This window comes from Pseudomonas taiwanensis (assembly GCF_013393345.1).
Classification (GTDB): Bacteria; Pseudomonadota; Gammaproteobacteria; order Pseudomonadales; family Pseudomonadaceae; genus Metapseudomonas; species Metapseudomonas resinovorans_C.
The window spans coordinates 113,839-169,042 of record NZ_QJRF01000074.1 but is presented as its reverse complement, the minus strand read 5'-3'; the positions used below and the strand labels follow the sequence as shown (position 1 = coordinate 169,042).

Annotated in this window: 57 protein-coding genes and 1 pseudogene (1 of these 58 cut by a window edge); 28 read left to right on the top strand and 30 right to left on the bottom strand. The window is 62.9% G+C overall.

The genetic code is table 11. From position 1 onward, the window contains the following. Nucleotides 1-84: 84 nt before the first annotated feature. The 8 genes and pseudogenes from alaC to cobA all read left to right on the top strand — a co-directional run bounded on the left by alaC (nucleotide 85) and on the right by cobA (nucleotide 9,419). On the top strand, nucleotides 85-1,329 hold the full coding sequence (gene alaC, locus DM872_RS26025; RefSeq protein ID WP_179062111.1) for an alanine transaminase: 1,245 nt from the start codon (nucleotides 85-87) through the stop codon (nucleotides 1,327-1,329). Between the two features lie 462 nt (nucleotides 1,330-1,791). Next, nucleotides 1,792-2,445: a hypothetical protein gene (locus DM872_RS26020; RefSeq protein ID WP_179062110.1), complete on the top strand. Its 654-nt coding sequence runs from the start codon at nucleotides 1,792-1,794 to the stop codon at nucleotides 2,443-2,445. 242 nt (nucleotides 2,446-2,687) lie between these two features. Continuing rightward, nucleotides 2,688-3,374, top strand: a complete 687-nt coding sequence (locus DM872_RS26015; protein WP_179062109.1) for a polysaccharide lyase family 7 protein — start codon at nucleotides 2,688-2,690, stop codon at nucleotides 3,372-3,374. A gap of 80 nt (nucleotides 3,375-3,454) precedes the next feature. Continuing rightward, nucleotides 3,455-3,898: a thioesterase family protein gene (locus tag DM872_RS26010; protein ID WP_179062108.1), complete on the top strand. Its 444-nt coding sequence runs from the start codon at nucleotides 3,455-3,457 to the stop codon at nucleotides 3,896-3,898. Between the two features lie 418 nt (nucleotides 3,899-4,316). After that, complete coding sequence (locus DM872_RS26005) at nucleotides 4,317-5,528, top strand: MFS transporter (RefSeq protein ID WP_179062107.1); 1,212 nt, start codon at nucleotides 4,317-4,319, stop codon at nucleotides 5,526-5,528. A 91-nt stretch (nucleotides 5,529-5,619) separates the two neighbouring features. Beyond that, a complete protein-coding gene (locus DM872_RS26000) occupies nucleotides 5,620-7,290 on the top strand; it encodes a bifunctional protein-serine/threonine kinase/phosphatase (protein WP_179062106.1) in 1,671 nt (556 codons plus the stop codon). 253 nt (nucleotides 7,291-7,543) lie between these two features. Next, nucleotides 7,544-8,545 (top strand): annotated as a pseudogene (locus tag DM872_RS25995) (NAD(P)/FAD-dependent oxidoreductase); the annotation flags it as partial. A 136-nt stretch (nucleotides 8,546-8,681) separates the two neighbouring features. Continuing rightward, the gene (gene cobA / locus DM872_RS25990; protein ID WP_179062104.1) at nucleotides 8,682-9,419 is read left to right on the top strand and encodes a uroporphyrinogen-III C-methyltransferase; all 738 of its coding nucleotides are present in this window, start codon (nucleotides 8,682-8,684) and stop codon (nucleotides 9,417-9,419) included. Between the two features lie 281 nt (nucleotides 9,420-9,700). On the opposite strand, the gene DM872_RS25985 is transcribed toward cobA, so the two are convergent. The 8 genes from DM872_RS25985 to ppsA form a co-directional block, all read right to left on the bottom strand. Beyond that, entirely contained in the window at nucleotides 9,701-10,753 is a 1,053-nt protein-coding gene (locus DM872_RS25985) for an OmpA family protein (protein WP_179062103.1), read from the bottom strand. Nucleotides 10,754-10,861: 108 nt separating this feature from the next. Next, a complete protein-coding gene (sigX, locus tag DM872_RS25980) occupies nucleotides 10,862-11,452 on the bottom strand; it encodes an RNA polymerase sigma factor SigX (RefSeq protein ID WP_077526062.1) in 591 nt (196 codons plus the stop codon). A 96-nt stretch (nucleotides 11,453-11,548) separates the two neighbouring features. Beyond that, nucleotides 11,549-12,373 (bottom strand): mechanosensitive ion channel family protein, encoded by an 825-nt coding sequence (locus tag DM872_RS25975; RefSeq protein WP_077526063.1) that lies wholly within the window; start codon nucleotides 12,371-12,373, stop codon nucleotides 11,549-11,551. A 2-nt stretch (nucleotides 12,374-12,375) separates the two neighbouring features. Beyond that, complete coding sequence (locus DM872_RS25970) at nucleotides 12,376-12,630, bottom strand: CrfX protein (RefSeq protein ID WP_179062102.1); 255 nt, start codon at nucleotides 12,628-12,630, stop codon at nucleotides 12,376-12,378. Nucleotides 12,631-12,678: 48 nt separating this feature from the next. Beyond that, nucleotides 12,679-13,674 carry a zinc transporter ZntB gene (locus DM872_RS25965; protein ID WP_179062101.1) on the bottom strand — a complete coding sequence of 332 codons (996 nt, stop codon included), beginning with the start codon at nucleotides 13,672-13,674 and terminating at the stop codon, nucleotides 12,679-12,681. Nucleotides 13,675-13,720: 46 nt separating this feature from the next. Beyond that, on the bottom strand, nucleotides 13,721-14,209 hold the full coding sequence (rraA, locus tag DM872_RS25960; protein ID WP_077526066.1) for a ribonuclease E activity regulator RraA: 489 nt from the start codon (nucleotides 14,207-14,209) through the stop codon (nucleotides 13,721-13,723). Between the two features lie 342 nt (nucleotides 14,210-14,551). After that, nucleotides 14,552-15,538 carry an alpha/beta fold hydrolase gene (locus DM872_RS25955; protein ID WP_179062100.1) on the bottom strand — a complete coding sequence of 329 codons (987 nt, stop codon included), beginning with the start codon at nucleotides 15,536-15,538 and terminating at the stop codon, nucleotides 14,552-14,554. 65 nt (nucleotides 15,539-15,603) lie between these two features. Next, the gene (gene ppsA / locus DM872_RS25950; RefSeq protein ID WP_179062099.1) at nucleotides 15,604-17,973 is read right to left on the bottom strand and encodes a phosphoenolpyruvate synthase; all 2,370 of its coding nucleotides are present in this window, start codon (nucleotides 17,971-17,973) and stop codon (nucleotides 15,604-15,606) included. A gap of 164 nt (nucleotides 17,974-18,137) precedes the next feature. Here ppsA and ppsR point away from each other — a divergent pair, with 164 nt between their 5' ends. Next, the gene (gene ppsR, locus DM872_RS25945; RefSeq protein WP_077526069.1) at nucleotides 18,138-18,956 is read left to right on the top strand and encodes a posphoenolpyruvate synthetase regulatory kinase/phosphorylase PpsR; all 819 of its coding nucleotides are present in this window, start codon (nucleotides 18,138-18,140) and stop codon (nucleotides 18,954-18,956) included. A gap of 53 nt (nucleotides 18,957-19,009) precedes the next feature. Here ppsR and prpF read toward each other — a convergent pair whose 3' ends face one another. The 5 genes from prpF to DM872_RS25920 all read right to left on the bottom strand — a co-directional run bounded on the left by prpF (nucleotide 19,010) and on the right by DM872_RS25920 (nucleotide 25,765). After that, nucleotides 19,010-20,197, bottom strand: a complete 1,188-nt coding sequence (prpF, locus tag DM872_RS25940; RefSeq protein ID WP_179062098.1) for a 2-methylaconitate cis-trans isomerase PrpF — start codon at nucleotides 20,195-20,197, stop codon at nucleotides 19,010-19,012. Nucleotides 20,198-20,292: 95 nt separating this feature from the next. Beyond that, complete coding sequence (gene acnD, locus DM872_RS25935) at nucleotides 20,293-22,914, bottom strand: Fe/S-dependent 2-methylisocitrate dehydratase AcnD (protein ID WP_179062097.1); 2,622 nt, start codon at nucleotides 22,912-22,914, stop codon at nucleotides 20,293-20,295. Nucleotides 22,915-22,916: 2 nt separating this feature from the next. Beyond that, on the bottom strand, nucleotides 22,917-24,074 hold the full coding sequence (gene prpC / locus DM872_RS25930; protein ID WP_179062096.1) for a bifunctional 2-methylcitrate synthase/citrate synthase: 1,158 nt from the start codon (nucleotides 24,072-24,074) through the stop codon (nucleotides 22,917-22,919). An 87-nt stretch (nucleotides 24,075-24,161) separates the two neighbouring features. Continuing rightward, on the bottom strand, nucleotides 24,162-25,046 hold the full coding sequence (gene prpB, locus DM872_RS25925; RefSeq protein ID WP_179062095.1) for a methylisocitrate lyase: 885 nt from the start codon (nucleotides 25,044-25,046) through the stop codon (nucleotides 24,162-24,164). Beyond that, on the bottom strand, nucleotides 25,043-25,765 hold the full coding sequence (locus DM872_RS25920; RefSeq protein WP_179062094.1) for a GntR family transcriptional regulator: 723 nt from the start codon (nucleotides 25,763-25,765) through the stop codon (nucleotides 25,043-25,045). The genes prpB and DM872_RS25920 overlap by 4 nt, the downstream gene beginning before the upstream one ends. Before the next feature lie 303 nt (nucleotides 25,766-26,068). Between DM872_RS25920 and rloA the strand changes: the two genes are divergently transcribed. Genes rloA through DM872_RS25905 form a run of 3 tightly spaced genes read left to right on the top strand, consistent with a single transcriptional unit; the run spans nucleotide 26,069 to nucleotide 29,127 of the window. Further along, nucleotides 26,069-26,605, top strand: coding sequence for a retropepsin-like aspartic peptidase RloA (gene rloA, locus DM872_RS25915; RefSeq protein WP_179062093.1), 537 nt, complete (start codon nucleotides 26,069-26,071; stop codon nucleotides 26,603-26,605). Between the two features lie 5 nt (nucleotides 26,606-26,610). Then, a complete protein-coding gene (rloB, locus tag DM872_RS25910; RefSeq protein ID WP_120650216.1) occupies nucleotides 26,611-28,137 on the top strand; it encodes an osmotic stress tolerance membrane protein RloB in 1,527 nt (508 codons plus the stop codon). A 3-nt stretch (nucleotides 28,138-28,140) separates the two neighbouring features. Next, nucleotides 28,141-29,127 carry an alpha-L-glutamate ligase-like protein gene (locus DM872_RS25905; RefSeq protein WP_179062092.1) on the top strand — a complete coding sequence of 329 codons (987 nt, stop codon included), beginning with the start codon at nucleotides 28,141-28,143 and terminating at the stop codon, nucleotides 29,125-29,127. A 269-nt stretch (nucleotides 29,128-29,396) separates the two neighbouring features. On the opposite strand, the gene speE is transcribed toward DM872_RS25905, so the two are convergent. Beyond that, a complete protein-coding gene (speE, locus tag DM872_RS25900) occupies nucleotides 29,397-30,257 on the bottom strand; it encodes a polyamine aminopropyltransferase (RefSeq protein ID WP_077526078.1) in 861 nt (286 codons plus the stop codon). Nucleotides 30,258-30,416: 159 nt separating this feature from the next. Between speE and DM872_RS25895 the strand changes: the two genes are divergently transcribed. Together DM872_RS25895 and DM872_RS25890 are read left to right on the top strand one after the other, a co-directional pair. Beyond that, on the top strand, nucleotides 30,417-31,325 hold the full coding sequence (locus DM872_RS25895) for a DNA-3-methyladenine glycosylase family protein (protein WP_373273742.1): 909 nt from the start codon (nucleotides 30,417-30,419) through the stop codon (nucleotides 31,323-31,325). Nucleotides 31,326-31,327: 2 nt separating this feature from the next. Then, a complete protein-coding gene (locus DM872_RS25890) occupies nucleotides 31,328-31,828 on the top strand; it encodes a methylated-DNA--[protein]-cysteine S-methyltransferase (protein ID WP_179062091.1) in 501 nt (166 codons plus the stop codon). Nucleotide 31,829: 1 nt separating this feature from the next. On the opposite strand, the gene DM872_RS25885 is transcribed toward DM872_RS25890, so the two are convergent. The 6 genes from DM872_RS25885 to aroC all read right to left on the bottom strand — a co-directional run bounded on the left by DM872_RS25885 (nucleotide 31,830) and on the right by aroC (nucleotide 36,851). Further along, nucleotides 31,830-32,387, bottom strand: coding sequence for a histidine phosphatase family protein (locus DM872_RS25885; protein WP_179062090.1), 558 nt, complete (start codon nucleotides 32,385-32,387; stop codon nucleotides 31,830-31,832). Between the two features lie 184 nt (nucleotides 32,388-32,571). Beyond that, on the bottom strand, nucleotides 32,572-33,255 hold the full coding sequence (gene mtnC, locus DM872_RS25880; RefSeq protein WP_179062089.1) for an acireductone synthase: 684 nt from the start codon (nucleotides 33,253-33,255) through the stop codon (nucleotides 32,572-32,574). Between the two features lie 103 nt (nucleotides 33,256-33,358). Continuing rightward, entirely contained in the window at nucleotides 33,359-33,904 is a 546-nt protein-coding gene (locus DM872_RS25875) for a 1,2-dihydroxy-3-keto-5-methylthiopentene dioxygenase (protein WP_179062088.1), read from the bottom strand. Between the two features lie 87 nt (nucleotides 33,905-33,991). Beyond that, nucleotides 33,992-34,606, bottom strand: coding sequence for a methylthioribulose 1-phosphate dehydratase (locus tag DM872_RS25870; RefSeq protein WP_179062087.1), 615 nt, complete (start codon nucleotides 34,604-34,606; stop codon nucleotides 33,992-33,994). After that, nucleotides 34,603-35,763 carry an MFS transporter gene (locus DM872_RS25865; RefSeq protein ID WP_179062086.1) on the bottom strand — a complete coding sequence of 387 codons (1,161 nt, stop codon included), beginning with the start codon at nucleotides 35,761-35,763 and terminating at the stop codon, nucleotides 34,603-34,605. Before DM872_RS25865 ends, DM872_RS25870 begins: the two co-directional genes overlap by 4 nt. After that, on the bottom strand, nucleotides 35,760-36,851 hold the full coding sequence (gene aroC / locus DM872_RS25860; protein ID WP_179062085.1) for a chorismate synthase: 1,092 nt from the start codon (nucleotides 36,849-36,851) through the stop codon (nucleotides 35,760-35,762). The genes DM872_RS25865 and aroC overlap by 4 nt, the downstream gene beginning before the upstream one ends. Before the next feature lie 133 nt (nucleotides 36,852-36,984). On the opposite strand from aroC, the gene DM872_RS25855 reads away from it, so the two are divergent. Then, nucleotides 36,985-37,965, top strand: a complete 981-nt coding sequence (locus DM872_RS25855) for an alpha/beta hydrolase (protein WP_179062084.1) — start codon at nucleotides 36,985-36,987, stop codon at nucleotides 37,963-37,965. Between the two features lie 107 nt (nucleotides 37,966-38,072). Then, entirely contained in the window at nucleotides 38,073-38,852 is a 780-nt protein-coding gene (locus DM872_RS25850; protein WP_179062083.1) for a hypothetical protein, read from the top strand. A 9-nt stretch (nucleotides 38,853-38,861) separates the two neighbouring features. Here DM872_RS25850 and prmB read toward each other — a convergent pair whose 3' ends face one another. Next, nucleotides 38,862-39,776, bottom strand: coding sequence for a 50S ribosomal protein L3 N(5)-glutamine methyltransferase (prmB, locus tag DM872_RS25845; RefSeq protein WP_179062082.1), 915 nt, complete (start codon nucleotides 39,774-39,776; stop codon nucleotides 38,862-38,864). Between the two features lie 224 nt (nucleotides 39,777-40,000). Between prmB and DM872_RS25840 the strand changes: the two genes are divergently transcribed. From DM872_RS25840 to DM872_RS25820, 5 genes are all read left to right on the top strand, one after another. Continuing rightward, nucleotides 40,001-40,597: a cysteine hydrolase family protein gene (locus DM872_RS25840; RefSeq protein WP_179062081.1), complete on the top strand. Its 597-nt coding sequence runs from the start codon at nucleotides 40,001-40,003 to the stop codon at nucleotides 40,595-40,597. A 103-nt stretch (nucleotides 40,598-40,700) separates the two neighbouring features. Next, nucleotides 40,701-41,021: a hypothetical protein gene (locus DM872_RS25835; RefSeq protein WP_179062080.1), complete on the top strand. Its 321-nt coding sequence runs from the start codon at nucleotides 40,701-40,703 to the stop codon at nucleotides 41,019-41,021. Between the two features lie 50 nt (nucleotides 41,022-41,071). Then, the gene (locus DM872_RS25830; protein WP_179062079.1) at nucleotides 41,072-41,659 is read left to right on the top strand and encodes a Smr/MutS family protein; all 588 of its coding nucleotides are present in this window, start codon (nucleotides 41,072-41,074) and stop codon (nucleotides 41,657-41,659) included. A 224-nt stretch (nucleotides 41,660-41,883) separates the two neighbouring features. Further along, entirely contained in the window at nucleotides 41,884-42,432 is a 549-nt protein-coding gene (gene folE / locus DM872_RS25825; protein ID WP_004422399.1) for a GTP cyclohydrolase I FolE, read from the top strand. Nucleotides 42,433-42,610: 178 nt separating this feature from the next. Beyond that, a complete protein-coding gene (locus DM872_RS25820; RefSeq protein WP_179062078.1) occupies nucleotides 42,611-42,823 on the top strand; it encodes a hypothetical protein in 213 nt (70 codons plus the stop codon). Here the strand turns inward: DM872_RS25820 and DM872_RS25815 are convergent, their stop codons facing one another. The 4 genes from DM872_RS25815 to DM872_RS25800 form a co-directional block, all read right to left on the bottom strand. Then, the gene (locus DM872_RS25815; protein ID WP_179062077.1) at nucleotides 42,824-43,171 is read right to left on the bottom strand and encodes a GFA family protein; all 348 of its coding nucleotides are present in this window, start codon (nucleotides 43,169-43,171) and stop codon (nucleotides 42,824-42,826) included. Between the two features lie 102 nt (nucleotides 43,172-43,273). Continuing rightward, on the bottom strand, nucleotides 43,274-43,735 hold the full coding sequence (locus DM872_RS25810) for a bacteriohemerythrin (RefSeq protein WP_179062076.1): 462 nt from the start codon (nucleotides 43,733-43,735) through the stop codon (nucleotides 43,274-43,276). Between the two features lie 261 nt (nucleotides 43,736-43,996). Further along, entirely contained in the window at nucleotides 43,997-44,599 is a 603-nt protein-coding gene (locus tag DM872_RS25805; RefSeq protein ID WP_179062075.1) for a glutathione S-transferase family protein, read from the bottom strand. An 18-nt stretch (nucleotides 44,600-44,617) separates the two neighbouring features. After that, on the bottom strand, nucleotides 44,618-45,784 hold the full coding sequence (locus DM872_RS25800) for an aminotransferase-like domain-containing protein (protein WP_179062074.1): 1,167 nt from the start codon (nucleotides 45,782-45,784) through the stop codon (nucleotides 44,618-44,620). A gap of 82 nt (nucleotides 45,785-45,866) precedes the next feature. Here DM872_RS25800 and DM872_RS25795 point away from each other — a divergent pair, with 82 nt between their 5' ends. After that, the gene (locus DM872_RS25795; RefSeq protein ID WP_179062073.1) at nucleotides 45,867-46,322 is read left to right on the top strand and encodes a MarR family winged helix-turn-helix transcriptional regulator; all 456 of its coding nucleotides are present in this window, start codon (nucleotides 45,867-45,869) and stop codon (nucleotides 46,320-46,322) included. On the opposite strand, the gene DM872_RS25790 is transcribed toward DM872_RS25795, so the two are convergent. Continuing rightward, nucleotides 46,319-46,948: a hypothetical protein gene (locus DM872_RS25790; RefSeq protein ID WP_179062072.1), complete on the bottom strand. Its 630-nt coding sequence runs from the start codon at nucleotides 46,946-46,948 to the stop codon at nucleotides 46,319-46,321. The genes DM872_RS25795 and DM872_RS25790 overlap by 4 nt on opposite strands. Nucleotides 46,949-47,097: 149 nt before the next feature. Here DM872_RS25790 and DM872_RS25785 point away from each other — a divergent pair, with 149 nt between their 5' ends. Both DM872_RS25785 and DM872_RS25780 read left to right on the top strand, forming a co-directional pair. Beyond that, nucleotides 47,098-47,715 (top strand): LysE family translocator, encoded by a 618-nt coding sequence (locus tag DM872_RS25785; protein WP_179062071.1) that lies wholly within the window; start codon nucleotides 47,098-47,100, stop codon nucleotides 47,713-47,715. Further along, nucleotides 47,715-48,929, top strand: coding sequence for a benzoate/H(+) symporter BenE family transporter (locus tag DM872_RS25780; RefSeq protein WP_179062070.1), 1,215 nt, complete (start codon nucleotides 47,715-47,717; stop codon nucleotides 48,927-48,929). The genes DM872_RS25785 and DM872_RS25780 overlap by 1 nt, the downstream gene beginning before the upstream one ends. Nucleotides 48,930-49,027: 98 nt before the next feature. On the opposite strand, the gene DM872_RS25775 is transcribed toward DM872_RS25780, so the two are convergent. After that, nucleotides 49,028-49,789 carry an SDR family oxidoreductase gene (locus DM872_RS25775; protein ID WP_179062069.1) on the bottom strand — a complete coding sequence of 254 codons (762 nt, stop codon included), beginning with the start codon at nucleotides 49,787-49,789 and terminating at the stop codon, nucleotides 49,028-49,030. A gap of 226 nt (nucleotides 49,790-50,015) precedes the next feature. On the opposite strand from DM872_RS25775, the gene DM872_RS25770 reads away from it, so the two are divergent. Further along, complete coding sequence (locus DM872_RS25770; protein ID WP_179062068.1) at nucleotides 50,016-51,020, top strand: NADP-dependent oxidoreductase; 1,005 nt, start codon at nucleotides 50,016-50,018, stop codon at nucleotides 51,018-51,020. 42 nt (nucleotides 51,021-51,062) lie between these two features. On the opposite strand, the gene pyrF is transcribed toward DM872_RS25770, so the two are convergent. The 3 genes from pyrF to DM872_RS25755 all read right to left on the bottom strand — a co-directional run bounded on the left by pyrF (nucleotide 51,063) and on the right by DM872_RS25755 (nucleotide 53,647). Next, nucleotides 51,063-51,761, bottom strand: a complete 699-nt coding sequence (gene pyrF / locus DM872_RS25765; protein ID WP_179062067.1) for an orotidine-5'-phosphate decarboxylase — start codon at nucleotides 51,759-51,761, stop codon at nucleotides 51,063-51,065. Between the two features lie 210 nt (nucleotides 51,762-51,971). Beyond that, nucleotides 51,972-52,715, bottom strand: coding sequence for a ZIP family metal transporter (locus tag DM872_RS25760; RefSeq protein ID WP_179062066.1), 744 nt, complete (start codon nucleotides 52,713-52,715; stop codon nucleotides 51,972-51,974). Nucleotides 52,716-52,759: 44 nt separating this feature from the next. Continuing rightward, the gene (locus DM872_RS25755) at nucleotides 52,760-53,647 is read right to left on the bottom strand and encodes a LysR family transcriptional regulator (protein ID WP_179062065.1); all 888 of its coding nucleotides are present in this window, start codon (nucleotides 53,645-53,647) and stop codon (nucleotides 52,760-52,762) included. A 90-nt stretch (nucleotides 53,648-53,737) separates the two neighbouring features. Between DM872_RS25755 and DM872_RS25750 the strand changes: the two genes are divergently transcribed. The 3 genes from DM872_RS25750 to DM872_RS25740 form a co-directional block, all read left to right on the top strand. Then, nucleotides 53,738-54,214, top strand: a complete 477-nt coding sequence (locus DM872_RS25750; protein ID WP_179062064.1) for a multidrug/biocide efflux PACE transporter — start codon at nucleotides 53,738-53,740, stop codon at nucleotides 54,212-54,214. 109 nt (nucleotides 54,215-54,323) lie between these two features. Further along, the gene (locus DM872_RS25745; protein WP_077526131.1) at nucleotides 54,324-54,491 is read left to right on the top strand and encodes a DUF2897 family protein; all 168 of its coding nucleotides are present in this window, start codon (nucleotides 54,324-54,326) and stop codon (nucleotides 54,489-54,491) included. 52 nt (nucleotides 54,492-54,543) lie between these two features. Next, nucleotides 54,544-55,204: the 5' portion of a CPBP family intramembrane glutamic endopeptidase gene (locus DM872_RS25740; protein WP_179062063.1), read on the top strand. 95 nt of this gene lie beyond the right edge of the window; 661 of the gene's 756 nt are visible here — the first part of the coding sequence; it begins with the start codon at nucleotides 54,544-54,546; the stop codon falls past the right edge of the window.

Below are 55,204 nucleotides of genomic sequence, written 5' to 3'. Positions count from 1 at the left end.
TCCAGCCCGTATCTTCGCCGCCAGGCCACCGCAGTGGCCGACGTCGCTCGGACGGTTCCGGGCGCTTACGTATCCGAGGAAAGCATGGCTGACCAGCGTTCACCGCGCCGTTTTGCGCGCATCGATCGTCTCCCCCCCTACGTCTTCAACATCACCGCCGAACTCAAGATGGCTGCACGCCGTCGCGGCGAAGACATCATCGACCTCTCCATGGGCAACCCCGACGGCGCCACTCCGCCGCATATCGTGGAAAAGCTCGTGCAGGTCGCCCAGCGTGAAGACACCCACGGATACTCCACTTCCCGCGGCATTCCCCGCCTGCGCCGAGCCATCTCGCGCTGGTACAAGGACCGTTACGACGTGGAGATCGATCCTGAATCCGAAGCCATCGTCACCATCGGCTCCAAGGAAGGCCTGGCACACCTGATGCTCGCCACCCTCGACCATGGCGACACCGTACTGGTACCGAATCCCAGCTACCCGATCCACATTTACGGCGCAGTGATCGCCGGCGCCCAGGTGCGCTCGGTTCCGCTGATACCCGGCGTGGACTTCTTCGCCGAACTGGAGCGGGCGATCCGCGAAAGCATTCCGAAGCCGAAGATGATGATCCTCGGCTTCCCTTCCAACCCCACCGCCCAGTGCGTGGAACTGGACTTCTTCGAGCGCGTGGTCGCCCTGGCCAAGCAGTACGAAGTACTGGTGATCCATGACCTGGCCTATGCCGACATCGTCTACGACGGCTGGAAGGCGCCTTCGATCATGCAGGTGCCCGGCGCCAAGGACATTGCGGTGGAGTTCTTCACCCTGTCCAAGAGCTACAACATGGCGGGTTGGCGGATCGGCTTCATGGTCGGCAATCCGGAACTGGTCAGCGCCCTGGCGCGGATCAAGAGCTACCACGACTACGGCACCTTCACTCCCCTGCAGGTGGCTGCCATCGCCGCGCTGGAAGGCGATCAGCAGTGCGTGCGGGATATCGCCGAGCAGTACCGTCAGCGCCGTAACGTGCTGGTGAAGGGGCTGCACGAAATCGGCTGGATGGTGGAAAACCCGAAGGCCTCGATGTACGTCTGGGCCAAGATTCCCGAGCCCTACGCCGCTATGGGTTCACTGGAGTTTTCCAAGAAGCTCCTGGCCGACGCCAAGGTTTGCGTCTCTCCGGGCCTTGGCTTCGGCGACTACGGCGATGACCACGTGCGCTTCGCCCTGATCGAGAACCAGGACCGGATTCGCCAGGCCGTGCGCGGCATCAAGGGCATGTTCCGCGCCGACGGGCACCTGGAAGCCTCGGCACCGTCCAAGCCCCGAAAGGCCAGCAAGGCCTGACGTACAATAGCGTCCCCTGGTCACAGGGGACGCTCCCGCCTCTGAACTTTCCCAAAATGCCCGCCTGGCAAGGTTTCCTTGCCTTTTCAAGCGCTTGGCGCACTTTCACGAACACCACCGTTCGTCGGCTTTCAGATCGATTTTTGAACAAAATCAGGGTTCTACCACTCTGATGAAAGCCTAAGTGCATCGCGCCACTTTTGAGCCATGGTTGGTCGTCGGCGCGCATGTCTTTTTCCCCTTGAGTCCGGAGCGATTCCAAATGCACAAGTTCACGTGCAGGAGGTTTCTCTGTCTCAAAAAAAGGAGGAATGCCTATGAAGACATGAATAAAACTAGAGATGCATGAACAACCTGACCAAACGACTCAAAGTCCAGAGAGACTAACGAGTAATTAAACAATATATCGGTGCCCTTACTGCATCAGCACACCAACTTACTTTGTAAAACAAGAGGTCAACCATGGAGCTGTATCATCTCATTACTTCCCTGTTCAAACAGGAAGCAACCATGGAATTAATGCGCATGGGTGTTGTTTATGCCCACCTGATCGCCTGCTGCGTGGCAATCGGCCTGGTCCTGACCAGCGATTACGCCATGATCAAGCAGATGATCACCGGCGAAGACGACGCTACCCACAGCGACAAAACCCATCTTGATACTTTGAAGAAAACTGTACTGCTTGCACTTGCGGCACTCTGGGTAACAGGGATAGGTATCGTACTGCTGGACTACTCTGTCAAAGGCGCGGTGTACTTCCTCAACCCCAAACTCCAGGCCAAGATCCTGGTCGTAACCTTGTTGACCGTAAACGGCTTCCTGCTGCACAGCGCAGTCCTGCCTGCAATCAAGAAGGCTGGCACGCTGGTCAAAATGGAAACCAACGCCCGCACCCTCGCGGTGTTCTCGGGCGTCGTCTCCGGAGTCTCCTGGTTCTACGGAGCCATGCTGGGCATTGCTCGTCCGCTCAGTTGGAAGTACTCCCTTGGCGAAATCATGTTCGCTTACCCGCTGTTCATCTGCCTTGGCTTCGTCGCGATGACGCTGCTGGTGAAGTGGGCAAGCAAACGAGATGAAAGTCTCGCTCCTTCCGGAGTGAAATCTGCACTCGCCTAGCTGTAAGAGATGACTGGGCAGGGATGCCCAGTTTCAAATCAAAGCTCGCCAAGTTATAACTTTCGCAACATCCCGCTCCAACTTCCCTCAGCTACTTCAAGAATCCCGCGCCCTCTTCCCCTTGCCCGCCCCCAATAGGCACCAAAGTCCAAACTTTCGACTTTATCGGGCAGCTCCGGAACTTTTCCTCCTTTCGCATGTACGAACTGCTGCCCCTAAGTGACCTGCAGTAAGGACGTACAGTGATTGACCTCAGCACCTGGAACCTGACGGTCCCAGCCACCACCTCCAATACCCTCATCACCACCGACCGCCTCAATAATGGCTATGAAAGCCAGTACTTCCGGCGCAACTCCGACGGCAGCATCAGTTTCTGGGTACCGGTGAAGGGTTCCCGTACCGAAGACGCCAGTTACCCGCGCACGGAACTGCGTGAAACCCAGGCGGACGGCACCCTGAGCTACTGGTACCAGGCCAGCGCCGACAATTACCTGAGTGCGGTGCTTTCCGTGGATCAGGTACCGAGCCAGAACAAGGTCGTCATCGGCCAGATTCATAGCAAGGACGAGCCCGGCAGCCAGAATGATCCGCTACTGAAAATCCAGTACCACTACCTCCGCGGTAACGGCCGGATCGAGGCACTGCTGCGCAAACGCCCCGGCGACGATGAGGTGGAAAACATCGTCCTGGCTGAAAACGTCGACCTGGGCGAACGCTTCGGCTACGACCTGCGCCTCACCCCCAGCGGCAGGCTGGGAATCGTCGTCACCAGCAAGGGCGACGACGGCAACCTGTACCGCCAGCTCAGCGCCTACTGGAGCAAGCAGCAGCTCTATTTCAAGGCGGGTGCCTATATCCAGGACAACTACGGCGCGACCAACGAAGGCGGCCGCGTGACCTTCTATTGGCTGAACGGGCTGCACCGCTGACATTCAATCGGAGAATGACGGCTCATCCGTCCACACGGGCGTAGAATCGGCGCCCCGCCGCTTCTACGCCTGAGGTTCCCATGGCCCGCCTGTCCCTGCACTTTCCTGAAGACCAGTATTGCTACTCGACCCATCTGACCGTGCGCGTCACCGACATCAACGGCGCAAACCACCTGGGAAACGACTCGATGATCTCGATGATCTCCGAAGCCCGGGCACGGTTCCTGTTCGAGTTCGGCATCACCGAGACCGCTGAGGATGGAGTCGGGATCATCGTCACCGATCTGGCGACCACCTACCGGGCCGAAGCCCACGCACGCGATCAGTTGCTGTTCGAGGTCGGGGTCATGGACTTCAATCGTTACGGTGGCGACATCACCTTCCGCATCACTCGCCCGGCGGACGGCGCACTGGTGGCCATGGCCAAGTCCGGCTTCGTCTTCTTCAACTACCGGGAATCCCGCGTAGTGCCCATGCCGGAGAACTTCCGCAGCACCTTCCCAAAGGTGAACTGGATCGACTGATCCCATTCCAGCTTCAACTCGGTGCACCCGCGATCCCATCGCCCCGTTTTGAATCAGCCTGGAAATCCGCCAGACGGCGAAAGAACCCTCTAGAACGGCACTTTTCGGGATTGGCCCGGCTCTTGCTCTGCTACTGGCAGAGGTAGCCAACGGCGGTTGCCCTACTACACGACAAAGGCGTCGCGTCACTCCGCAGCAATGCGGGCAGTGGTGCGACGCCTTTTTCGTTCCGGCCCCAGCGATGGGGCGGTGGACGGGCCGGGATCCGGACGTTCGCTTGCAGCTCACTCAATCCCGCTGCGGCCCCGGCCGCAGGACGACGCGCCACAAGCGCGACGTTTTACCGGGAGGTGCGACCGCCGTGCCCACGATCATGGCGAGCGCGCCTCCCGGCCCCTAACTGCAGATGAGGTGTTCGATGACAACGAGTTTCTGGAAAGCCGGCCACACGCCCACCCTGTTCTCCGCCTTCCTCTACTTCGACCTGAGCTTCATGGTCTGGTACGTCCTTGGCCCGCTGGGCGTGCAGATCGCAGCCGACCTCCAACTCAGCACCCAGCAGCGCGCGATGATGGTGGCCACGCCCATCCTGGCAGGTGCCGTGCTGCGATTCCTGATGGGCATGCTGGCCGACCGGACCTCGCCGAAGGCCGCCGGCCTGCTCGGCCAGGTGGTGGTCATCGTCGCCCTGTTCGTCGCCTGGCAGACGGGCATTCACAGCTATGAGCAAGCGTTGCTCCTCGGCCTCTTCCTGGGCTTCGCCGGTGCCTCCTTCGCCGTGGCGTTGCCGCTGGCGTCACAGTGGTACCCGCCGCAGCACCAGGGCAAGGCGCTGGGTATTGCCGGTGCGGGCAACTCGGGCACTGTGCTGGCCGCCCTTTTCGCCCCAGGCCTTGCGGCCCTCTATGGCTGGAACAATGTCTTTGGCCTGGCGCTGATCCCGCTGGTGCTCACCTTGGCAATCTTCGCCCTGGCTGCCCGCAACGCCCCCAACCGCCCCGCTCCCAAGTCGATGGGCGACTACCTCAAGGCCCTGGGTGACCGCGACAGCTGGTGGTTCATGCTGTTCTACAGCGTGACCTTCGGCGGCTTCCTCGGCCTGGCCAGCACCCTGCCCGGCTACTTCCACGATCAGTACGGCCTGGCCCCGGTTACCGCTGGCTACTACACCGCCGCCTGCGTCTTCGCCGGCAGCCTGATGCGCCCGCTCGGCGGCGCCTTTGCCGACCGCATCGGCGGCATCCGCACCCTGCTGGTCGTCTATACCGTGGCCTCGGTGTGCATCGCCGCAGTGGGCTTCCACATTGCTAGTTCCGCCGCCGCCCTGTCGCTGTTCGTGGTCGCCATGCTGAGCCTGGGTGCAGGTAATGGTGCAGTGTTCCAACTGGTACCCCAGCGCTTCCACAAGGAAATCGGCGTGATGACCGGACTGATCGGCATGGCCGGCGGAATCGGCGGCTTCTGCCTGACCGCAGGCCTTGGTGCCATCAAGCAACACACCGGCGACTACCAGCTGGGCCTGTGGCTGTTCGCCAGCCTCGGCGTAGTGGCCTGGTTCGGTCTTTACGGTGTGAAGCAACGCTGGCGCACCACCTGGGGCTCCGCTGCCGTCACCGCGGCCCGCGTCTGACCTCGAAACCGACCCTGCACCCTTGGGGTGCCGGAGCAGATCCGACAAAGGAGCGCCTCGCGCTCCTTTCGCCATACAGGACGGACCGCTGATGACGCTGCAACTCAGCTTTGGCGAAGCCAGTTCCACGGGGCCGCGCACGGAGAACCAGGACGCCGTTCGGGTGGTCACCCCGGCACCCGCCCTGGCCGCCAGCAAAGGCTATCTCTTCGCGCTCGCCGACGGCGTCAGTCAGTGCGCCGACGGCGGACTCGCCGCACGTGCCACCCTCCAGGCCCTGGCACTGGACTATTACTCGACGCCGGAAACCTGGGCTGTGGCCCAGTCGCTGGATCGGCTGCTGGTGGCCCACAACCGCTGGCTCCAGGCCAATGGTGGCGGCCAGCCGCTGCTCACCACTCTGACCGCCATGGTCCTGCGCGGACGCCGTTTCACCCTGGCCCATGTCGGCGACTGTCGCGCCTACCGTTGGGACGGCCAGCAACTTTCCCGACTCAGCGAAGACCACGTCTGGGAACAGCCCGGCATGCAGCACGTGCTCAAGCGTGCGCTTGGCCTGGACCAGCATCTGGTAGTGGACTACCTGGACGGCGAGTTGGCGGAGCGTGAGGGTTTCGTGCTGGTCAGCGATGGTGTCTGGGCCGTGCTCGGCGACCACGGCATCCAACGCATCCTGCAGGATGAACAGGACCTCCCCGCAGCCGCGCAGGCGCTGGTCAGCGCTGCGCACCTGGCGGGCGGCCAGGACAATGCCAGCGCGCTGCTGATCCGCGTCGACAACCTGCCCCAGGCGGGTCTGGCGGATACCCTGGCGCAGCTCGACCACTGGCCGCTGCCGCCGCGCTTGCAGAAAGGCCAATCCTTCGAGGGCTGGCAGGTGGAACGCCTGGTAGCCGAATCGCGCCAGTCCATGGTCTATCGGGTACGCGACGGCCAGGACCGCCGTTGGCTACTCAAGACCCTGCCCGCCAGCCGTCATGACGAACCCGCAGCCGGGCCAGCCCTGATGCTGGAAGAATGGTTCCTGCGCCGCGTCGCCGGACGCCATTTTCCGGAAGCTCATCCGCTGCCCCAGCGCCAGCATCTGTATTACGTGCAGCGCGAATACGCCGGTCAGACGCTCGCCGAGCACCTGCGCCTCGGCGGTCCGATGCCTCTGCCGGAATGGCTGGATATCGCCCCACGGTTGCTCAAGGCACTCGGCCAATTGCATCGACGCAACATCCTGCATCGCGATATCAAGCCGGAAAACCTGCTGTGGGGGGACGACGGCGAACTGCGGCTCCTGGATTTCGGCCTGGCGTATTGCCCTGGCCTGTCCCAGGACGAGGCGCACAGCCTCCCTGGAACACCCAGCTACATCGCCCCGGAAGCATTCGCCGGCACGGCGCCTTCCCCGAAGCAGGATCTCTACGCGGCAGGCGTCACCCTGTACCACCTGTTGACCGGCCACTATCCCCATGGCGAGATCGAAGCGTTCCAGCATCCTCGCTTCGGTGCGCCCACGCCGGCCAGCCGCTACCGGCCCGATCTGCCCGCCTGGCTGGATGAATGCCTGGCTCGCGCTGTATCCGCCGATCCGGCCGCACGCTACGAAACGATGGAGGAATGGCTGCTGGCCCTGGAACAAGGCGAACGCCGCGCCCTGACGGCCAAGCCCCGGCCGCTGTTGGAACGCGAACCCCTGAAGGTCTGGCGTGGCATGGCGCTCTTGTCGCTGCTGATGAACCTCATGCTGCTGCTCCTGTTCCTGCGTGGATAACGCACCAGGCTGATGCACCCCGCCCCAAGCAAGGGCGCAGCGACCGCAAGGTCACCGCTCCACCCCAGGAAAACGGGTACTTCCGGGGTTGGCACGAGGACTGCAGTATCCACTTCGACAATCTACAAAAAGCGTCCGCCTCAACGACGAGACGGCACTTTCCCGAGAGAACGGGACTTGGACAAAGGCGTCCTGCTGGCAACAGCGGGACGCCTTTTTTGTTTGCTCGACGTTTGTGCAGGAGTGTCCTGGCATGAAGACATCCAAGCTGGTGGTGATCGGAAACGGCATGGCCGGAGTGCGTACTCTCGAAGAACTACTGAGACTGGCACCGGAGCGATACCAGATCACCGTGTTCGGCGCCGAACCCCATCCGAACTACAACCGCACCCTGCTCTCTCCGGTGCTGGCCGGCGAGCAGACCTTCGAGGACATCATCCTCAACGACCTTGCCTGGTACGCGGATAACGGCATTGAACTTCTACTGAATCGCAAGGTGGTGAAGATCGATCGCCAGCGACGCCAGGTGATTGCCGAAGATGGCAGCCGCGCTGACTACGACCGTCTTGTCATCGCCACCGGCTCCACGCCGAGTCGCCTGTCCATACCCGGCAATCGCCTGCAAGGCGTGATCGGCTACCGCGATATAGCCGGAGCGCGCGCGATGATCGAAACAACTCGTACTCATAGCCATGCTGTGGTGATCGGCGGCGGCCTGCTGGGTCTGGAAGCCGCCAATGGCCTCAAGCAACGCGGCATGGACGTTACCGTCGTGCATCTGGCGGATTGGTTGCTCGAAAAACAACTCGACCAGCCGGCTGGCGACAAGTTGCTGCGCGCCTTGCAGGCTCGCGGCATCCGTTTCCGCCTGGGCACCGCCACCGAGGAACTGATCGACAACGGCGATGGCCGGGTCTGCGCCGTGCAGCTAGCGAGCGGCGAGATCATTACTGCCGACCTTGTGGTCATGGCTGCCGGTATCACCCCCAACACCGAACTGGCCGAGCAGGCCGGCCTGCCCTGCAATCACGGCATTCTGGTCGACGACACCCTGCAGACATACGACCCACGCATCTATGCCATCGGCGAGTGCGCGAACCACCGGGGAATCTCCTACGGATTGGTGGCACCGCTGATGGAGCAGGCCAAGGTCTGCGCCAATCACCTGGCCATGCTCGGCTTCGCCCGCTATCGGGGCTCGCTGGCGGGCGCCCGGCTCAAGGTAGCCGGTATCGAGATGATCAGCGCCGGCGACGTCCCACATCCCGGCGAGATCGCCGCCATGCCGGGTGCCTGTCCTCTGCACGACTGGCAGATAGAACTGGCTTCCGACGAAGTTCTGGCGTGGACCTGAATCATTTGCGGCGCGTCGAGCGCACTGGAGTATCACCATGAATGGCAAAGTCTGGCTGGTAGGGGCGGGCCCCGGCGATCCCGAACTTCTCACCCTGAAGGCGGTGAAGGCCTTGAATCAGGCTGATGTGGTGATGATCGACGACCTGGTCAATCCAGCCGTGCTGGAGCACTGCCCCGACGCTCGTGTCGTCCGTGTCGGCAAACGCGGCGGTTGCCGCTCGACTCCCCAGGAATTCATCCATCGCCTGATGCTGCGTTATGCGCGCCAAGGCCGATGCGTGGTACGGCTGAAAGGCGGTGATCCGTGCATTTTCGGTCGCGGCAGCGAGGAGGCCGACTGGCTGGCCGAGCGCGGGATTGAAAGCGAACTGGTCAATGGCATCACGGCCGGACTGGCTGGCGCTACCAACTGCGGCATTCCGCTGACCCTGCGCGGCATAAGCCGCGGCGTAACCCTGGTCACCGCCCACACCCAGGACGACAGTTCCCTCAACTGGCACGCCCTGGCGCAGTCGGGCACCACCCTGGTGGTTTACATGGGCGTGGCCAAACTGACGGACATCCATCAAGGGCTGCTGGAAGGCGGCATGCCGGGGACAATGCCGGTGGCGATGATCGAGAACGCTTCACTGCCAGAGCAACGTGAATGCCGCAGCACCCTCGCGTGCATGAAAGCGGACGCCAAGGCCTTCGAACTCAAAAGTCCTGCAATCCTGGTCATCGGGGAAGTGGCCGCAGCACAGGCAGCCCTCCCTCTGGCGCAAAGCGCCTGAATCTGTCTTCGCTCCTGCGAAGTAGTGCTTGCCCGGCTATGCCGGGCTTTTTTATGGGCTGTGCCCGCATTAAGTGTTGCAAGTGGCTGGATTGTCCGTAGGAGCTGGCTTGCCAGCGAATGGCCCCGTTTCGCTAGCAAGCTAGCTCCTACAAGGCCCCTGGACCGATGGCCGATCTCTGGCAACAGCTAACGCAGACATAGGCTTTTTTGCGGCAAGCACTTTTTTCAAGGCAAAGAAAAACCCGGCCTGGGCCGGGTTTTTCTTACCGCTCAAACCAATTACTTGGCCTGGGCTTCTACTTCGGCTTCTACGCGGCGGTTAACTGCGCGGCCGTCAGCAGTGGCGTTGTCAGCAACCGGGCGGCTTTCGCCGTAGCCAACAGCGTTGACGCGCTCGCTACCTACACCGTACTGGTCAACCAGCACTTCGCGAACGGCGTTGGCACGACGCTCGGACAGCTTCTGGTTGTAGGCGTCGGTACCAACGGAGTCGGTGTGGCCTTCAACGGTGGTGGTGGTAGCCGGGTACTGGTTCATGAAGTCAGCCAGGTTCTTGATGTCGCCGTAGCTTTCTTCTTTCACCTTGGACTTGTCGAAGTCGAACTTCACGTCCAGCTCAACACGTACAACTTCGGCAACGGCCGGGCAGCCATCGGCGTCAACGGTGACGTTGGCCGGGGTGTCCGGGCACTTGTCGACGTTGTCGCAAACGCCGTCGTTGTCGCTGTCAGCGCACACTTCAGCAACCGGGGCCGGAGCCGGCTCGGCTTGCTTGGTGGAACCGCCGAAGTTCACGCCAACACCTACGCCAGCCATCCACTCGGATTCCTGGGCGTCCAGGTTGTACATGCCGTCCAGGCCAGCCCTGGCGAAGAAGTTCTCGGTGAAGTAGTACTTCAGACCGGTGCCAATGTTGGCGAAGGTGCTGTGGTCACGACCGGTACGCGGCGGAATGTTGCTGATGTTCTGATGGGCAAAGCCGGCAGAAACGTACGGACGCAGGCCAACACCCGGGGTACCGAAGTGGTAGATCGCATCGAGGGAAGCCAGGTTGCCCTTGATGTCCTTGTGGCCATCGGTACCGAAAGCGTCTTCGGAGGTCATGTCGTGGTATTCACCGTACGACAGAGCCAGGGAAACGTCGTCGGTCAGGTAGTAGCCTACCGAGCCGCCGTACAGGTTGCCGTTCTCGAGATCGCGAGAACTGTCGGTGAAGTAACGCTTACCGAAAGCTTCCACCTCAACTGCGCCTTGGCCCTGAGCCAGCGCGTTCAGCGAAAAGGCGGCAACAAGAGAGCCAACGGCTACGCCTAAGGTGTTTTTCAGTTTCATCCGTAAATCCCCATCTTGGTGGTCAGTAAGTTGTCGAACAATCTCCAGACAACTTGGGCGGCAATTCTAGCAGAACATACCGGCCCATAAGAGATAATTTTTCCCGAACTAAGTTTCAGAGAGTCCGGAAAATTTTTCGCGAAGGCGATCCAGCGCACGTTTGTAGCGCATTTTTGTCGCACTCAAGCCCATGTGCATAATGTCTGCGATCTCCTGAAACTCCAGCTCTGCGACAAAACGTAGCACAAGAATCTCCCGGTCGATGGGATTCACATGTACCAGCCATCGCTCCAGCCCCCCTCTTTCCTCGACCTTGGGCGTTTTTTCATCCGAGGCTTCTTCAAGGGGATCCAGACTCAGTGCATCCAGCAAGCGTCGTTTTCGACGCTCTTTCCGATATTGGGTAATGCACTCGTTGTACGTGATGCTATATAGCCACGTCTTGAACTTCGACTTGCCTTCGAAGTTCTTCAAACCATAGAGCACCTTGAGCATGACTTCCTGGCAGACATCATCCGCGTCACGGTCGTTCCCCAAATATCGGGCACAAACGTTGAACAACGTGCGCTGGTAACGCCGCATCAATTCTTCATAGGCGCGGGTGACATGGAACAGCTCGACATGCGCACGCTCCACGAGCTCTTCATCGGAGAGCTCGCGTGGGTCATAGCGCAAGGAAAGCGATTGGGGCTTGTTCAAAACGGGTCGGGCCGACAGTCAGGTCAAAAGCCGCCGGGGCGCGGGGAACCGCGCACCTTGTCTGGCGGCATACATTAGCAGGGAAAAGCCGTCGTGTTAGCGGCTGGTTACCCGTTGATCGAGCAAAGTACGATTCGAGACCGATACCAGCTCACCTTCCTCGGTGAGCAGCAGGGTCTTCACCGTGCCAATCTCTTCGATCTGCCCTTCGACATCGCCAATCTTCACTTGTTGCCCAACCTGGTAAAGCTCTCTCACGTAGATGCCGGCAAGGATCTGTCCGGCGATTTCGCGACTGCCAAGACCCAGTGCCAACGCCGCTGCCAGGCCGATGGAGATCAGCACGATGGCGATGACGTTGTTCAGCAGTTCGGTCTTGACCTCCAGTTGGCCGATGGCCACGGAGATACTGATGATGATGACCAGCCCCTGAGCAAGCCTGCCCAGGCCGTGGGCGTATTCCAGGCCGACACCCTCGGCGGCACCACGAACCAGCCCGCTGACCAGTTGCGCCAGCAGTACCCCGGCAAGCAGCACCAGCGCCGCACCCAGCACCTTCGGCAGGTAGAGGGCCAGCACGTCGAGGGTTGCCGAAACGCGATCCAGGCCGAGGGATTCCGCGGCGGACACCAGGAAGATCAGCAGCACGAACCAGTAGACGATCTTGCCGATCAGGGTGGAAACCGGCACCTGGATGCCGGCGCGAGCCAGCATCTTGGTCAGGCCGGTGCCTGCCATCAGGCGATCCAGGCCCAGCTTGGCCAGCAGTTTGGAGAGCAAGGTATCCAGCAGCTTGGCCACCACGAAGCCCAGCAGCACCACGACCAGCGCGCCGAACAGGCGCGGGATGAAGCCCGCTACCGGCGTCCATACCGAGGTCATGGCGTTAACGAGACCTTGAGTCCAGGGGTCGAATTCCATGTTCAATCAGCCTTATCTTCAGAACGGACAGAAGCGTTGCGGCGCGACACAGGCGCCAGGTGGGGCGAACCATTGTTGAGGGCGATCATCATGGCGTCGAGCCAATGCCCCATCAGGCTGAACAGATCCCCCGCGCCCACCTGGCGATTGGCAGTCTTGAGCACACGGCCCAGAGCAGCGTCGTCATCATGGTCGGGCTGCGGAGACGCCTTGAGCAGGTCCCGCAGGGATTCTTCAAACGGATCGTGCATGCGCACCTCGCGTGGATATGTCGGCTAGACGTGCCCGGATCGGATCGGGTCACATCAGAGCCAGCGCAATCGACGAAACAGCCAGATCTGAAACCCTGCAATTCCGAGAATGAATACGCAGGCAATGACGAAACCGTAAGGCGTCTCGTCGCCGGGAATTCCCCTGACGTTCATTCCCAGCAGGCCGGTAATGAAGCTCAGTGGCAGGAAGAAGCCGGTGGTGATGCCCAGCAGGTACATGGTCCGGCTGGTGCGCTCGCCCTGCCGGCGACTTTCGCTTTCCAGCACCAGGCCGATGCGCTCGCGAATCAGCTCCAACTCTTCCAGGTAGCGCGTCAGCCTGTTGTTCAGCTCATTCCAGTAGTCACTGTCGTCATCCAGGAACCAGGGCATCCGGCTGCGCGCCAACTGGCCATAGATGTCGCGCTGCGGAGCCAGGAATCGCTTGAGGCCGGCGGCGCGGCGACGAATTTGCAGCATCAGGTCATGATCGGGGCGGAAGCGCTCGCTGTTGTCGAGCTGCTCTTCCTGCTCATCGATGGTTTCGGACAACTCCGCCACCAACGAGTCGATCTTCACGGTCAGGTGCTCCGCCAGATAGAGCAGCACCTCGGACGCAGCCTTCGGGCCGGTACCCTTCGCCCACTGCTCGATCAGCTCATCGGTGGCATGCAGCGGCCGCAGGCGCAGCGAGACGAGGCGCTGCGCCGAAGCAAAAATGCGCACCGACACCATGTCCTCGGGAACAGCTCCTGGATTCAGGTTCACGCCGCGAAGGAACAGCAGCAACTCATCATCGGGCAAGGCCAGCATGCGCGGCCGGGTGCTCTCTTCGAGCAGCAGATCGCAGGCGAATTCGGACAGCCCGCTCTGCTCCCGCAACCAGCGTCGCGCCAGCGGATGGCTTCGATCCCAGTGCAACCAGAGGCTTTGCTCAGGCGCCAGTTGCAGGTCCGCCAGCGCTTCGCGGGAAATCGACTCGGCACCGCCCTTCCCGTCCAGCACGAAGGCATGTACCAGCCCCCACTGGGCGTTCTGCTCCTCGAACATTCAGTCTCCTTGGAAGAAAAAGCCCGGCATCGCCGGGCTCTTTTAATCAGGCCGGCATCTGCAGCGGTTCGGGCGAAACGATGATGCCGTTGTTGTCCGCGTACACGTACTCGCCTGGGCGGAAGGTCACGCCACCAAAGGTGACCACCACATTCAGGTCGCCGATGCCGCGCTTGTCGGTCTTCATCGGGTGGCTGGCCAGGGCCTGGACGCCGAGGTCGGTCTGGGCGATCACATCGACGTCGCGGATGCAGCCGTAGACAACGATGCCTTCCCAACCGTTCTTCGCAGCTTTCTCGGCAAGCATGTCGCCCAGCAGGGCACGACGCAGGGAACCGCCCCCATCAACCACCAGCACTTTGCCTTTGCCGGGCAGATCGACCTGCTCCTTGACTACGGAGTTGTCCTCGAAGCACTTGATGGTGACGATTTCGCCGCCGAAGGAATCGCGCCCGCCGAAGTTGCTGAACATGGGCTCGACGACCTGGACCAGCTCCGGATAGGCATCGCACAGATCAGGGGTAACGTATTGCATGGACATCTCCTTGATAGCAGTTACAGATCGAGACCGATGCGGTCGCCGTCATAGGTCAGCGTCAGACGCTGCAACGGCGGGCAATTCGCATTGACCGGAGGACCACTTGCGTACCTCCTAATGGCGCTCAGCAGAACGGCGCACCCCTTATTTGGGCTGCGATTTTCCCTGAGGATCGGCTGCTGATCAACGACGATCCGCAACAACTGCCATCCGCGCAGCGGAAGACGCCAATCAATTGCCCCACCGCGACGAATGCGAAGCCTCGCCGCTCAGTGATCCCCGCCATCTTTAGCACAGCCTTCCAGCACCCGAAACCAGAAACTACGGGCCGGCGGCGGACTAGAGCGCCACGCCCTCCGCCGACGATGCTGTCGCGGGCAGACACAGGTGCTCCAGCCAGTGGGCAACCAGCGGCCAGACTTCACGTTCGGCAACCTTGCTCACCAGCATTTCAATGTGGCCGAAGTCGTCGCTGAATCCCTCGTCCTTCGCCAGACGGAGGAAATGGCTGTACTCCCGAGGTACTTGCTCCACCAGCTTGCGACATGCCCAGACAGGATCCTGCAGGTCGCCCGCCGCTGCCACACCCAGCACAGGGACGCGCACATCCGCCAACCCGGCCCACCAATCCTGCTCGGTATCGCCAAATCGACCGAACAGGCCGTGCCAACGCATGCTCTCCAGGACGAGACCGATGGGTTCGTCTTCCGGTCCGCGCTTGAGGCGCGACCCCGAAAGCACCTGGAATCGTTTGAGCAGCATTCGCCCACCCCAGGCCACCGGCGGTACTTTCAGCGGCCAGTAGACCCGACTGACCTGGCTGCCGAACAACGCGGCGGACGCCACGTCCTCGTCGCCCAGATAGTGCCCGCCCAAGGCAGCCGCAAGGGTCGTGCCGCCCAGGGAATGCCCTATCCAGTGCGGTGCCTGGCCGCATTGCTCGCGAACGAAGGCCGCAATGGCGGGCAGATCGAAGCGTGCATAGTCGGCCACACGGTTGCGGCGGTAATGCTGGTTGCGTGGCGACAGGCCGTGACCGCGCATCTCGGCGATCCACACATCGAAGCCGGCGCGGACCAGATAGGGTCCAAGCCCCAGTCCTTTGGGCGAATACCAGAACCGGCGATTGGAAAAACTGCCGTGGACCAGGATGACCGGCACACCCCGAGCGTCCTCCTGGCCAAGAAGGCCAAGACGCGTCAGGACCAGCTCGACACTGGCGTCGGGACTATTGCCGGGTTTCAGGCGATAGACGTCTTCGGTCAGATCGCCACGGAGTTCCGCGCTTATCAGCGCAACGGGAAAGAGTTCGCTACTGCTTTGCATGATTGCTGCTTGCACAAAAAAAGGGCGGGTATCAAACCCGCCCTTTTTGTTTCGACTTACGAGGATCAGGCCTGACCTTCCGCCAGGAAGAACCAGGTATCCAACACGGAGTCAGGGTTCAGGGACACGCTCTCGATGCCCTGCTCCATCAGCCACTTGGCCAGATCCGGGTGGTCGGACGGGCCCTGGCCGCAGATGCCAATGTACTTGCCAGCGTTGTTGCAGGCGGAAATGGCGTTGGCGAGCAGCTTCTTGACCGCCGGGTTACGCTCGTCGAACAGGTGGGCGACGATGCCGGAGTCGCGATCCAGACCCAGGGTCAGCTGGGTCAGGTCGTTGGAGCCGATGGAGAAGCCATCGAAGAATTCCAGGAATTCATCGGCCAGCAGCGCGTTGGACGGCAGCTCGCACATCATGATGACTTTCAGGCCATTCTCACCGCGCTTCAGACCATTGCTGGCCAGCAGCTCGACCACCTGGCTCGCCTCGCCCAGGGTCCGCACGAACGGAACCATGATCTCGACGTTGGTCAGGCCCATCTCGTTGCGCACTTTCTTCAGCGCACGGCATTCCAGTTCGAAGCAGTCGCGGAAGGACTCGCTGATATAGCGGGAAGCACCGCGGAAGCCCAGCATCGGGTTCTCTTCTTCCGGCTCGTACAGCTTGCCGCCGATCAGGTTGGCGTACTCGTTGGACTTGAAGTCCGACAGGCGCACGATGACCTTCTTCGGCCAGAAGGCTGCGGCCAGGGTGCTGATGCCTTCGACCAGTTTCTCGACGTAGAAGCCAACCGGGTCGTTGTAGCCGGCAATGCGCTTCTCGACGCTTTCCTTGATCTCCGCCGGCAGGCTGGCGAAGTTCAGCAGCGCCTTCGGGTGCACGCCGATCATGCGGTTGATGATGAATTCCAGGCGGGCCAGGCCCACGCCCTCGTTGGGCAGTTGGGCGAAATCGAAGGCGCGATCCGGGTTGCCGACGTTCATCATGATCTTGAACGGCAGGTCGGGCATGGCATCGACGGAGTTGGTGCGGATATCGAAGCCCAGTTGGCCTTCGAAGATGAAGCCAGTGTCACCCTCGGCGCAGGAAACGGTTACGCCCTGGCCATCCTGAAGCACCTGGGTGGCGTTACCGCAACCCACGACTGCAGGAATACCGAGCTCACGGGCGATGATCGCCGCGTGGCAGGTACGGCCACCGCGGTTGGTGACAATAGCGCTGGCGCGCTTCATCACGGGCTCCCAGTCCGGGTCGGTCATGTCGGAGACCAGCACGTCGCCCGGCTGGACCTTGTCCATCTCGGATACGTCGTGGATCACGCGAACCTGGCCGGCGCCGATGCGCTGTCCAATGGCACGGCCTTCCACCAGGACCTTGCCCTTTTCCTTGAGCAGGTAGCGCTCCATCACGGTGGCGCTGGAACGGCTCTTCACGGTTTCCGGACGGGCCTGCACGATGTACAGCTTGCCGTCGTCACCGTCCTTGGCCCACTCGATGTCCATCGGGCGGCCGTAGTGCTTCTCGATGATCAGGGCCTGCTTGGCCAGTTCGGTCACTTCGGCGTCGGACAGGGAGAAGCGGGCGCGATCGGCGCGATCCACGTCCACGGTCTTCACCGACTTGCCGGCCTTGGCTTCCTCGCCGTAGACCATCTTGATTGCCTTGCTGCCCAGGTTGCGGCGCAGGATGGCGGGACGACCGATTTCCAGGGTCGCCTTGTGCACGTAGAACTCGTCGGGGTTGACGGCGCCCTGCACCACGGTCTCGCCGAGGCCGTAGGCGGAGGTGATGAACACCACGTCACGGAAACCGGATTCGGTATCCAGGGTGAACATCACGCCGGCGGTGCCGGTTTCCGAGCGGACCATGCGCTGTACGCCAGCGGACAGTGCGACCAGCTTGTGGTCGAAGCCCTGGTGTACGCGGTAGGCGATGGCGCGGTCGTTGAACAGGGAAGCGAAGACTTCCTTGGCAGCGCGGATCACGTTGTCCACGCCACGGATATTCAGGAAGGTTTCCTGCTGGCCGGCGAAGGATGCGTCAGGCAGGTCTTCGGCGGTGGCGGAGGAGCGCACGGCAACGGCCATGTTGTCGTTACCAGCGGCCATCGCGGTAAAGGCGGTGCGAATTTCCGCATCCAGACGGGTCGGGAACTCGGCGTCCATCACCCACTGGCGGATCTGCGCGCCAGTCTTGGCGAGGGCATTGACGTCATCTACGTCCAGGGCATCGAGGGCAGCATGGATGCGCTCATTCAGGCCGCTCTGCTCGAGGAAGTCACGGTAGGCCTGGGCAGTAGTGGCGAAACCACCGGGAACGGAAACACCGGCACCAGCCAGATTGCTGATCATCTCGCCCAGGGATGCGTTCTTGCCCCCCACATGCTCAACATCGTGAACGCCGAGCTTATCGAGGGAAACTACGTACTCTACCAAGGTGATCTCTCCACTATTTGTTGGAAAAGCTCATGCGGAACAGCTCCGCAGCGTTCTGGCGCTAGTCCAGAAAAATACGTCACAATGCCGACCGGCTCGGGCCTGGCGAAAAACGCGGCCTATCATAGCCAAGAATCGATCCTGACTTAAGGCCTTTGGCGCAAATGAAACGAACCGCTTTCTTCATTTCCGACGGTACCGGTATCACTGCGGAAACCCTTGGCCAGAGCCTCCTGGCGCAGTTCGAAACCATCACCTTCAACAAGATCACGCGGCCCTATATCGACAGCGTTGAAAAAGCGCGCGCCATGGTACAGCAAATCAACAAGGCTGCGGAGGTGGACGGGGCCCGCCCGATCATCTTCGACACCATCGTAAACCAGGAAATCCGCGACATCCTGGCCACTTCCAACGGCTTCATGATCGACATCTTCTCGACCTTCCTTTCGCCGCTGGAACAAGAACTTACCTCACATTCGTCCTACTCGGTCGGCAAATCTCACTCGATTGGTCACCACACCAATTACATGGAGCGGATCGAGGCGGTGAACTTCGCCCTGGACAACGACGACGGTGCCCGCACGCACTACTACGACAAGGCCGACCTGATCCTCGTCGGCGTGTCCCGCTGCGGAAAGACTCCGACCTGCCTATATATGGCAATGCAATACGGAATTCGTGCCGCAAATTATCCGCTTACCGAAGAGGATATGGAGCGCCTGCAACTCCCCGCCGCCCTGAAAAAGTACAAGAACAAGCTGTTCGGCCTGACCATCGACCCGGACCGCCTCACCGCTATCCGCAACGAGCGCAAACCCAACAGTCGCTACGCCAGCTTCGCCCAGTGCGAGTTCGAAGTACGCGAGGTGGAAAACCTCTTCCGCCGCGAGAACATCACCTTCATCAACTCCACACATTTCTCGGTAGAAGAGATTTCCGCCAAGATCCTGGTGGAGAAAGGCGTCGAACGCCGGCTCAAGTAAGCCAGACGTTGATGAAAAAGCCCGCTTCGGCGGGCTTTTTCACGATTCCCTTTTTAGAAGGAATCGCCAGGCACGCGAACCCATCCTTCCATCAGTACCCGCGCACTGCGGCTCATGATGGCCTTGGTGACCTGCCACTGACCGTCTACCTGGCAGGCTTCGGCGCCCACACGCAAAGTGCCCGACGGATGCCCGAAACGCACGGCGCTGCGCTCGCCGCCACCGGCCGCGAGGTTTACCAGGGTACCGGGAATGGCCGCAGCAGTGCCGATGGCCACGGCAGCAGTGCCCATCATCGCGTGGTGCAGCTTGCCCATGGACAGCGCGCGCACCAGCAGATCGATTTCACCTGCCTGTACTTCCTTGCCACTGGACGTGCGGTAATTCTTCGCCGGGGCGACGAAGGCGATCTTCGGCGTGTGCTGGCGGGTCGCCGCTTCTTCAGGGGTCTTGATCAGACCCATTCGCAGGGCGCCCGCGACGCGGATCTTCTCGAAGCGCGCCAACTGCTCGGAATCGCCGTTAATGGCTTCGCGCAGCTCGGCGCCGGTGTAGCCGATGTCCTCGGCGTTGACGAACACGGTCGGGATGCCGGCGCTGATCATGGTCGCCTTGAAGGTGCCGACACCGGGCACTTCCAGGTCGTCCACCAGGTTTCCGGTCGGGAACATCGAACCGCCCTCTTCGCCGTCGTCAGACGGATCGAGGAACTCCAGCACGATTTCCGCTGCCGGGAAGGTCACGCCGTCGAGTTCGAAGTCGCCGGTTTCCTGGATCTGGCCATTGGTGACCGGCACATGGGCAATGATGGTTTTCTTGATGTTGGCCTGCCAGATGCGCACCACGCAGGTCCCGTTGTCGGGAATCCGCGCAGGATCCACCAGCCCGGCATGCAGCGCGAAGGCGCCAGCGGCGGTAGAGAGATTGCCGCAGTTGCCGCTCCAGTCGACGAAGGCCTTGTCGATGGAAATCTGACCGTAGAGGTAGTCGACGTCGTGATCCGGCTGACTGCTCTTCGACAGGATCACGCATTTGCTGGTACTGGAAGTGGCGCCGCCCATGCCGTCGATATGCGCAGAGTACGGGTCGGGACTGCCGATCACTCGCATGAACAACTTGTCACGCGCTTCGCCGGGCACCTGGCAGCGCTCGGGCAGGTCTTGCAGGCGGAAGAACACGCCCTTGCTGGTACCACCACGGATGTAGGTGGCGGGGATTTTCACTTGGGGTACGTGGGCCATTCTCATGTCCTGTTGGCATTGGTAGGAGCGGGCTTGCCCGCGATTGAAGCCCCGCTACGGGGTCGTTCGCGAGCAAGCTCGCTCCTACAGATGGGCTAGCCGACGGCTTTCTGCGAGGAGGACTCGAGGAAGTCCTGAGCGAAGCGCTGCAGCACGCCACCAGCCTCGTAGATCGACACCTCTTCGGCGGTATCCAGGCGGCAGGTCACCGGCACCTTGAGGGATTCGCCATTGGTACGGCGAATGACCAGGGTCAGGTCGGCACGCGGCTTGCGCTCACCGATCACGTCGAAGGTCTCGGTGCCGTCGATGCCGAGGGTCTTGCGGGTGGTACCCGGCTTGAACTCCAGCGGCAGCACGCCCATGCCGATCAGGTTGGTGCGGTGGATGCGCTCGAAGCCTTCGGCCACGATCGACTCGACACCCGCCAGGCGCACGCCCTTGGCCGCCCAGTCACGGGACGAACCCTGGCCGTAGTCGGCGCCGGCGATGATGATCAGCGGCTGCTTGCGATCCATGTAGGTCTCGATGGCTTCCCACATGCGCATGACCTTGCCTTCCGGCTCGACGCGCGCCAGGGAACCCTTCTTCACCTCGCCGTCGACCACGGCCATTTCGTTCACCAGCTGCGGGTTGGCGAAGGTGGCGCGCTGCGCGGTCAGGTGATCGCCGCGGTGGGTGGCGTAGGAGTTGAAGTCCTCCTCGGGCAGGCCCATTTTCGCCAGGTACTCGCCAGCCGCCGAGTTGGCCAGGATGGCGTTGGACGGCGACAGGTGGTCGGTGGTGATGTTGTCCGGCAACACAGCCAGGGGACGCATGCCCTTGAGGGTGCGCTCGCCGGCCAGGGCGCCTTCCCAGTACGGCGGACGGCGGATGTAGGTACTCATCGGCCGCCAGTCGTACAGCGGGCTCTCGGCTTCCTTCACGGTGCCGAGGTCGAACATCGGGATGTAGATCTGCTTGAACTGCTCGGGCTTCACCGAGGCGGCGACGATGGCGTCGATCTCCTCGTCGCTCGGCCACAGGTCCTTCAGGGTGACGGGGTTGCCGGCCAGGTCATGGCCCAGCACATCCTGTTCGATGTCGAAGCGCACGGTGCCGGCAATCGCGTAGGCCACCACCAGCGGCGGCGAGGCCAGGAAGGCCTGCTTGGCGTACGGATGGATACGACCGTCGAAGTTGCGGTTACCCGACAGCACGGCGGTGGCGTAGAGGTCACGGTCGATGATTTCCTGCTGGATCACCGGATCCAGAGCACCGGACATGCCGTTACAGGTGGTGCAGGCATAGGCAACGATGCCGAAGCCGAGCTTCTCCAGTTCCGGCAGCAGGCCGGATTCTTCCAGGTACAGCTTGGCAACCTTGGAACCCGGTGCGAACGAAGTCTTCACCCAGGGCTTGCTCACCAGACCGAGGTCGTTGGCTTTCTTCGCCAGCAGACCCGCGGCCACGACGTTGCGCGGGTTGGAGGTGTTGGTGCAACTGGTGATGGCGGCGATGATCACCGCGCCATCCGGCATCAGGCCATCAGCTTCCTCGGCCTTGCCGGCCTCCAGCTTCGCCTCGTCGGCGATACCGCGCTCGGCCAGCGCGGAAGTCGGCAGGCGACGATGGGGGTTGGAAGGACCCGCCATGTTGCGCACCACGCTGGACAGGTCGAACTGCAGCACGCGCTCGTACTCGGCGGTGACCAGCGCATCGCCCCACAGACCGGTGGTCTTGGCGTAGTTCTCCACCAGCTCCACCTGCTCCGGCTCGCGGCCAGTCAGCTTGAGGTAGTCGATGGTTTGCTGGTCGATGTAGAACATCGCCGCGGTAGCGCCGTATTCCGGGCACATGTTGGAAATGGTGGCGCGGTCACCGATGGACAGGCTGTCAGCACCTTCGCCGAAGAACTCGACGTAAGCGCCCACCACCTTCTCCTTGCGCAGGAACTCGGTCAGGGCCAGGACGATATCGGTGGCGGTAATGCCAGGCTGGCGCTTGCCAGTCAGCTTGACGCCGACGATGTCGGGCAGGCGCATCATCGACGCGCGGCCGAGCATCACGGTTTCCGCTTCCAGGCCGCCCACGCCGATGGCGATCACGCCAAGCGCATCCACGTGCGGGGTGTGGCTGTCGGTGCCGACGCAGGTGTCGGGGAAGGCCACGCCGCCACGCGCCTGGATCACCGGGCTCATTTTCTCCAGGTTGATCTGGTGCATGATGCCGTTGCCGGCCGGGATCACATCGACGTTCTTGAACGCAGTCTTGGTCCACTCGATGAAGTGGAAGCGGTCCTCGTTGCGGCGCTCTTCGACAGCGCGGTTCTTCTCGAAGGCATCCGGATCGGAGCCGCCGAATTCCACGGCCAGCGAGTGGTCGACGATCAGCTGGGTCGGCACCACCGGATTGACCTTGGACGGATCACCGCCCTGCTCGGCGATGGCGTCGCGCAGGCCGGCCAGGTCCACCAGGGCGGTCTGCCCGAGGATGTCATGGCAGACCACGCGGGCCGGGTACCAGGGGAAGTCGAGGTCGCGCTTGCGCTCGATCAGCTGTTTGAGCGAATCGGTCAGCATGGCCGGGTCGCAGCGACGCACCAGTTGCTCGGCCAGCACGCGGGAGGTGTACGGCAGCGTGGCGTAGGCACCCGGAGCGATGGCATCCACCGCCTCGCGGGTATCGAAGTAGTCGAGCGCCGTGCCCGACAGGCTCTTGCGGTATTGGCTATTCATGATTAGGCGCGGTCCTTGAGGGGCACGAACTTCAGGTCTTCCGGGCCGACGTAGTTGGCGCTCGGGCGGATGATCTTGCCGTCGATGCGTTGCTCGATGACGTGGGAGGACCAGCCGGAGGTACGGGCGATCACGAACAGCGGCGTGAACATGGCGGTGGGCACGCCCATCATGTGGTAGCTGACGGCGCTGAACCAATCGAGGTTGGGGAACATCTTCTTGATTTCCCACATGGTCGACTCAAGGCGCTCGGCGATGTCGTACATCTTGGTGTTCTTCTGCTCGGCGGAGAGTTCGCGAGCGACTTCCTTGATCACCTTGTTGCGCGGGTCGGACACGGTGTAGACCGGATGGCCGAAGCCGATCACCACTTCCTTCTTCTCGACGCGGGCGCGGATATCGGCTTCCGCCTCGTCCGGGTTGTCGTAGCGCTTCTGGATTTCGAAGGCCACTTCGTTGGCGCCGCCGTGCTTCGGCCCACGCAGCGCGCCAATGGCGCCGGTGATGCAGGAGAACATGTCGGAGCCGGTGCCAGCGATCACACGGGAGGTGAAGGTGGAGGCGTTGAATTCGTGCTCGGCGTAGAGGATCAGCGAGGTGTGCATGGCGCGGACCCAGGAGTCGCGCGGCTTCTCACCGTGCAGCAGGTGCAGGAAGTGACCGCCGATGGAGTCGTCGTCGGTCTCGACGTCGATGCGCTTGCCGTTGTGGCTGAAGTGGTACCAGTAGAGCAGCGCGGAGCCGAGGGAAGCCATCAGCTTGTCGGCGATATCGCGAGCGCCCGGATGGTTGTGGTCATCCTTTTCCGGGGACAGGCAGCCCAGCACGGAGACGGCGGTACGCATCACGTCCATCGGGTGGGCGGACGGCGGCAGTTGCTCAAGGGCAGCCTTGACGCCAGCCGGCAGGCCGCGCAGGGCCTTCAGCTTGGCTTTGTAGCCGGCCAGTTCAGCGACGTTCGGCAGCTTGCCGTGCACCAGCAGGTGAGCGATTTCCTCGAACTCACAGGCGTTGGCGAAATCGAGAATGTCGTAGCCACGGTAGTGCAGGTCATTGCCGGTACGGCCAACGGTGCACAGAGCGGTGTTGCCAGCGGCGGTGCCACTCAGGGCCACGGACTTCTTCGGTTTGAAGGCAGTAGTGGTTTCGGAAGCGCTCATCGCGTGATTCTCCTCATTTCAATCCGGTAGTTTGAGTCTTGTTATTCCGCAGGCCGCCCCATTAATGAGGGGGCGGCCCACTTCCGGTTACTTCTTGGCAGCGAACAGCGCGTCGAGCTTCTGCTCGAAGGCGTGGTAGCCAATGCGGTCGTACAGTTCCGCGCGGGTCTGCATCAGGTCGATGACTTCCTTCTGATGGCCGTCGCGGCGAATCGTGGTGTAAACAGCCTCGGCTGCCTTGTTGGCGGCACGGAAGGCCGACAGCGGATAAAGCTGGATGGCGACGCCGACCGAAGCCAGCTCATCGCGCGAGAACAGCGGGGTCGCGCCGAACTCGGTGATGTTGGCCAGCACCGGTACGCCCAGCGCATCGACGAAGCGCTTGTAGGTCGGCAGGTCGTAGGCGGCTTCGGCGAAGATGGCGTCCGCACCCGCTTCCACGTACTGCTGGCAGCGCTCGATGGCGGCGTCTACGCCTTCAGCCTGGATGGCGTCGGTGCGGGCGATCAGGAAGAACGCCGGATCGGTCTTGGCATCGGCAGCGGCACGGACGCGATCGACCATTTCCTCAGTGGAAACGATCTCCTTGCCCGGACGGTGACCGCAGCGCTTGGCGCCAACCTGGTCTTCGATGTGGGCAGCGGCCGCGCCAGCCTTGATCAGGTTCTTGACGGTGCGCTCGATGTTGAAGGCGCTTGGGCCGAAGCCGGTGTCGATGTCCACCAGCAGCGGCAGGTCGCACACGTCGGTGATGCGGCGTACGTCGGTGAGCACGTCATCGAGGGTGTTGATGCCCAGGTCCGGCAGGCCCAGCGAACCCGCGGCGACACCGCCGCCGGACAGGTAGATGGCCTTGAAGCCGGCGCGCTTGGCCAGCAGCGCATGGTTGGCGTTGATGGCGCCGATGACCTGCAGAGGATGTTCTTCGGCGATGGCGTCGCGGAAGCGCTGGCCGGCGGTTTTCTGACTCATGACTCACCTCGTGTTTTGGACGGGTTGGCGAGCGCTTCCTGGTAGTGGCGCTCGATATTGCGCTTGGAGGCACCGATGTGACGGCGCATCAGCAACTCGGCCAGTTCGCCGTCACGATCGGCGATGGCATCGAGAATTCGGTGGTGCTCGTTGAAGGCCTGACGCGGCCGGTTCGGCACGGAAGAAAACTGTAGTCGGTACATGCGCACGAGCTGGTACAGCTCGCCACAAAGCATTTTGGTCAGGGTCTGGTTGCCGCTGCCCTGGATGATCCGGTAGTGGAAGTCGAAGTCGCCTTCCTGCTGGTAGTAGCCGCGTCCGGCCTGGAAGGCCTCGTCGCGTTCGTGGGTATCCAGCACCCGGCGCAGCTCGTCGATCTCGGCCTGGCTCATGCGCTCGGCGGCCAGGCGGCAGGCCATGCCTTCCAGGGATTCGCGAATTTCGTACAGCTCAATCAGCTCGGCATGGCCGAGGGACACCACCCGCGCACCGACGTGGGGCACACGTACCAGCAGGCGTTGCCCTTCCAGGCGATGGATCGCCTCGCGCAGGGGGCCACGGCTGATTCCGTAGGTCCGCGCCAGCTCGGGCTCGGAGATCTTGCTGCCCGGAGCGATCTCGCCACGCACGATGGCCGTCTGGATGCGCCGGAATACGCTCTCGGAGAGGGTTTCCGAGTCCAGCTGATCAGTAACGGTGGCTTCAGGAGCGTCAATCATGATTGTCGACACATTGTTGTTTGATGGCGCAAAACTACCCCTACCAACCCAGCCATGTCAAACAATCGCCGACCAATTGTCGACAATCTGTCTAATAGCTGAAAATTTGGGTACGCATCACGCTCCAGCATCTGAAGCCATAAGCGTCTGTCGCACCGGAAAATCCGCGTGTTAGAATGCGCGCCGCCAGCGCCAGTCTGGGCGCCAATGACTTGCCTGCTAGACTCCCAGACCAGGCGCCGCAGCCAAGATGGCCGTGGGCCGGGCTCCTGGACCGATGACCGCGTTACGCTCAAAGGACTTATGACACTCAAGCCCTTCGCCCCCTTTGCCTGCCTGCTTGCCCTCCCCGGACTTGGCTTCGCCACCGAGAAGACCGTCTACGGTCTCAATGAATACGCCAAGCTGAAGGATCTCGACCTGGAGGTCGCCGCCAAGCTCGACACCGGTGCCAAGACCGCATCCCTCAGTGCGCGCGATATCAAGCGCTTCAAGAAGGACGGTGAGACCTGGGTGCGCTTCTACCTGGCTATCGACGACGCCCACGAACATCCGATCGAGCGCCCCCTGGCCCGAATCAGCAAGATCAAACGCCGCGCCGGGGACTTCAACCCCGACGAAGGCAAGACCTACACCGCACGCCCGGTCATCGAACTGGAAGTGTGCATGGGCAAGGCCCTGCGGCAGATCGAAGTGAACCTGACCGACCGTAGTGCTTTCCAATACCCGCTTCTGATCGGTTCCGAGGCGCTCAAGCGCTTCGATGCACTGGTCGACCCGAGCCTTAAATACGCTGCCGGCAAACCCGGCTGTGCCACCGACGCAAACTCTGACGAGTAACCCACATGCGCTCTCTTACCCTGCATCTGAAAGTCCTGATCACCCTGTTGGTGAGCCTGGGCGTTCTGATAACGGCCTACCAGATATTCATCCAGGGCATTCCGATCACCGAGGATGCGACCGACGACCTCTGGAACATCGACGCCAAGGTCGAGTTCCAGGCGAATCCGCGCGATCCGGTCAAGGTCCAGATGTTCGTTCCGCCGCTGAACCGGGACTACGTCAGCCTCAACGAGAGCTTCATCTCCAACAACTATGGGGTGAGCATCAATCGCGCCGACGGCAACCGCAAGGTGACCTGGTCGGCCCGTCGCGCCAGTGGCAACCAGACCCTCTACTACCGCCTGGTACTGACCAAGCGCTACAGCGGCGAGAAGCCCAAGGACAAGGGTCCGATCTTCCGCGACAGCATTCCGGTGGAAGGCCCCGAGAAGATCGCCGCCGAAGCCCTGCTGGCGCCCATCCGCCAGCACTCGGCTGACGTCGAGACCTTCATCAGCGAGACCATCAAGCGGGTCAACAACCTGAACGATGACAACGTCAAGCTGCTGCTGGCCGGCGACACCGGCACCCCGAACAAGGCCAAGGCCATCGAGCTGCTGCTGTCCATCGCCCACGTGCCGATGGAGCGCGTCCACACCATTCGCCTGATGAGCGAACAGGCCCAGAGCCCCGAGCTCTGGCTGCGCAGCTTCAACGGCGAGAACTGGCTGTACTTCAACCCGGACACCGGCGAGCAGGGCCTGCCCAGCGACCGCCTGATCTGGTGGACCGGTGACGACAACCTGATCACCGTCGACGGCGGCAAGAAGGTCCAGGTGACCTTCAGCATGAACAACAGCGAGATGAACGCCATCCGCCTGGCCAAGCTGACCGACGAGAACACCGACGCCGACTTCCTCGAGTACTCGCTCTACGGCCTGCCGCTGCAGACCCAGCAGACCTACCAGATCATGATCATGATCCCGATCGGCGTGCTGGTGATCCTGATCCTGCGTAACCTCGGCGGCCTGCAGACCCTGGGTACCTTCACCCCGGTTCTGATCGCCCTCGCCTTCCGCGAAACGCAGCTGGGCTTCGGCATCGTGCTGTTCACCATCATCACGGCACTCGGCCTGTCGCTACGTTCCTATCTCGAACATCTGAAGCTACAGATGTTGCCGCGACTATCGGTGGTGTTGACGTTCGTGGTGGTACTGATCGCCGTCATCAGCCTGCTGAGCCACAAGCTCGGCCTGGAGCGCGGCCTGTCCGTCGCCCTGTTCCCGATGGTGATCCTGACCATGACCATCGAACGCCTGTCCATCACCTGGGAAGAGCGCGGCGGCGGCCATGCCTTCAAGGTGGCCATCGGCACCCTGGTCGCGGCCACCCTGGCGCACCTGCTGATGACCGTGCCGGAGCTGACCTACTTCATCTTCACCTTCCCGGCCGTGCTGCTGATCATGGTGGGCTTCATGCTGGCGATGGGTCGCTACCGCGGCTACCGCCTGACCGAGCTCTTCCGCTTCAAAGCCTTCCTGAAGGACTGAGCCATGTTCGGCCTGATCAAGACGTGGAAAGCCCTCGAAGCCAAAGGCATCATGGGCATCAATCGGCGAAACGCGGACTATGTGCTGAAGTACAACAAACGGCACCTGTACCCGATCGTCGACGACAAGATCATCACCAAGCAGCGCGCCATCGAGGCGGGGATTCACGTACCGGAAATGTACGGCGTCATCTCCACCGAGAAGGAAATCGAGAAGCTCGACGAGATCATCGGCGAGCGTAACGACTTCGTGATCAAGCCGGCGCAAGGCGCCGGCGGCGACGGCATCCTGGTGATCGCCGACCGCTTCGAAGGCCGCTACAAGACGGTCTCCGGCAAGATCATCAGCCACGAGGAAATCGAGCACCAGATTTCCTCGATCCTCACCGGTCTCTATTCCCTCGGCGGTCACCGTGACCGTGCGCTGATCGAGTACCGCGTGACCCCGGACCAGATCTTCAAGAGCATCAGCTACGAAGGTGTACCGGACATCCGCATCATCGTGCTGATGGGCTATCCGGTGATGGCGATGCTGCGCCTGCCGACCCGGCAGTCCAACGGCAAGGCCAACCTCCACCAGGGCGCCATCGGCGTCGGTGTGGACCTGGCCACCGGCGTCACCCTGCGCGGCACCTGGCTGAACAACAAGATCGCCAAGCATCCGGACACCACCAATGCGGTGGACGGCGTGCAGTTGCCCAACTGGGACGGCTTCATGAAGCTGGCGGCCGGTTGCTACGAGCTGTGCGGCCTGGGCTACATCGGTGTCGACATGGTGCTGGACCAGGACAAGGGCCCGTTGATCCTCGAGCTCAACGCCCGCCCCGGCCTGAACATCCAGATCGCCAACGACTGCGGCCTGACCCACCGCGCCCATGCCGTCGAGGCCCGCCTCGAAGAGCTGAAGGCCAAGGACATCCAGGAGACACCGGAAGAACGCGTGCGCTTTTCCCAGGAGCTCTTCGGCTTCGTGCGGCCGACGGAGATCTGATTCACCGCTTCGAGGAAAAGCCCGGCCAAGTGCCGGGCTTTTTCATTTGAACCTGAGTCACCGGCTCTGCCTTCCTGTAGGAGCGAGCTTGCTCGCGAAAGATCGTGCACGGACTGTTCGCGAGCAAGCTCGCTCCTACAAGGCTTTACCGGTCCACCATTGGTGGCTTGGCTGGGCACCGATGGTGGATGAAGAAGCGCCATCCACCCTACGAACAGCGGAAACAAAAAAGGGGCCATTCGGCCCCTTTCTTCATTACCCGCGCAACCTCAATCGTTGCTCGGCTTGTTCACCGCGTGCAGCACGTACTGCGGCAGGGCGAAGGCACCGACGTGGATTTCCGGGTTGTAGTAGCGGGTCACGATACCGCTGCCGGCATAGCGCTGGCGCAGGGTCTCCACCGGAAGCTTGCGCAGCTCGGCGTCGGTAGCGCCCCAGGCGAAGGTCATGGCGCCGCCGATGTAGGTCGGCACCGCGGCCTGGTAGAAGTGCCAGTCGGCGAACAGGCTGTCCATGCGGCCGGCAGTGGTCTGCACTTCGCCAAGCTGCATGAAGGGAGTGCCGTTCTGGGTGACCAGCACGCCGCCGTCGTTCAGGCAGCGGCGGCAGGCCTGGTAGAAGTTCTCGGAGAACAGCACCTCGCCCGGACCGATGGGATCGGTGGAGTCGGAGATGATGACGTCGAACTTCTCCTGGGTGGTGGCGACAAAGCGCATGCCGTCGTCGATCACCAGGTTCAGGCGCGGATCGTCATAGGCGCCCTTGGAGTGGTTCGGCAGGAACTCCTTGCACATCTCGACCACGGTGCCATCGATCTCGACCATGGTGATGCGCTCGATATCGCGATGCTTGCTCACTTCGCGCAGCATGCCGCCGTCGCCGCCGCCAATGATCAGGACGCTCTTCACCGCCCCATGGGCGAGGATCGGTACGTGGGTGAGCATCTCGTGATAGATGAACTCGTCCGCCTCGGTGGTCTGGATCACGCCGTCGAGGGCCATGACACGCCCCATGCGCGAGTTCTCGAAGATCACCAGGTGCTGGTGCTCCGTGCGCACTTCGTGCAGCAGCTTGTCCATGCGGAAGCGCTGGCCGTAACCGTCGTAGAGAGTTTCCTGATAATCGCCCATGGGTTGTCTCCCCTGCTGGCTGTAATAGCGGACGGTGCCACCGCCCCATGAAAAGGCGCGCATTCTACTGTGGCTTGGATGTCAGGTCGAACCGCGGCGGGAGAATTTGAAAGTCAGTTTTGCAGAGACGACGCGGCGCCAGGAGGATATCGTCGCACCATGACCGCTAACGCTCCCTTTCCAGATTCCAGCGAGCCCATCAAGCCCATGCGCCTTGAATACTTCGAGCCCTGGAGCTGGAAGCAGTTCCAGCAACATTTCGCCTTGCGCCGTCTACCGGGTGTCGAGCAGCTGACCTCCGACAGTTACTGCCGCAGCTTCCGACTGGGTGAGCGCAGCGGCTGGTTTCGCCTGCGACCACTGCCCGGTGCCCTGGAGCTGGAGCTGAGCCCCTCGGCCCAGGACCTTGCGCCCCGACTGGCACCGCGCGTTCGCCAGATGTTCGACCTGGACAGCGACCCGGCCGCCATCGCCCATCACCTGGGCCGCGATCCATTGCTACAGGATCTGCTGGCCCGCTTTCCGGGCCTGCGCCTACCGGTCGCCTTCGACCCATTCGAGCAAGGAGTGCGCACCATCATCGGCCAGCAGGTGACGGTAAAGGCCGCCGTGACTATCGCTGGACGCCTGGTGGAGCGCCTTGGCGAGCCACTAGTGGACGCAGAAGACCACGGACCGCAGCGACTCTTCCCTACCCCACAAGCCATCGCCGACGATCCGCTACCCGGCATCGGCATGCCCGGCAAACGTGTCGACACATTGCGCCGATTCGCCGGGGCAGTAGCCGACGGCAGCCTGGAACTGAGCCTGGCCGCCGGCGTCGAAGCCCTGGTTGAACGCCTTTGCGCCCTGCCCGGCATCGGCCGCTGGACGGCCGAGTACATCGCCCTGCGCGCCTTTGGTCAGCCGGACGCCTTCCCCACCGCCGACCTGGGCCTGCTCAAGTCGCCACTCTGGGGCCCCGGCGGGATCAGCGCGAAGGAACTGGCCAGCCGCGCCGAACAGTGGCGACCCTGGCGCGCCTACGCCGCCGTCTATCTCTGGCAGAGCTACGCAGAGGAGCAATGAAGATGTATTTCCGCTATCACGAAAGTCCCACCGGCCCTCTGCTGCTGGCAGGCGACGAGTCCGGCCTGCAGATGCTCTATATGGACAACGAAGGGCGCGGCTACCCGGACGAAAGCTGGGAGGCAGCCGGACGACGGCTGGACGAACCTTGCCGCCAGCTGGAGCGCTATTTCGAGGGCCGCCTGAAACGCTTCGACCTATCGCTGGCTCCCCGCGGCACGCCGTTCCAGCAGCGAGTCTGGCAGGCCCTCCTGCAGATTCCCTACGGTCAAACCACCAGCTATAGCGAACTGGCAGAACGACTCGGCAATCCGAAAGCGGTACGTGCGGTAGGAACCGCCAACGGCGCCAATCCCATTTCCATCATCATTCCCTGCCATCGGGTCATCGGCCGCGATGGCAGCCTGACCGGATATGCCGGCGGCCTGCCGCGCAAGGCACTGCTACTCAAGCTGGAAGGCGTGAAGCTGCAGCCGGAACAGGACCAGTTGCTGCTGATCTGATTCAAGGCTGGCGAACGCGCGCCAATACCTTCGGTGGATCAGCCAGCGGCAGCTCGATGATCAGCCCCTCCCCGCTCTTGGGCGCGACCCCGGTCAGGGCCTTGATGTTCACCTGGTGACTGACCATCACCACCGGGCGATCCTTGGGCACTTTGTCGATGGCCTTGCGCAACTCCACCGTCTGCGCCGCCTGGCTGTCGGGGTCGCTGAAGAAGGAATCCAGCGCCGACAGGGTTTCGACCGCCCCTAGCCCCATCTCCTGCGCGGTGTCCTGCGCGCGACACCAGGTGCTGGTGTAGAGACGTGGCTGTTCGACCTTGCGCCGCACCAGCAACTTGCCCCAGCGCCGAGCTTCCTGGCGCCCCTTGTCGCTGAGATTGCGCTGGGTACTGCAATCGCCCAGGCGGAAGCCTTCCGGGTCGCCGGTGCCGGGGGCGGTGGTATGGCGCAGCAGGAGAAACGCCTTGCCCTCGCGCAGCGCCTGCCAGGCCGACTTCTGGTCAGCAGCCGCCGGCACTGCCAGCAGCGCCACCATCATCAGGACCAGTAGGCGGGTCATTGCCTGGCCGCCAGTTGCACCGTCCGGTCGCGGGTTGCCCTGTACAGGCCCGGGGCGGGGCTATCCGTATCGATGCAAAGGCAGGAATCCATGGGGGGACGCTCCCAGGTGGATGCAGTCACCCCAAGGATAGATCGGCCGATCGAAGCCTTCCTCGTGCTCCGTCAGACGATTTCAGGAAGAGTCAGAAACGCGCCAGATCGATCACCGCGAAGCTCGCCACCGTTTCGTGGCCCTCAAGCACGCCACCCTCGCGCGCCAGGCCGATGGTCTGCATGCCGGCCTCGCGGGCGGCATCCAGCTCCTGGACCACGTCGGAGAGGAAGAGAATCTCCTCGCCGGGTCGGCCGATGGCAGCGGCGATGCGCTGATAGGACGCAGCCTCGCGCTTGGGTCCAGAGGTCGTGTCGAAGTAGCCGGAGAAGTGCGGCGTCAGGTCGCCCGCCTCGGAGCAGCCGAAAATCAGCTTCTGGGCCTGGATGGAACCGGAGGAGTAAACGTAGAGCGCGTAGCCTTCCTGTTTCCAGCGACCTAGCGCTTCCACGGCATCCGGGTAGACATGCCCCTTGAGCTGGCCGGCGCGATAGCCCTGCTCCCAGACCATGCCCTGCAGGGCCTTGAGCGGCGTGGCCTTGCGGTCTTCGGCAATCCAGCCGTGGAGGATTTCCACGACCCGTTCCACGCTGGCCCCGGTTTCGCCACTTTCCGCGCGCACCGCGTCGATCTGATGTGCCACCGCCGGTTCGTCGGCGTGGGTCAGGACAAACTCAGGCAGGTGGCGTGCAGCGAAGGGGAAGAGCACGTCGAAGACAAAGCTCACCGCGCTGGTGGTGCCTTCGATGTCGGTGAGGATGGCCTTGATGGGCATTGGGAAACTCCAGGTGAATCGAAAGTTGCCGTCGTAGGAGCCAGCTTGCTGGCGAAACCGCGGGGACGGTTCGCGAGCAAGCTCGCCCCTACCGAGGCCGGGATCAGTCTTCCAGCTGTGGGAAGCGCTTGGCGATCTCGTCGCCGGTGAACTGGGCGACCCAGCCTTCCGGGTTGTTGAACAGGCGGATGGCGACGAAGTGCGGATGTTCACCCATGTCGAACCAGTGGCGGGTGCCGGCCGGTACGGAGATCAGGTCGTTCTTCTCGCAGAGCACGGCATAGACGTAGTCGTCGATGTGCAAGGTGAACAGGCCGCGCCCGGCAACGAAGAAGCGCACCTCATCTTCGCCATGGCGGTGTTCGTCGAGAAACTTGGCGCGCAGCTCCGCCTTTTGCGGGTGGTCGCTGGCCAGGCTGACCACGTCGACGGTTACGTAGCCCTGCTCCTGCATCAGCCGGTCGATCTGCGGGCGATAGGCGGCGATCACCTCGTCCTGGCTGGCACCCGGCGTGATGGGCGCGGAAGCCTCCCAGCGCTCGAAGTGCACACCGACGGACGCGAGGGTCGAGGCGATATCATCCAGGTGGGTCAGGACCTTGTTCGGCAGGTCGGGGCTGGATTCGTGGTAGACGGTCAGGCTGCTCATCTGGGTACTCCTTGCGGGCGTCCTCCCGGCTCTCTGGCGGGTGGGACGGCACCGTTGTCAGTCAGGCATCTTCGTGCGAAGGAAGCTTCAGCGCTGGGTGATCGAGAGCGTCTTCAGTTCGCATTCGAAGAGGAATTCGAAGGCTTCGACCTGGCGCAGGGCATCGCTCATGCGCGGCCCCCAAGTATAGAGGCCATGTCCTCGGATCAGGTATCCGACGCAGTCCGGATGCTCGTCCAGCCAGGGTTGCACCTGGGTGGCCAGGCGAGCGATGTCCTGGTCGTTGTCGAAGATCGGCACCAGCACCTGCGATTCATGGGTGCTGATGCCACTGAAGGCCTTCTGCAGCTCGTAGTCGGCGAACACCAGCGAATCGGCCAGGGTCAGGCGCGACAACACGGTGGCATTGACCGAGTGGGTGTGCAGCACAGCACCGATTTCCGGCTTCCAGCGATAGAGCTGGGTGTGCAGCAGAGTTTCCGCCGATGGCTTCTTGCCCGGTTCCAGGCTGTTGCCATCCAGGTCGGTGGCCAGCACGTCGTCCGGGCCGAGTTCACCCTTGTGCTTGCCGGAGACGGTCAGCAGCGCCTCGGTGGCGGAAAGCCTTGCCGAGTAGTTGCTGCTGGTGGCTGGCGACCAGCCGCGACCGTACAGGAAGCGGCCGGCGTCGATGATTTCCTGGGCGAGTTTCTGGCGATTCATGCCCGCTCCTCTTGCAATTGGGTGGCAATGATAACGGCTGCGGCAAGCGCCGCGAGACTGGCGATGGCGTAAGTCCAGACCGGTCCCAGGCTGCTCCAGCTGTAGCCCGAGTAAAGTGCACCCAGCGCTCCGCCGGTACCGGCGAGTGCTGCGTAGAGCGCCTGGCTCTGGCCCTGTTGGCGCGGTCCGAAACGACGTTGCACGAAATGGATGGCGGCCGCGTGAAAGCTGCCGAAGGTGGCGGCGTGCAACAGTTGGGCGAACAGCAGCACCGGCAACTGGTCGGCGAAGTTACCGATCAGCAACCAGCGCAGGGCAGCGATCAGGAAGCTGGCCAGCAGCACCACTCGTACCGAGTAGCGCGCCAGGATGCGAGCCATCACGATGAACAGGAGCACCTCGGCCACAACGCCCAGCGCCCAGAGTTGGCCAATCAGGCTTCGCGAGTAGCCGAGGGATTCGAGATAAATGGTCTGGAAGCTGTAGTAAGGCCCGTGAGACAACTGCATCAGCCCCACACATAAATAGAAGGCCAATACACCCGGCTGGCGCAGTTGGGCCAGGAAACCACCCTGCCCCGGCGTGTCCGGCCGCGCCTGGGGAACTGCATTGGGTACCCAGAAGCTGCTGAGGACGATTCCCGCCATGATGAAGACCAGCGCCCAGGGATAGAGATCCAGGCTGAACAGCTCGAACAGCGTGCCCAGGCCAATCACCGTGAGAATGAAGCCGATGGAGCCCCACAGCCGAACCTGGCTGTAGCGCGCGGCCTGCTCGCGCAGGTGCGCCAGGGTGATCACTTCGAATTGCGGCAGCACCGCATGCCAGAAGAACGCGTGCAGGGCCATGATCAGGGCCAGCCATGCATAGCTGTGGCTGACGAAGATCAGCGAGAAGGTCAGCAGCGTGCAGAACGCGCCGAAGCGCACGATATCCAGGCGACGGCCACTGCGATCACCCAGCCAGCCCCAGAGGTTGGGCGCCACGCAACGCATCAGCATCGGGATGGCCAGCAGCTCGCCGATGCGCGCACTGGAAAAGCCCAGGTGCGCGAAGTACAGGCCAAGGAAGGGCGCCGTGGCGCCCAGCAGGGAAAAATAGAAGAGATAGAAGCTGGACAGCCGCCAATAGGGCAGCGCGTTCGCGCTGCCGGTCACAGCTGGCCGAGCACCGGGGTTGCGACCCGCACGTCGGCGTTCTGCGCACGATGTCGCAGCAGGTGGTCCATCAGCACGATGGCCATCATGGCTTCGGCGATCGGGGTTGCCCGGATGCCCACGCAGGGGTCATGACGGCCCTTGGTGACCACGTCCACCGGGTTGCCATTGATGTCGATCGAGCGGCCGGGGGTGGTGATGCTGGAGGTGGGCTTCAGCGCCAGGTTGGCGACGATTGGCTGGCCGGAGGAAATACCGCCGAGGATGCCGCCAGCGTTGTTGCTGAGGAATCCTTCCGGGGTCAGCTCATCGCGGTGCTGAGTACCACGCTGGGCTACGCTGTCGAAGCCGGCCCCGATCTCGACGCCCTTGACGGCGTTGATGCTCATCAGTGCATGGGCCAGTTCGGCATCCAGGCGGTCGAAGATCGGCTCGCCCAGCCCCGGCGGCACGCCTTCGGCGACGACGGTGATCTTCGCGCCCACCGAATCCTGGTCACGGCGCAGTTGGTCCATGTAGGCCTCCAGCTCGGGTACCTTGTCCGGGTCGGGGCTGAAGAAAGCGTTCTGCTCCACCGAATCCCAGGTCTTGAAGGGGATCTCGATCGGGCCGAGCTGGCTCATGTAGCCGCGCACGGTGATGCCCTGGGTGGCCAGGAATTTCTTGGCGATGGCACCAGCGGCCACGCGCATGGCAGTTTCCCGCGCCGAGGAACGGCCACCGCCACGGTAGTCGCGGATGCCGTACTTGTGGTGGTAGGTGTAATCGGCGTGGGCCGGGCGGAACAGGTCCTTGATCGCCGAGTAGTCCTTGGACTTCTGGTCGGTGTTGCGGATCAGCAGGCCAATCGAGCAGCCGGTGGTCTTGCCTTCGAAAACGCCGGAGAGGATTTCCACCTCATCGGCTTCCTGTCGTTGGGTGGTATGGCGGCTGGTGCCCGGCTTGCGGCGATCGAGATCACGTTGCAGGTCCTCGAGGGACAGTTCCAGCCCCGGCGGGCAGCCGTCGACTATGGCGACCAGCGCCGGACCATGGCTTTCGCCAGCGGTGGTGACGGTGAACAGCTTGCCGTAGGTGTTGCCGGACATGCACAGTGCTCCGCAGAAATGGGCCTCGATTCGAAGGTCGAGCAGTATACCCGCGGCGCCTGGCCAGTTCACCCCTCGAACCTTGCGCCGCCAGTCACGTCCAACCCGCCAACCGACAACCGACTCCGTCCCGATGCTGCGACTCTTCCTTCTACTCCTTCCCCTCCTCGCCAGCCTGGCCCAGGCCGCCCCCCAGAGCGTGCTGCAACGTCCCATCGAATTGGACACCGGCAATGGCGTATTGCGCGGCACCCTGCTTCGCCCGAAGACCGATCAACCGGTACCGGTGGCGTTGATCATCGCCGGCTCCGGCCCCACCGACCGCGACGGCAACAACCCACTCGGCGGACGCAACAACAGCCTGAAGAAACTCGCCCAACTGCTCGCCCGCAATGGCATCGCCAGCGTGCGCTACGACAAGCGCGGCATTGCCGGCAGCCAGGACGCCGGCACCGACGAACGCCAACTCAGCATCGAACTCTATGCCCGCGATGCGGCGGCATGGGGCCAACGCCTGAAACATGACCCGCGCTTCTCGCGACTCATCCTCATCGGCCACAGCGAGGGCGCGCTGATTGCCAGCCTGGCAGCGGAAGCGGCCGGCGCGGATGCGCTGGTGAGCATCTCCGGCAGCGCCCGCCCCATCGACCAGTTGTTGCGCGACCAGTTGCAGAGCCGCCTGCCGCCGCCACTTCTGCGCCAGAGCGAAGCCTTGCTGGCCAGTCTGCGTGCGGGCCAGCAAGTGCCCGAGGTGCCGCAATCGCTGGAAGTGCTGTTCCGGCCCAGCGTGCAGCCTTACTTGATTTCCCTGTTCCGTCAGGACCCGTCCGAAGCCTTCGGTCGACTGCGTATCCCGGCGCTTATCCTGCAGGGCAGCCACGACATCCAGGTCAGCGTGAGCGACGCGGAGCAGCTCAAGGCCGCACGGCCTGACGCGGAGCTGGCGATCATCGAAGGCATGAACCACATGTTGCGCATCGTCCCCATGGACATGGAGCAGCAACTGGCCTCCTACGGTAACCCGAACCTGCCCCTGGCTCGGGAACTGGGCGAACGCATCCTGGCGTTCATTCAGCAGCAGTTCGACTCCAGAAACTCGAAAGTCAGTCGATAAAGGCGAAAGGTTCTGTAGGAAATCTCGCCTAATAAGGGCAGTTGCGCGCAGAATATTGCACTGACGTACCAGCTTCATCGCCACCGGCCCTTACAAGGTACTTCCCGATGACCGAAAGCCCCGCCGAACAGCAGAGCGTCGAAGAAGCCGCCCCCCAGCCCCATCCGTGGTCCGAGCTGGCGGCGGAACAGTTCGACCTGCTACGGCTCGCGCCCCTCCCAATCGACCGGCACACCGGCTCACGACCGCTGCGCTTTGTCGAACTCGGACGCGTGGAACGCCACAGCAAGGAGCAGAGCGTGCTGCGCCTGAGCGTCGGACTTCCCGGGCAGAAAGTGCGCAAGGAGCAGAATTTGCTGGAAGTCTGGGTGGACCACCGCGGCAAGCGAGTTCGCTTCGGCCCGGAAAACGGGTTGAACCTGGAGCCACAGAACCGCGGTCTGGGCCGCTTCCTCCTGGCCCAGGGCATCGCCTGGGCCAAGCAGCATTGGGCGCACTATCGCGTCGAAGGTGGCGCCCTGCCGGCCAAGGATGCCCTGGACAACGATGCGCGCCTGCGCCGCGACCATGTGCTCAAGGCGCAAGGCTTCGGGATCGAGTACCTGGACAACCTACAGCTCAAAGCCAGTTACGGCGCCGGGCGGCTCAGCGAGCTGCACGGCGACTGGCATCGCGAGAAGGTCCAGTTGGTGGGGCTGCAGGAAGCCGCTGCAATGCTCGAACAGGCGGATCAGAACCTGCATCGGCAGGAAGTGGAAATTCGCAAACTGGAAGAGCGCATCGCCGTCTACAAGCGAGAGGACAGCGGACTGCGCTTTACCATTGCGTGCCTGGTGGCCTTTGCGGTTTTCCAGGCTGGCCTGCTGATCTGGATCACAACCCGCTGACCCGACGGGTCAGGGATTCAAGCGCGAGCGGAACAGCGCCTGGTGCTCCCGGCACTGCTTGGCGCTGAGCATGAATACCCCGTGGCCACCGTGCTCGAAGTCCAGCCAGAGGAAGTCCACCTCCGGGTAGATATCCTCCATATGCACCTGACTGTTGCCCACTTCCACGATGAGCAAACCTTTCTCGGTCAGGTGATCGGCCGCTTCGGCCAGCATGCGCCGCACCAGGTCCAGGCCGTCATTGCCGCAGGCCAGGCCCAGTTCGGGCTCATGCTGGTATTCGGCCGGCATGTCGGCGAAGTCTTCGGCATCCACGTAAGGCGGATTGGAAACGATCAGGTCGAAGCGCTGCCCCGGCAATCCATCGAAGCCGTCGCCCTGCACGGTATAGACCCGATCCTCCAGGCCGTGGCGCTCGATGTTCAGGTTGGCCACCTCCAGCGCGTCGAACGAGAGATCGCCCAGCACCACCTCGGCTTCGGGGAAGGTATGAGCGCAAGCAATGCCGATACAGCCAGAGCCCGTGCAAAGGTCGAGCACGCGTGCCGGCTCCTGGGGCAGCCAGGGCGCGAAATGCTGCTGGATCAGTTCAGCGATGGGGGAACGCGGCACCAGAACCCGCTCGTCCACGACGAAGGGCATTCCACAGAACCAGGCTTCGCCGAGCAGGTAGGCCACCGGCACGCGCTCTTCGATACGCCGGTGCAGCAACTCGCGCAGGCGGACGCACTCGTCTTCTTCCAGACGGCAATCCAGATAGCTGTCGGAAATCTCATAGGGCAGGTGCAGCGCGCCGAGTACCAGTTGGCGAGCCTCATCCCAGGCGTTGTCGGTGCCGTGACCGAAGAACAGGTTCTCAGCATGGAAACGGCTGACAGCCCAGCGGATGTAATCACGCAGGGTGCGCAGGCGGGATTCAGACACGGCAACTACCTCAGGAAACGGGCCGCAGATTCTATCACCCCTGCCGCCCCGGGGCAGCCCGCGACAGCCGACGAACGGAAGCGCCCATCTGCGGCTCGATCCGCGATCCCCGCTGCCCGGCAACTGGCCGTCACGCCCTGGCAGGGCAACTGGACCTTGGTCCATGGTTCACTTATTCCGTCGCAGGGCGGACAATGGTGGCCATGTCGTACTTGGAGATTCGCATGTCCGCCCCGAAATCCATGTTCCAGCTCAGTGGCCGTGGCTATCCGCCCGCCAGTCTGAACAATGCCACCCTGGTGATCATCGACGCTCAGGAAGAGTACCGCAGCGGCGTTCTTGCCCTGCCCGGCCTGGATGCCGCACTCGGCGAAATCGCCAGTCTCCTTGCCACTGCCCGGACCATGGGTAGCGCCATTGTCCACGTGAAGCACCTTGGCGTACCTGGCGGCATCTTCGACCCCCGCGGCGAGCGCGGTGAGCACCTGCCCGAAGTCGCGCCCCTGCCGGGCGAGATCGTCGTCGAGAAGCGCCTGCCCAACGCCTTCGCCGGCACCGACCTGCACGACCGCCTGCAGGCAATCGGCCATCTTGACCTGATCGTCTGCGGCTTCATGACCCATTCCAGCATCAGCACCACGGTCCGCGCTGCGAAGGACTATGGTTATCGCTGCACGCTGGTGAGCGCCGCCTGCGCAACCCGCGACCTGCCGACCGTCGACGGCGGCGTCATCAGCGCGGAAGACATGCACCGTGTCGAGGTGATCGCACTCGCCGACAACTTCGCCAGCGTGGTGCCGCAGGCCAAGGCGCTTATCTAATCCAGGGAAGCGTCGTTACATCCCGCGACATCCGCGACGGGGTGGACCGGAACAACCGCCAGCTGGCGCCGGTCATACCCCGATCAAGTAAGAGGACGTCCGGATGAAGTTATCCGATGGTTTCGATGCCCGCCGCCTCCGCCCACGGGGCCCAGGTAGCTGGCGCTGGCGATTCGCAGCGGCCCTGTCCGCGCTCTTCGCCGTGTTTGGCGTGCTGCTGGCAATGGCCGGCACCGCCACCCTCCTTGGCCGCTCCCCTGCCCTCGGCCCCCTCAACGACAGCACTGGCGCGGCGATCGTGCTGCTGCTCTTCGGCCTGCTCTTCCTCTGGATCGGCATACTCGCCTGGCGCCTCTGCCGGCGGCGTTCGCGGCGCCGCGACGGCCTCAGCATGTCGCCCCATCTGATGAAGAAACGCGACTGAGCCTCGCACGAGTCATTTGGGTAAACTAGCCGCCCTTCGCGGAGGCCTGCATGCAAGACGACACCCAGAAAAACGACTCCTGGAACGACGACGAAAGTTCCTTGTTCGCCGACCAGATGCGCGGCGTGAAGCGCATCCAGAATGATCGCGCCGACACCGGCAAGGTACGCGCTGACCAGAAGCAGATGGCCAACCGTCGGCAGAATGCGACCCTCAGCGTGGCCAACGTCAAGGTCGACGGCCTGTCCGATCAGTTCGTCATCGACGTCGGCGCCGAAGACGAACTGCACTGGGCCCGGGACGGCGTGCAGGAAGGCCAGATGCGCAAACTCAAACAAGGCCAGATCGGCTTCGACGGCAGCCTCGACCTGCATGGCATGACCGTGGAAAAGGCCCGCGAAACACTCTGGGACTTCATTGCCGAAGCCACCCGCTTCGAAGTGCGTTGCGTGCGTGTGACCCATGGCAAGGCGGCACGCCTGGACGGCAAGCGACCGCTGATCAAGAGCCACGTCAACACCTGGCTGCGCCAGCACCCGCAGGTGCTCGGCTTCACCTCCTGCCTGCCGAAGCACGGCGGCACCGGCGCCGTCTATGTGATGCTGCGTCGGACCATGCTCGACGGTCGCGACGAATAACCACGGATCTGCTGCGCGTCGGAAAATGGTGAGGCGGGTTGCTGCCTGAGGGTGGATGGCGAAGAACTGTTACAACACTGCTTGTCCCTCGCGGATTGGGCGGAGCACTGGGCCAACCGTCTGCCCGTGCCTGAAAAATGACTCGCACTGGCGCATGGTGCCCTTGCCAGCCGCCCCTTCGCGCCCTACCCTGCGCCTTTGCGTAAATCCCCACAGGAATTTCCATGTCCCTGGAACAGCATTACACCGCGATCCTCGGCCAGCTCGGCGAGGATGTCTCCCGCGAAGGCCTGCTCGATACCCCGAAGCGCGCCGCCAAGGCAATGCAGTACCTCTGCCGCGGCTACCAGCAGACGCTGGAGGAAGTCACCAACGGCGCCCTGTTCAGCTCCGACAACAGCGAAATGGTGCTGGTGAAGAACATCGAGCTGTACTCGCTCTGCGAACACCACCTGCTGCCGTTCATCGGCAAGGCCCACGTGGCCTATATCCCCAACGGCAAGGTATTGGGCCTGTCCAAGGTCGCGCGCATCGTCGACATGTTCGCCCGCCGGCTGCAGATTCAGGAAAACCTCAGCCGCCAGATCGCCGAAGCCGTGCAACAGGTCACCGGCGCTCTTGGCGTGGCCGTGGTCATCGAAGCCCAGCACATGTGCATGATGATGCGCGGTGTTGAGAAGCAGAACTCCTCCATGGTCACCTCGGTGATGCTCGGCGAGTTCCGCGAGAACGCCGCCACCCGCAGCGAATTCCTCAGCCTGATCAACAACTGAGTTATCGCTGTCCCCGAAAAAGCCGGCGCAAGCCGGCTTTTTTGTTGCCGCGCCAAAGTGCCGGGACTATTGGTCAGGGATTTTTCCAGGCAATTGGATATCGGGATTCTCCGGGATGTCGCGCAATCTGGCATTCCAGAGACCACCCCATCACATGCCGAATGGAAGGAGATGGACCATGTCGACCGCAACTCCCCACCCGATACTGATCCGCGCTTCGCGCCAGAACACCCGGCACCTGCTGCCTTATTTGCACAGCCTCGCCTTGGGCGGCCAATTGGAAGCGCGAGCAAGCGGCGAATGGCTTCTGGCCGCTGAAGATGAGGCAGAGGCCGAAGAAGCGCTGGGAAAACTTTTCGACAGCGGCCTGGTGAGCTGCCTGAGCTTCTGACTAGAAGCTCTTGCCGTCCACCTTCACCACCTTGAGCCCGTCGACGGGAACATCCTCCAGACAGCGGACATTCACTGCCGCCATGGCCTTGCCTTTGGGATCGGTCGCTTCGCCGAAGGGCGCGCAGCCACAGTTGGCGCAGAAATGATGGGCGATGTGCATGCGGTTGAAGCGGTAGGTGGAAAGATCGAACTCGGGCGTGGCGAGCCTGAGCTGCTCGCGCGGGACAAACCAGAGCAGATAGCCGCGCCGACTGCACAAGGAGCAGTTGCACTCCATGACCTGCTCCAGGTTGCCTTCCACTTCAAAGGCGATCTTCCCGCAGTGACAACTGCCTCGGTATTTCATGGTCGACACTCCCGGAAACGCCTGTTGGCAGGCTGGAGCGTCCAACTTAGTACAAGGCTGGAAGGTCCGCCATGAATGCAGAAACCAGGCTGCGGCCTGCCCTCAACCGAAGAATCGCCTCATCGAGCGCGAAAGCCAGCCGCCGTTGCTGTCGTCCCGCGTCAACTGCTGCATGTTGGCCTTGACCGCTTCGACGTAGTTGGCGTCGTCATTACGGATGTGATTGAACAGCCAGCGACCAAGCAGATCCTTGAGCTCGTCGGCCACGTCATCACCGGCCTGATGACGCGTGCGGAACACGTTGACCCGCCGGATGAACAGTTCGTGGACCTTCTTGTGCGCCCGGCTGAACTGGTAGCCGGCATCTTCCAGCAGGGTTTCCTCGAAGGCGAAGTGCGACAGCGTGTAGTCGACCACTTCCTCGATCACCCGTGCCACAGCTGCCTTGTCCATCTGCAATTGGGCGGCATGCAATCCATTGATCATCTCGACGATGCGCTTGTGCTGGCCATCGATGACTTCGATGCCGGTGTCCAGATCACTTTCCCACTCGAGATACACCACTTGTTCTCCTCACCGTGCCGCCCGGCGTTGTCTGAAAGATCGAAACGGCCGGTAGGCTAGTGGCTGGCAGTGGGAAAAATCTTGATTCCAATCAATAAGATGAGAACAACCTGCAGACGTGAACAGGCTTTCGAGTCACCGCGCGGGTTCGCTGATAGGGGTCACCGCACAGCCCGGAGCAACGGATATCCGCCACGCGCCCACTGTTCGCCAGAAACGAAGAAGCCGGCTTGCGCCGGCTTCTTCATAGATCAGATAACTTCAGTCGAACATCCCCACATGCCGGGGATGGCTGGCCACGCGGTCCAGCCAGGCGAGGATCGCCGGGTAGCCGGACAGGTCGAATCCGCCTTCATGGGCCACATGGGTGTAGGCATAGAGGGCGATATCAGCGATGGAGTAGCGATCCCCCACCAGGTACGGCGTGCGCTGCAGCTGCTTCTCCATCACCTTCAGCGCCTTGTTCCCGCGCACCTGGCAGACCTTGTACTCCTCCAGACGATCTTCCGGCATGCCCTTGTAGAGCTGGATGAAGCGCGCCACCGCGACATAGGGCTCGTGGCTGTACTGCTCGAAGAACTGCCATTGCAGCACCTGGGTGCGCAGGCGCGGCTCCGCGGGCAACAGGTCGCTGCCTTCGGCGAGGAAGTTCAGGATGGCGTTGGATTCCCAGAGCGTGGTGCCGTCTTCCAGCTCCAGGACCGGGATCTTGCCATTGGGGTTCTTCTCGAGAAATTCAGGGCGCTCGGTCTCGCCCTTGAGGATGTCCACCGGCACCCACTGGTACGGCAGGCCGAGCAGATTGAGGATCAGCTTGACCTTGTAGCAGTTGCCGGATTTGTAGTCGCCGTAAACCTTGTACATCGCTCTACCCCTCTGTGGTCAGGCAGCTTCCGCAGCCTGGGCCTGGCGGATGACGCCTGCGAGTCGTTTCAGACCTTCGCCCAGGCGCTCAGGCGCCACATGGCTGAAGTTCAGGCGCAGGTGACCCGGGTGCTTGTCCGGGTCGATGAAGAACGGTTCGCCCGGCATGAAGGCGACATTCTGTTCCAGCGCCGGCTTGAGCAGCGTGCGAGTGTCCAGCGGCTGTTTCAGGGTCAGCCAGAAGAACAGCCCGCCCTGGGGAATTTCCCAGGTGGCCAGCTCACCGAAATGTTCCTCCAGTGCGGCTTGCATGGAATCGCGACGCACGCGATAGAAATCACGCAGCTCGGCCAGGTGCTGGCGGTACTGTTCGGTGCCGAACCATTGCAACGCCTGCCACTGGCCGATGCGGTTGGTGTGCAGGTCGGCGGACTGCTTCAGGCGCAGCAGGTGCGGGAAGAGATCCGGGGTGGCAATCAGGAAGCCCACACGCAGACCCGGCAGCAAGGTCTTGGAAACGGTACCGGTGTAGATCCAGCTGGCCTTCTTCAGGCGGCTGACGATGGGCGTGGCGCTGCCTTCGTCGAACACCAGCTCACGGTAGGGCTCGTCTTCGATCAGGGTGACGCCGAACTCGTCCAGCAGTGCAGCGACCGCATCACGCTTGGCCTCGCTGTAGCGGGTACCGGACGGATTCTGGAAGGTCGGAATCAGATAGGCGAAGGAAGGCTTGTGCTGTTCCAGACGCTGGCGCAGGGCCGCGATTTCGGGGCCATCAGCTTCCTGGGGAACGGCGATGCAATCAGCGCCGAACAGCTGGAATGCCTGGAGGGCCGCCAGGTAGGTCGGGGCTTCCAGCAGCACTTCGGTGCCCGGATCGATGAACAGCTTGGACGCCAGGTCCAGGGTCTGCTGCGAGCCACTGACGATCAATACCTGGCTCGCCTCGCAGTGCACGCCCAGGGCACGCGCTTCGGCGGCGATGGCTTCGCGCAGCGCCGGCTCGCCCTCGCTCATGCCGTACTGGCCCATGCTGGCCGGCATCTCGTCCCAGTCCACTTTCGGCAGCATCGGCTCGGCTGGCAGGCCTCCAGCGAACGACATCACTTCCGGACGCTGGGCGGCGGCAAGGATTTCGCGGATCAGGGAGCTTTTCAGGCGGGCGATGCGTTCGGAGAAGGCCATGGATTGTCACCGGGTGCGGAAGCGAGGAAATTAAGTCAAACTGCTTGACCGAAACTACGACGACCACGACAGATACGTCAATATGCTTGACCTGAAAAATCCCAGCATTCAGCAAGCCGCCATGGAAGCCTTCTTCTTCGGCTACCAGGCCTTCACCAGCAAGCCGGACGAAATCCTCGCCCGCCGAGGCCTGTCGCGGGTGCACCACCGCATCCTGTTCTTCATCGCCAAGTACCCCGGGCTGAGCGTCAAGGAATTGCTGGGCTACCTGGGCGTGACCAAGCAGGCACTGAACACGCCGCTGCGACAGCTGATCGAGATGAAACTGGTGGAAAGCGTCGCTGCCGACGACGACAAACGTAAGCGCCTACTGGGGTTCACCGCCGAAGGCGCCAGACTGGAACAGGCCTTGCGCCGGGAACAGGCGCGACTGCTGCAACGCGCCTTTGGCGAGGCTGGGGAAGAAGCGGTACGCGGCTGGCTGGAGGTCAACCAGGCGCTCTGCACCGCGCGGCAGACGGAATCCGCCGAGGGTTAGCTGGACGGCTCCAGTTCTCGCGCGCCGCGGAAAAACACCAGCATCATCGCCAGGTTGCCGGCGATCAGCGGCAGCAGCCCCAACAGCATCAATACGATGGTGGCCATCATGATGCCGCCCACCAGGTCCAGCCAGCCCATCACCCTGAAAGCCGGATAGGCGTTCTGCACCTTGAGCAGGCGCACCCCGAGCCAGGCGGTCAAGGCGCCGAGCACGGCAATCGCACCGAAGTAGAACAGCATGGGCCAGCCCGGTTCAGTGCTGGCATCGCCCATCAGGACATCCAGCAGTTCGATCGCCAGGCTCCCGATGATCACCGCCCAGACCGGCGGCGCCAGCCCCTCGGCAGAAAAGCGTGCCTCGGCGAACAGCTTCAGGCGGATCAGCAGGTAGCAGCCCAGCAGTGTCAGCGCCGCGCCGATCCAGTCGGAGAGACGGGTCATCAGCGGGTCTTCGGTGGCGCCGGCGGCCACGGCAATACCCGTGAGGATGAGGGTACCCAGTGCACAGGCCAGGCTCAGCCAGCCCATCAGTCTCAAATGCCCCGGCGTCCAGCCGTTCATCTGGCGGGGCCCCGCGTCCTCCACCAGATCCACACGAGGGGCGGCGTAGGGGTTCTCGTCCATGTGCATCACTCCAGGCGGCAAAAGCATCACAGTAGCCGCAGATACCCAGGGTGCCAACCGACTGTATTGCTCAACCCGTGCGTTGCTGTATCGGGACGTTGCGGCACGCCTAGTCGTAGTCTGCTGGCACAACGACAAGGTGACCGCCCATGAGCCTGGAACTGATCTTCGCCTTCATCCTCTTCGCCTTCGTCACTTCCGTGACGCCCGGCCCCAACAACATGATGCTGCTCGCTTCCGGGGTGAACTTCGGGGTACGCCGCAGCCTGCCGCATATGCTCGGCATCAGCCTCGGCTTCATGGTGCTGGTGATGTGCGTCGGCCTGGGATTGTCCCAGGTATTCCAGCAGGTCCCCCTGCTCTACACCGCGCTGCGCTACATCGGCGCGGCCTACCTGCTCTACCTGGCCTGGAAGATCGCCGGCTCCGGCGCACCGGATGCCGGCAACGCCGAGAAGCGGCCGAAGCCCTTTACCTTCCTCCAGGCGGCAGCCTTCCAGTGGGTCAACCCCAAGGCCTGGGTCATGGCTATCGGCGCCATCACCACCTATACCCCGCAGGACAACTTCGTGGTCAACGTGGTTCTGATCGCCGCCCTGTTCGCCCTGGTCAACTGCCCCAGCGTCGGACTCTGGACAATCGCCGGCAGCCTGCTGCGCCGCTGGTTGTCCGAACCGCGCATACTGCGCCTGTTCAACATCGGCATGGCCCTGCTGCTGGTGGCTTCGCTCTATCCCATCCTGGTCGACGTCCACGGAAAGATCTGATGACCTCAACTTCGGAAACCCCGGCCAACCCGACGCGCCTTCGTCCCCTGGCCGACTCCTCGCCATCGGCCATCGTGGCGGGTTTCATCGCCATGCTCACCGGCTACACCAGCTCCCTGGTGTTGATGTTCCAGGCGGGACAGGCTGCGGGGCTCAGCAGCGCGCAGATCTCCTCCTGGATCTGGGCGCTGTCCATCGGCATGGCGCTGACGACCATCGGACTCTCGCTGCGCTACCGCACGCCCATCGTCGTTGCCTGGTCCACGCCCGGCGCTGCCCTGCTGATCACCAGCCTGCCGGGCGTGAGCTACGGCGAGGCAATCGGCGCCTTCATCGTCTGCGCCGCCCTGCTCGCCCTGGTGGGATTGACCGGTGGTTTCGAGCGGTTGATGCGCCGCCTGCCGGGGTCACTGGCGGCCGCGTTATTGGCCGGCATCCTGTTCAAGATCGGCAGCGAGATCTTCATCGCTGCCCAGCACCGCACCGCCCTGGTGCTGGCAATGTTCTTCAGCTACCTGGTGTTCAAGCGCCTGCAACCGCGCTACGCGGTGCTGGTGGCCCTGGTGGTGGGCTGCGTGATGGCGGCCGCTCTCGGCCTACTGGATTTCAGCGGCTTCGAGTTCGCCCTGGCCGAACCGGTGTGGACGACGCCGGACTTCTCCGTCACGGCGGTGATCAGCATCGGCATTCCGTTGTTCGTGGTGGCCATGGCATCGCAGAACATCCCCGGCATCGCTGTGCTGCGCGCCGATGGTTACCAAGTGCCGGCTTCGCCGCTGATCTCGGTCACCGGCATCGCGTCGTTGCTGTTGGCGCCATTCGGCTCCCACGGCATCAACCTGGCGGCCATCAGCGCGGCTATCTGTACAGGCCCCCACGCCCATGAAGACCGCAACAAGCGCTACACGGCCGCGGTCTGGTGCGGGATTTTCTATGGCATTGCGGGGACCTTCGGCGCAACCCTGGCGGCGCTGTTCGCCGCATTTCCCAAGGAGCTGGTGCTGTCCATCGCCGCCCTGGCGCTGTTCGGCTCCATCAGCAATGGCCTGACCGCAGCGATGCAGGAGGCCAAGGAACGCGAGGCGGCGCTGATCACCTTCATGGTCACCGCCTCGGGCATGACGCTGCTGTCGATCGGCTCGGCCTTCTGGGGGCTGATCGCCGGCGTCCTGACCTTACTGATCCTCAACGTCGACAGTGGCAAGAACAAATGAAAAAGGCGCCGCAAGGCGCCTTGAATTCGCAACTTTGTAGGAGCGAGCTTGCTCGCGAAGTCGGAACCGTTCGCGAGCAAGCTCGCTCCTACAGTTCTTCAGATCGCCGTGGCGCCACCATCCACCGCCAGCGCATGGCCGGTAGTGAAGCCTGCCGCGTCGCAGCAGAGGTAGAGCACCGCCGCAGCGATTTCCTCCACTTTGCCAATGCGTCCCACCGGGTGCATGGTGGCGACGAACTCGGCCTTCTTCGGGTCGGCCTCGTAGGCGCGGCGGAACATATCGGTGTCGATCACCGCCGGGCATACGGCATTCACCCGTACCTTCTTCTTCGCATACTCGACGGCAGCCGACTTGGTCAGGCCGATCACCGCGTGCTTGGAAGCGGCGTAGATGCTCATCTTCGGTGCGGCACCCAGCCCCGCTACCGAGGCGGTGTTGACGATGGCACCGCCGCCCTGGGCCAACAACAGCGGGATCTGGTACTTCATGCAGAGCCACACGCCCTTCACGTTGACGCCCATGATGGCGTCGAACTCGGCCTCGCTGCCCTCGGCAAGCTTGCCCTTCTCGATCTCGATACCAGCGTTGTTGAAGGCGTAATCAAGGCGGCCGTAAGCAGCCACGACACCTTCCATCAGTGCCTGGACTTCCGCATCGCGGGTCACGTCGCAGCGAATGAAGCGTGCATCGCCACCGGCGGCGCGAATCAGCCCCACGGTGCCTTCGCCACCCGCAGCGTCCACGTCGGAAACCACTACCTTCAGCCCTTCGGCGGCAAACGCCAGGGCAGTGGCGCGGCCGATACCGTTGGCGGCGCCGGTCACCAGGGCAACCTGGCCGGAGAACTTCATGCTCATCTGTGAATCCTCGACGGGAATGGAAACTGCGGCGAAGTCTAGTCAGTGACGGGCACCGGGCGTCAGCATCATCAGGGCTCTGGTGAGCACACCATCCAGATTGATGATGAACGACGGCATGCAGGATCACGATTATTCATGCCTGCACATTCCGCCCGGTCAACGGACTTGCCCTGGCTGTGGCGAAGAACTATCACCAAGGCTTTCCTCTTCCGGAGTTCCTGCCATGTCCCCGCTCAACCGTCAGTTTCTCCTCGCCCAGCGCCCGGTCGGTCCGGCCACTCGCGAGACCTTCTCTTATGTGGAAACCGCGGCTGGCGAACCCGCTGCTGGTCAGGTACTGGTGGAGAACCTTTATCTATCCCTGGACCCAGCCATGCGCGGCTGGATGAATGACGCCCGCTCCTACATCGCACCCGTGGCGATAGGCGAGGTGATGCGCGCCTTGGGCGTCGGCAAGGTGGTGGCCTCCGGACATCCGGACTTCAAGGTGGGCGATCACGTCAGCGGCGTGGTGGGCGTGCAGGACTACTTCCTGGGCGAGCCACGCGACTTCCACAAGGTGGACCCAAACCAGGCTCCCCTGCCCCTCTACCTTTCCGCCCTGGGCATGACCGGCATGACCGCCTACTTCGCCCTGATTGACGTCGGCCAGCCAAAGGCCGGGGAAACAGTTGTCATCTCGGGGGCCGCCGGCGCGGTGGGCAGCGTTGCCGGACAGATCGCGCGGATCAAGGGTTGCCGCGTAGTAGGCATCGCCGGCGGTGCCGACAAGTGCCGCTACCTGGTGGAGGAACTGGGCTTCGACGGCGCCATCGACTACAAGGCCGAGGACCTCCACGCTGCCCTCAAGCGCGAATGCCCCAAGGGCGTGGACGTCTACTTCGACAACGTCGGCGGCGACATCCTCGATGCCGTGCTCACCCGCATCAACCGCAAGGCGCGCATCGTCATCTGCGGCGCGATCAGCCAGTACAACAACAAGGAAGCGGTGAAGGGCCCGGCCAACTACCTGGCGCTGCTGGTCAACCGCGCACGCATGGAAGGGATGGTGGTGTTCGATTACGCGCCGCGCTTCGGCGAAGCGGTGAAGGACATTGCCGGCTGGCTGGCCAGCGGCGAGCTGAAGAGCAAGGAAGACGTGGTGAGCGGACTGGAGACCTTCCCGGAGACCCTGGGCAGGCTGTTCAGCGGAGAGAACTTCGGAAAGCTGGTGTTGAAAGTGCGCTGAATTGCATGAAAGGTGCGCTGCGTGTGCAGCGCACCTTCGGCATCAGGCCAGTTCGGCGACGACTGCCGCCAGCGCCTTGGCCGGGTCGGCAGCCTGGCTGATCGGACGGCCGATCACCAGGTAGTCGGAGCCGGCATCCAGGGCCTGGCGCGGGGTGAGGATGCGGCGCTGGTCATCCTGGGCGCTACCGGCCGGGCGGATACCCGGCGTCACCAGTTGCAGGCGCGGATAGGCGGACTTGAGGTCGGTGGCTTCCTGGGCCGAGCACACCAGGCCATCCATGCCGGCCTTGTCGGCCAGGCCTGCCAAGCGCAGCACCTGTTCCTTGGGCTCGATATCGAGGCCGATGCCGGCCAGGTCTTCGCGCTCCATGCTGGTCAGCACGGTCACGCCGATCAGCAGCGGCTTCGGGCCGTTGAACTTGTCCAGGGTCTCGCGGCAGGCGGCCATCATGCGCAGGCCACCCGAGCAGTGCACGTTGACCATCCACACACCCATCTCGGCAGCAGCCTTCACCGCCATCGCCGTGGTGTTGGGGATGTCGTGGAATTTCAGGTCGAGGAAAACCTCGAAGCCCCGGTCACGCAGGGTCGAGACGATTTCCGCAGCGCAGCTGGTGAACAGCTCCTTGCCCACCTTGACCCGGCACAGCTTGGGATCCAGCTGGTCGGCCAGCCGAAGCGCGGCTTCGCGGGTAGGAAAGTCGAGGGCGACAATGATCGGCGTCTGACAGGCGGACATGGAGGAAATCTCATACGAATCGGAAACGGCGCGCATTGTAGCGGAAGCCGGCGCGCACCGCTGCCTCATGGAGCCTGTTTACGCGCTCGCGAGCTATGGAAAGACAAGGCGAAAACGGCTGAGAAAGCGGAGTCTACGAGCTGTAAATGAGCATTTCGAAGCCGTTTTCAACGCAGTATTTCAGACGCGCAGCAGCGTGTAGGCAGGCTCTCAGACGAGATGATCGAGGGCAAAGGCCGTCATAAACCCCGCCAGCGTGATCAGCCCCGTCCAGGCGTGAGTACTCTCGAAAGCCTCAGGGATCAGGGTATCCACCAGCATGCACAACACCGCCCCTGCCGAGAATCCCAGGGCGAAGGCCAGCCAATGGGGCTGAAGGTCGGCGAACAGCCCCGGACCGGCCATGGCCGCGAGTCCGGACAGCAACGCGATCACACCCCAGAGCGCGAACACCACCCAGCCGCTGCGCTTTTCCTCACGCAGCCCCGCCGCACTGGCCAGGCCTTCGGGCAGGTTGGCCAGGAAGATCGCCACCAGCATCAGCAGGCTGACCTTGCCACCGTCCAGCAGTCCCAACCCCAAGCCGAGGGATTCGGGAATGCCATCGAGAAAGGCGCCGACGGCGATCAGCAAGGCGACCATACCGCTTCCGCCGTTGCTGCTCTTACCGCGATGGTGGCGCTCCAGGTGATCGATGTACTGGCTGGCCAGGACGAACACGGCACCACCGGCCAGCAGCCCCGCCATGGTTGGCCAGAGACCGCCGATGCGTTCGGCTTCGGGAATCTGGCCGAAGCAGAGGGCAGCGACCAGCACGCCGCTGCCGTAGGCCATGATCGAAGCCACCACCTTCTGCGGCAGCTTCACCAGGAAGCCGATGGCGGCGCCGATCAACAGGCTGCTGGCAGCGAGCCAGCCCCAGAGGCCGGCTTGAATGGTGACGGGAATCTGCATGTCCTTCCTCCTTGAACAACCGGGCCAAGGCTACCAGAACGGTTTCAGCGCACCGAGGGACGGTCCAGCAGGCGCTCCAGCAACCAGCTCGCGGCCGGCCCCAGCGGACGCTGGCGGGACCAGACCACATCCACCGCCTGGCTGCGCGGCCAGCCGGGCACCTGTAACTCCTTCAGGCGTCCGTTGGCGTAGCCGCTGACGAGCCAACGCGGCAGCTCCGCCCAGCCAAAACCGTTGCTGGCCATATCCAGCAGCATCAGGTAGCTCGGCGCCGACCAGCAACGGCCGCCGCTGAACGGCAGCTCGTCATCCAGCGCCATGGCGTCGCCCACGGTATTCAGGCGCAGCAGCCGCCAGCCGGCAAGGTCGCTTTCCCGTACATCGGCCAGCTGTGCGAGCGGGTGCTCCCTCGCCGCGAACAAGCCGAAGTCCGCCCGCTCGGCCACGGTCGCCGAGCCCACCTCCGGCGGGTAGCTGCCCTGTGCCGCCAACAGACCCAGGGTGGCGCGCCCTTGTACGACCAGTTCGATCACGTCGTGATGCTCGGCGATCAGGCATTCGAACTCGAGGTCGGGGTAGCGCTGATCCAGCTCCGTCAGGCGCTCTTCGTACTGCGCCGACTGGTAGGCGTCCGACAGCGCCAGGCTGACCCGAGGTTCAAGCCCGCCCGCCAATTGCGCCGCAGCGTGCTGCAAACGGTCGGATGCGGCGAGGATCTCATCGACGCGCCCCAGCAGGGCGCGGCCGGCATCGGTCAGCTGCGGCTGTCGGCTGCTGCGATCGAAGAGTTCCAGCCCAAGGTCGATCTCCAACCGGGCGATGGCTTCGCTGACGGTGGACTGGCTCTTGCCCAGCTTGCGCGCAGCGGCACTGAAGGAGCCAAGGGCGACTGCCTGGGCAAAGGCTTCAAGGGATTCAGGCGAGTAGTTCATATCGGTTTTCCCGATGGCGTCTCACTTAACCCTATCCCATCGACCGATGAGAATACAGGGCATGTCTTCACTGGGAGCCAGGAGAGCACCATGACCCGGACCACCACCACCGCCGCCCTGAACAAATCCATCAAGGAGCGGGTTTTCCATGCCCTGGCCTTCGAGGGCCTGGCCGTGCTGCTGACCGCTCCCGTACTGTCGCTGGTACTGGGCAAATCGCTGGCGCATATGGGTGCGCTGACCCTGATGTTCTCCACCGTGGCGATGCTCTGGAACATGCTCTTCAACAGCCTGTTCGACCGTGCCCAGGAGCGCATCGGATTTCAGCGCACCCTGTCGGTGCGCATGATCCACGCCGTGCTGTTCGAACTGGGCCTGATCCTGGTGCTGGTGCCGCTGGCGGCCTGGTGGCTGTCGATCGGACTGCTGGAGGCGTTCGTGCTGGATATCGGGCTGCTGCTGTTCTTCCTGCCCTACACCCTGCTGTTCAACTGGACCTACGACACGCTGCGCGCCCGTCTACTGGAAGTACCGGCAGAACAGGCCGGAGGATGCAGCTCCCGCTGACCTGAAGGCGGCTCGTGCGCAGCCGCCTATCGAAATGAATGATTCTCGGGAACGTGGAAAGGCGCGCACAATCGAATAGAGTAACCACCCCATTCCGCGGGAGATGATCATGCCCTGGTATGCCTGGCTGATACTGGTCCTGGCCATCGGCTCCATAGTCGGTAGCCTGATGGTGTTGCGCGATACGGCAAAGAAACTGCCGCTGACCGAAGAGCAACTCAAGCGCATCCGCGAGCGCAATGCCGAAATGGATGCCAAGGAAGCCAAGGACCGCTGAGCCCGTGCCCTCTTCTGAAGAACAGACTGCGGCATCGCCACAGGGAAGTGGCATGCCGCTTCATTTGCAACTGCTGTTTCCGCTCGTCGTCCTCGCCCTCGGACAGGGCCTGGGTGGCGTGGAAGTGGGGGCGCTGCTGGCGGGGGTCGCCTTCTCCGGCTGGGTTCTCGCCGAACACCACTTGCCAGCCCGGCTCTGGCTGACGGTCACCCTGCTTTCCTCCATCGCGTTGGCTGCCCACCTGGTGCCGGGCTTCAGCCCGCTGGTCCTGGCTGAGCCACAGCAATTGAGTTCCGATGCTCCGCCCTATTCCTTGCGCCTGTCGTGGGACAAGTTGCTGGTGGGCATGACACTGCTGGCCTGCTGGCTGGGTCGTCCGGCATTACCCGCGCCAGCCACGCAACGGGCAGCGCTCGCTGTGCTGGCAACGCTGTTGCTGGTGCCAGCGTTGGCCGTGGCGATTGGCCTGGTGGGTTGGCAGCTGAAATGGCCGCCAATGATCTGGGAGTGGCTGGCGGTGAACCTGCTGGCCACGGTGCTTGCAGAAGAACTGGTGTTTCGCGGCCTGCTCCAGCCCATGCTGGTTTCCTGGCTGGGTGGGCGCAAGGGCGTGCTGCTCACGGCGGCGATCTTCGGGGCCGTCCACCTGCCCTTCAGCCCACTCTTCGCGCTAGTCGCGGCAGTTGCCGGCTTGGGTTACGGCCTGGCGTTCC

Bases quoted from the DNA above. Each gene is read 5' to 3' on its own strand.
- alaC (WP_179062111.1), top strand. From the start codon at position 85: ATGGCTGACCAGCGTTCACCGCGCCGTTTTGCGCGCATCGATCGTCTC.
- DM872_RS26020 (WP_179062110.1), top strand. From the start codon at position 1,792: ATGGAGCTGTATCATCTCATTACTTCCCTGTTCAAACAGGAAGCAACC.
- DM872_RS26010 (WP_179062108.1), top strand. From the start codon at position 3,455: ATGGCCCGCCTGTCCCTGCACTTTCCTGAAGACCAGTATTGCTACTCG.
- DM872_RS26005 (WP_179062107.1), top strand. From the start codon at position 4,317: ATGACAACGAGTTTCTGGAAAGCCGGCCACACGCCCACCCTGTTCTCC.
- DM872_RS26000 (WP_179062106.1), top strand. From the start codon at position 5,620: ATGACGCTGCAACTCAGCTTTGGCGAAGCCAGTTCCACGGGGCCGCGC.
- cobA (WP_179062104.1), top strand. From the start codon at position 8,682: ATGAATGGCAAAGTCTGGCTGGTAGGGGCGGGCCCCGGCGATCCCGAA.
- DM872_RS25985 (WP_179062103.1), bottom strand. From the start codon at position 10,753: ATGAAACTGAAAAACACCTTAGGCGTAGCCGTTGGCTCTCTTGTTGCC.
- DM872_RS25975 (WP_077526063.1), bottom strand. From the start codon at position 12,373: ATGGAATTCGACCCCTGGACTCAAGGTCTCGTTAACGCCATGACCTCG.
- DM872_RS25965 (WP_179062101.1), bottom strand. From the start codon at position 13,674: ATGTTCGAGGAGCAGAACGCCCAGTGGGGGCTGGTACATGCCTTCGTG.
- rraA (WP_077526066.1), bottom strand. From the start codon at position 14,209: ATGCAATACGTTACCCCTGATCTGTGCGATGCCTATCCGGAGCTGGTC.
- DM872_RS25955 (WP_179062100.1), bottom strand. From the start codon at position 15,538: ATGCAAAGCAGTAGCGAACTCTTTCCCGTTGCGCTGATAAGCGCGGAA.
- ppsR (WP_077526069.1), top strand. From the start codon at position 18,138: ATGAAACGAACCGCTTTCTTCATTTCCGACGGTACCGGTATCACTGCG.
- prpF (WP_179062098.1), bottom strand. From the start codon at position 20,197: ATGGCCCACGTACCCCAAGTGAAAATCCCCGCCACCTACATCCGTGGT.
- acnD (WP_179062097.1), bottom strand. From the start codon at position 22,914: ATGAATAGCCAATACCGCAAGAGCCTGTCGGGCACGGCGCTCGACTAC.
- prpC (WP_179062096.1), bottom strand. From the start codon at position 24,074: ATGAGCGCTTCCGAAACCACTACTGCCTTCAAACCGAAGAAGTCCGTG.
- prpB (WP_179062095.1), bottom strand. From the start codon at position 25,046: ATGAGTCAGAAAACCGCCGGCCAGCGCTTCCGCGACGCCATCGCCGAA.
- DM872_RS25920 (WP_179062094.1), bottom strand. From the start codon at position 25,765: ATGATTGACGCTCCTGAAGCCACCGTTACTGATCAGCTGGACTCGGAA.
- rloA (WP_179062093.1), top strand. From the start codon at position 26,069: ATGACACTCAAGCCCTTCGCCCCCTTTGCCTGCCTGCTTGCCCTCCCC.
- rloB (WP_120650216.1), top strand. From the start codon at position 26,611: ATGCGCTCTCTTACCCTGCATCTGAAAGTCCTGATCACCCTGTTGGTG.
- DM872_RS25905 (WP_179062092.1), top strand. From the start codon at position 28,141: ATGTTCGGCCTGATCAAGACGTGGAAAGCCCTCGAAGCCAAAGGCATC.
- speE (WP_077526078.1), bottom strand. From the start codon at position 30,257: ATGGGCGATTATCAGGAAACTCTCTACGACGGTTACGGCCAGCGCTTC.
- DM872_RS25895 (WP_373273742.1), top strand. From the start codon at position 30,417: ATGACCGCTAACGCTCCCTTTCCAGATTCCAGCGAGCCCATCAAGCCC.
- DM872_RS25890 (WP_179062091.1), top strand. From the start codon at position 31,328: ATGTATTTCCGCTATCACGAAAGTCCCACCGGCCCTCTGCTGCTGGCA.
- DM872_RS25885 (WP_179062090.1), bottom strand. From the start codon at position 32,387: ATGACCCGCCTACTGGTCCTGATGATGGTGGCGCTGCTGGCAGTGCCG.
- mtnC (WP_179062089.1), bottom strand. From the start codon at position 33,255: ATGCCCATCAAGGCCATCCTCACCGACATCGAAGGCACCACCAGCGCG.
- DM872_RS25875 (WP_179062088.1), bottom strand. From the start codon at position 33,904: ATGAGCAGCCTGACCGTCTACCACGAATCCAGCCCCGACCTGCCGAAC.
- DM872_RS25870 (WP_179062087.1), bottom strand. From the start codon at position 34,606: ATGAATCGCCAGAAACTCGCCCAGGAAATCATCGACGCCGGCCGCTTC.
- aroC (WP_179062085.1), bottom strand. From the start codon at position 36,851: ATGTCCGGCAACACCTACGGCAAGCTGTTCACCGTCACCACCGCTGGC.
- DM872_RS25855 (WP_179062084.1), top strand. From the start codon at position 36,985: ATGCTGCGACTCTTCCTTCTACTCCTTCCCCTCCTCGCCAGCCTGGCC.
- DM872_RS25850 (WP_179062083.1), top strand. From the start codon at position 38,073: ATGACCGAAAGCCCCGCCGAACAGCAGAGCGTCGAAGAAGCCGCCCCC.
- DM872_RS25840 (WP_179062081.1), top strand. From the start codon at position 40,001: ATGTCCGCCCCGAAATCCATGTTCCAGCTCAGTGGCCGTGGCTATCCG.
- DM872_RS25835 (WP_179062080.1), top strand. From the start codon at position 40,701: ATGAAGTTATCCGATGGTTTCGATGCCCGCCGCCTCCGCCCACGGGGC.
- DM872_RS25830 (WP_179062079.1), top strand. From the start codon at position 41,072: ATGCAAGACGACACCCAGAAAAACGACTCCTGGAACGACGACGAAAGT.
- folE (WP_004422399.1), top strand. From the start codon at position 41,884: ATGTCCCTGGAACAGCATTACACCGCGATCCTCGGCCAGCTCGGCGAG.
- DM872_RS25820 (WP_179062078.1), top strand. From the start codon at position 42,611: ATGTCGACCGCAACTCCCCACCCGATACTGATCCGCGCTTCGCGCCAG.
- DM872_RS25815 (WP_179062077.1), bottom strand. From the start codon at position 43,171: ATGAAATACCGAGGCAGTTGTCACTGCGGGAAGATCGCCTTTGAAGTG.
- DM872_RS25805 (WP_179062075.1), bottom strand. From the start codon at position 44,599: ATGTACAAGGTTTACGGCGACTACAAATCCGGCAACTGCTACAAGGTC.
- DM872_RS25800 (WP_179062074.1), bottom strand. From the start codon at position 45,784: ATGGCCTTCTCCGAACGCATCGCCCGCCTGAAAAGCTCCCTGATCCGC.
- DM872_RS25795 (WP_179062073.1), top strand. From the start codon at position 45,867: ATGCTTGACCTGAAAAATCCCAGCATTCAGCAAGCCGCCATGGAAGCC.
- DM872_RS25790 (WP_179062072.1), bottom strand. From the start codon at position 46,948: ATGGACGAGAACCCCTACGCCGCCCCTCGTGTGGATCTGGTGGAGGAC.
- DM872_RS25785 (WP_179062071.1), top strand. From the start codon at position 47,098: ATGAGCCTGGAACTGATCTTCGCCTTCATCCTCTTCGCCTTCGTCACT.
- DM872_RS25780 (WP_179062070.1), top strand. From the start codon at position 47,715: ATGACCTCAACTTCGGAAACCCCGGCCAACCCGACGCGCCTTCGTCCC.
- DM872_RS25775 (WP_179062069.1), bottom strand. From the start codon at position 49,789: ATGAGCATGAAGTTCTCCGGCCAGGTTGCCCTGGTGACCGGCGCCGCC.
- DM872_RS25770 (WP_179062068.1), top strand. From the start codon at position 50,016: ATGTCCCCGCTCAACCGTCAGTTTCTCCTCGCCCAGCGCCCGGTCGGT.
- pyrF (WP_179062067.1), bottom strand. From the start codon at position 51,761: ATGTCCGCCTGTCAGACGCCGATCATTGTCGCCCTCGACTTTCCTACC.
- DM872_RS25760 (WP_179062066.1), bottom strand. From the start codon at position 52,715: ATGCAGATTCCCGTCACCATTCAAGCCGGCCTCTGGGGCTGGCTCGCT.
- DM872_RS25755 (WP_179062065.1), bottom strand. From the start codon at position 53,647: ATGAACTACTCGCCTGAATCCCTTGAAGCCTTTGCCCAGGCAGTCGCC.
- DM872_RS25750 (WP_179062064.1), top strand. From the start codon at position 53,738: ATGACCCGGACCACCACCACCGCCGCCCTGAACAAATCCATCAAGGAG.
- DM872_RS25745 (WP_077526131.1), top strand. From the start codon at position 54,324: ATGCCCTGGTATGCCTGGCTGATACTGGTCCTGGCCATCGGCTCCATA.